Here is a 42,535-nt window from a genome sequence, read left to right as displayed (position 1 = left end):
GGCGGAATCGGCTAAAGTGCGATGGCGAAATTGGTTGTTTTTACAGTAGCGCTAACACCCCGTCGCCCACTTCTTGGCCGCGCCCACCGAGACCCCCGCGAACTTCGCGGCGGCGGTCGGCCCCATGCCGTCCTCCGTCGCCAGGAGGAAGAGCTCGACCTTCTCCCTGCTGTACATGCGAACCTCCAGTCCGGACCGCTTCACGGTCCAACTTTCTGTCCGCACCCCCTATTAGGTGCGACGGGCGGCGCGGCGGGCACGGGCTTCTTGGATTTCCTCCAAGTGGCTAATGATCTCGGCAGCGCTTTCCTCGATGGCCTTGCCGTCGGTACGCACCACAAAGCAGCCTAGGCGTTTCATGAGGGCACGAGCTTCCTCAAGCTCGCTGCGCACGCTCTCGGGCTCGGCATAGGAGCCGGCAACGGCACGAGCGCAGTCATCGCCCAAGCGGCTATCGCGAATTTCGGAAATCACATCGACGGTCGAAATCAGGCCGAACAGGCGCATCGGGTCGACCTCGTAAATCGACTTCGGCGGCTCCATGCCATGGGCCAACGGAACATTGGCAACCTTGTAGCCCTGATAAGCCAGATACATCGACAGCGGCGTCTTGGACGTGCGCGATACGCCCAGCAGCACGATATCGGCACCCGACAAATCGTCGCAACCGCGCCCGTCATCGTGCTCAACGAAATATTCCATGGCCTCGATACGATGGAAATAGCGGTCATCGGTCCTGTGAATCACGCCCGCGACGCCTTTGGGCGGCACACCGATGAGCGACGATAGCACGGCGAGCGTCGGACCGATCAGGTCGACCGAACGGATATGCAGCATGCCCAGGTAATCGAGCACGCGGGCGCGAAGCGCCGGATCGACAATGGTGTGAAACACGGCAATATCGCGATGGTCGGCATCGACGCGCGGGCCCACAAACGACTCCACCTGCTCCACCGAGGTCACCTTGGGCAGGCGCAACAAACGAAAAGCCCCTTCATCAAATTGCCCGGACGCCGCAAGCACCACCTCACAAGCGGTATCACCGAGCGAGTCGGAGATAACGATAACGGTGGGACGAGCGGTGACCGGGCAATCCATGCGGGGCTCCTTTTGCGCTTACGCGCAGGCTGGCTTACTTTTTACGAGCAAGCTCACCGATGTTGGCGATGCCGGAGAAAACGGCCTCGAAGCGGTTGAGCAGCTTAAGGCGATTATCGCGGAGCTGCTCGTCCTTGTCCATGACCATGACCTCGTCGAAGAAACGGTCGATGGGCGCGCGCAGGGCGGCGAGGGCAGCAAATGCGGCCGGATAATCCTCGGTAGCAAGGGCGGCATCGACAGCGGTCTGAGCAGCCTCGGAGGCGTCGGCGAGCGCAAGCTCGACCTCGCCCATCAGTCTGCGGTCGTACTCCACGCCCAGCTCGGGCTTGGAGATATGCGCGGCGCGAGCATAGGCGGTCGCAAGGTTGTCGAACGTCTCGGCGTCGTTCTTGCGGGCCTCGTCGAGGGCGGCGCAGCGGGCGAAGAAGACGGACGGAGCGATGATGTGCACCGCGGAGACGGCGGCAACGGTATCGGCCGGGATCTTTTCGTCGCGGGCCATGCTCACCAGGCGGCCATGGAAGAAGTCACGAACCTGCTGGGCGACCTCGGCGGCGTCGAACTCAATGCCCTGCTCGCTATAGAGCTCGAGGGCGAAGTCGATGAGCGACGTGGGGTCGATCGGCAGGCGGTCGCGCAGGATGTTGATGATGCCGATAGCGGCACGACGCAGCGCGTAGGGGTCCGAAGAGCCGGTCGGGGGCTCGCCGATGGCAAAGATACCGGCGATGGTATCGAGCTTGTCGGCACAGGCCACGATGCAGCCAGCGGTGCCCTCGGGCAGCTCGTCACCGGCAAAGCGAGGACGATAGTGATCGCGAATAGCATGAGCGACCTCGTCGTTCTCCCCCATCGCGATGGCGTAGTAACCGCCCATCACGCCCTGCTGGCTCGTGAACTCGACGACGGCGTTAGACACCAGGTCGGCCTTGCACAGGTGCGCGGCGCGAGCAGCGTCGGCGGCCAGGTGGGCGCCCAGATGGGCCTCGCGAGCGATGGCAAGCGCGAGTTGCTCAATGCGCTCGGACTTGGCGAGCACGCTACCGAGCTTCTCCTGGAAGGCGACCTTGGCCAGACGCTCGCGGAACTCGTCGAGGGAGATCTTCAGGTCCTCCTCGTAGAAGAACTTGGCGTCGTCCAGACGGGCGCGCACGACGCGCTCGTTGCCGTCAATCACGCGCTCGGCATTCTCGGGCTTGCTGTTGGAAACGACCACGAACTCACGCGTGAGCTTGCCCTCGCCGTCATAGATCGGGAAGTAGCGCTGGTTGGTGAGCATGGACTCGCAGATAATCTCGTGCGGGACCTTGAGGAACTCCTCATCGAAGGTACCGACGAGCACCGTCGGCCACTCGCAGAGGTTAATAACCTCCTCGAAGACCTTCTTGGGCGTATCGACATGGCAGCCGGGACGGGCGGCCTCGACCTCGGCGATACCGGCGAGGATGGCCTCACGACGGCGCTCGGCAGAAAGCACGCCGGCGTCCTCGAGCACCTGCTCGTAAACGGCGGGGCTGGCAACCACATGGTCACCAGGGCCAAGTACGCGATGACCGCGCGTGGTGTTGCCACTCGTCACGTCGGCAAACGACACGGGCACAACATCCTCGCCCAGAAGGCAGCAGATCCAACGGACCGGACGCACGAACGTCGCGTGCTCGTGGCCCCAGCGCTGGCTGCGGTAGTTGGGCCACTGCAGGCCGGCGATGGTCTTCTCGCACAGAGCAGTCAGAATCGGCGTAGCCGGTGCGGAGGGAATATTCTTCTCGGCGAACACATACTCGCGACCGTCGGTGTCCTCGCGACGGACCAGGTCCTCGGCAGCCACACCGCACTTGCGGGCAAAGCCCTGGGCGGCCTTGGTGGCGTTACCGTCAGCGTCGAAGGCAATGTTGGCCGCGGGGCCACGCTTGACCTCGTGAACCTCATCGGTCGCGGTGGCGACGTTAGCCACGAGCGCAGCCAGGCGACGCGGGCTCGAGATCACGCGGACCTCGCCGTGGGCCAGACCGGCCTCGTCGAGACCCTTGGCGATCATGGTGCCAAGCTGCTTGACGGCATTGTTCAGCGGCGCGGAGGGCATCTCCTCCGTACCGATCTCAAACAGGAAATCCTTAGCGTCTGCCATGGCTTACGCCACCTCGCCTTCCTGATCGGCATTCTCGTTGACTTCGGCGACCTCGGCCATATAGGCCTCGCAGCACGCCTTAGCGACGGCGCGGACGCGCAGGATGTAGTTAGCGCGCTCGACCGCGGACAGGGCGCCACGGGCATCGAGCAGGTTGAAGGCGTGGCTGCACTTCATGACGCAGTCATAAGCCGGCAGCGGCAGCTTGCGCTCCAGGCAGGAGTGGCACTCGGCCTCGTAGTCGTCAAACTTCTGACGCATCATCTCGACGTTGGCGACCTCAAAGTTATAGGCACTGAACTCGCGCTCGTTCTCGAGGAACACGTCGCCATAGGTCATGGGCGTTCCGTCGGGCAGGTAGCTCCACACCAGGTCGTAGACGGAGTTGACGCCCTGAGCGTACATGGCAATGCGCTCCAGGCCATAGGTGATCTCGACGGGCACGGGATCGACCTCGATGCCGCCCACCTGCTGGAAGTACGTAAACTGCGTGACCTCCATGCCGTTGAGCCAGACCTCCCAGCCAAGGCCCCAGGCGCCGAGCGTCGGGCTCTCCCAGTCGTCCTCGACAAAGCGGACGTCATGGTCGTTGGGATCCAGGCCAATGGCGGCCAGCGAACCTAGGTAGAGCTCCTGGGCGTTGACCGGCGACGGCTTGATGAGCACCTGGAACTGATAGTAGTGCTGCATGCGGTTGGGGTTCTCGCCGTAGCGGCCGTCGGCGGGACGGCGGCAGGGCTGCGCATAGCAGGTGCGCCACTCGGCGGGACCGAGCGAGCGCAGCGTGGTCGCGGTATGGAAGGTACCGGCACCGACCTCGGAGTCATAGGGCTGCATAATGACGCAGCCCTGCTCGCCCCAGTACTGCTGGAGGCGCAGGATGATGTCTTGGAAGGAAAGCGATGAAGCGTTCATGCCTCTAATATCCCCTCGTCGAAACGATTACACGGTTAGGTACTGTACTATAGCGGTTTTTAGTCGATAGCGCCGATGCGGTTGAGCGGCCAGTAGCGCACAAGCGCCACAGCGATCAAATCAGAGCGATCGACGGGACCAAAGTAGCGTGAGTCGGCAGAGTTTTCGCGGTTGTCGCCCATCACCCACACGCACCCGTCGGGAACGGTGTAGGGATAGCTTACCTGAGCGCCGGGCGCTTGGACCGAAAGTGGCCAGCTCATGCCCGTCGTATAGTCCTCGTCGAGCGCTTGGCCGTCAACGACCACCTTGCCATCCTGCAGGTCGACCGTCTGGCCGGCCGTGGCAATAACGCGCTTGACAAGAACATCATGCTCGGAGGTGCCATCGGGGTTGTGAAACACCACGATATCGCCCTGCTTGACGGGCTGACCGAGCTCGAGGCTCACCTTTTGCGCCAGGATCTGGTCGCCAATCTCGATTGTGTCCTCCATAGAGCCGGTGGGCACCACAAAGGGCTCGACCACAAACGAGCGAATCAAGAAGGTGGCGACCAGTGCGATCGCGATGACCGCGATCCACTCAAAAGCACCCCTCAACGCGGAATGTTGCGTAGGAACCATTCTCACTCCTCGCTCTGCGAATACGAAGCGTCCAAAATCTCCTGCGCGTAAGCGCGCTCCTCGGGCGTGAGCCGCGCTGTCTCGATCAGATCGGGACGCCAGCGGCAGGTGCGCTCGATGGCGTTCTTACGACGCCAGGCATCGACCTTGGCGTGATCGCCGCTCACAAGCACCGGCGGCACGCCCTCGCCGTTGAACTCGGCGGGGCGGGTGTACTGCGCGTACTCGAGCAGTCCTCCGTCCTCGGCGGTCGAGAATGACTCGTCCACATTGCTCATCTCGTCGCCCAGGGCGCCGGGAATCAGGCGTACGACGGCATCGGCAACGACCATAGCGGGAAGCTCGCCGCCCGTGAGCACGTAGTCGCCGATCGACAGACGCTCATCGGCATACGCATACGCGCGCTCGTCGACGCCCTCGTAGCGGCTGCACACAAACAGCAGGCGCTCACTTTTGAGCAGGCGCTCGGCCACATGCTGCGTAAAGGGCTCGCCACAGGGGGTGAAGAACACAACCGTGGGCTTGGGACCCTCTGCGCCAATGGCCTCGATGGCCTCTGCGATAGGCTCGACCTTCATGAGCATGCCCTGCCCGCCGCCGTACGGCTCGTCATCGACGGTACGATGGCGGTCGTGCGTCCAGTCGCGCAGGTTATACGCCTTGAAATCAAAAAGGCCGGCCTTGCGGGCGCGGCCCAAGATCGATGTGGACATGACGGGCTCAAACATCTCGGGAAAGACCGAAAGGGTCTCGATCAGCATGTTGTCCTCCCTACTTGTCCATATCGATCAGGCCGTCCATAACGTGGACGGAAATTGTTCCTGTGTCGGGAAGATCGAGCACGACCTGCTCGATCACGGGAATCAGTACCTCGCCGTACCGATCGCCCTCGACAACCCAAACATCGTTAGCGAGCGTCGACATGATCTCGACGATCGTGCCGAGCGAACCGAAGCGCTCGTCGACCACCTCGCGACCCATCAGGTCGGTATAGGCAGCGTCGAGCGAATCGAGCTCAAAATCGTCACGATTTGCCAGCACGTAGCATCCCGTGATACCCTCGGCGGCCGTCAAGTCGTCAATGCCCTCAAACGAGACCAGATCGCCATCGCCCGTATCGGTGACGGACACGACCGTGCAAAAGCGGTCGCGCTTGAGCGCCGGCGGCGTCAGGGCGACGCGCATACCCGGCTCTAATACAGAAGGAAGCCCCCGCAGCGGCTGCGCGAGGACCTCCCCCTTCCTTCCGTGCGGCTTGACCACACGGGCGATGTTTTTGTACTGGGACCTCAAGGTCCTAGCCCAGAACCTCTACCTCGACAGCAGTGTCGAGGCGAGCGGCCAGTGCACGGGCGAGCGTGCGAATGGCCTTGATGGTACGGCCACGACGGCCGATGACCTTAGCGACGTCATCCTCGGCGACCGAAACCTCAATTGTAGAGGCGTCGTCACCATCGATGACCTCAAGGCTCACGGAATCCGGGTCGTCGACGATCTGAACAACGAGATATTCGACGAGATCGGCGATGCGATCTGAGAGCATTGCCTCACCCTCGAGCTGTGCAGCGTCAACCTCAGGCACGATTTACTCCTCGGCGCCCTCAGCGGCCTCAGCGGCAGCCTTAGCGGCCTCGGCCTCTTTGGCGAGCTGCTTCTTGGACTTCTTGACGACGGTCTCGGTCTTCTCGCCCTCGTTGGCGGCCTTGACCAGAGCGGCGACGGCGTCGGTAAGCTGAGCGCCCTTGGACTGCCAGTCGGCGATCTTCTCGAGGTCGAGGTTGATGGTCTTGGGGGCGGTCATCGGGTTGTAGCGGCCAACCTCCTCGATGATACGACCGTCACGCGGGGCGCGGGAATCGGCGACGACGACACGGTAGTACGGACGCTTCTTAGCGCCGTGACGAGCAAGGCGAATCTTGACTGCCAAAGGAAACTCCTCCAACCAAGCAGCTTTAGGCTGCAACTACAAACAAACAGTTGAACATAATACGCCATCGACGCGGGCAGGTGAAGTCCGTGAGACCAACTTCTTCGGTGTAGTCGAGGGCAAATCCATATCTTAGACAAGAATTCGGGATTTGCAAGCACATACACGCACCCCACATGAGCTGCGCGGTATACTCATGACATGGAAAGACGCGAACATACATACGGTTATGAGGATGCCACGGGCGTCACGCCGCCTCCCTGGACGGGTCCGGCGGTGGGCCTGATGGACCTCGATGCGTTTTTTGCGAGCGTGGAGATGCTCGATCATCCCGAATGGCGCGGCAAGCCGCTCATCGTGGGCGGAGACGCCGATTCGCGTGGCGTCGTGTCCACGTGTTCGTATGAGGCACGTCGCTTTGGCGTGCACTCTGCCATGGCCTCGGCCGAAGCGCGGCGCTTGTGCCCGAAAGCCATTTGGACGCACGGGCACTTTGATCGCTACCGCGAGGTGAGCGCGCAGGTCATGGCGATTCTCGCCGACGAGACCCCGCGCGTCGAGCGCGTATCCATCGACGAAGCCTTTATCGATATCACACCGGGTCGCTTTGCGCCCGAAGACCCGCTGCTGGTTGCGCGGCGTATAAGCGACCGCGTGGCAGGGCTGGGAGTGACCTGCTCCATTGGCGTGGGCTGCAACAAGACGGTCGCAAAAATCGCAAGCGAGCGGGATAAGCCGTTTGGGCTGACCATCGTGCGCCCCGGAACCGAGCAGCGCTTTTTGGCCGCGCTGCCGGTATCTGCCATGAGTGGCATCGGGCGCTCGGCCGAGGAGCGACTGCGCCGCATGCGCATCTACACCCTCGGCGAGCTATCACGTGCACCGGAATCCACCTTGGCCTCTATTTTTGGCGTCAACGGCGAACGCATGCGCCAGCGTGCGCAAGGACTCGAAATCTCCGAAGTCACGAGTCTCGATGAAGAGCGCGAGGTCAAATCGGTCAGCAATGAACGCACCTTTGCGAAAGATTTGACTGAGCGTGGGGATATTGAGGCGGCGATTGCGCTGTTGGGAGAGTCAGTGGGACGCCGCCTGCGCCGTCAGGGGCTGACGGGTGCCACGGTAACGCTCAAGCTTAAGTATTCGTATGGCAGCGGGCGTACGGCACAGCGCCGGCTGCCTCATCCGACCGACGATGAGAACATCTTCGTGGCGGTTGCACTCGAACTGCTCGACAACATCTGGCAGGATGGCATGCATGTTCGCTTAGCGGGCATCGGCATGAGCGACTTCGACCACCAAGGCGGCATCCAGACTGACCTGTTCTGCGAGATCGATGACCGCGGAGCCCAATCCAGCGACCGCCGCGACCTCTCCGTCGCCATCGACGCCGTCCGAGACAAATTCGGCGACACCGCCCTTTCCTTCGGCCGCCAATCCCGCTTCAATAACTAGTCTTTTTTGGACGGGGGGGGGTTGCTGCCTTCCGTCCGACACGGCATTGGTAGTCAATTTGGGACGGGGCTATTTTAGCTACCCCTATATATCGGTTGAGATTCATTCGGCCTAATTCATTCACCGTCAGCCAAAGGGTAGCTAAAATAGCCCCGTCCCAAATTGACTACCCCGGATGTCCGGTTTGCCCGCCGCAACAAAACTCTGTCCCAAATAGCTACTGATCGAGCTTGACCTTCTGAATCGTGCAGTGACCGATGCCCGTGAGGCGCACGATCTGCTTTATCGAAAAGCCCTCGTTTTTGAGCGTACGGATGTAGTTGTCGCGCACGGCTTTAGGCAAATCTTTAAGGTGGTGAGGCTCATACGGTTTAAGGAGAGCCTGTGCAAACTCCAGTGCATCTATGTCGCTCACATGAGCGCCGTCACGGAAGCAATATCGATTCGGTTCTCCCGAGGTACTGAAAGCAAAAAATCTCTGAGAATCTCCGAGCAAACCTAGCACACATTCAGTCATACAAATACCCGGGTATCCCATATATTCGCTAAAACTGCTCCAACGATATAGTGAAGCAGTCCCAATCCTGGCTTTCGCAGGATTATCGTGAATATATCTCACACAGTTGAGCAGCTGATCATCGTTAAGAATCGGCACGCTCTTAAATCGATCCTGAAAAACTGGTCCCTTCCGTCCGGTTTTCGCGTTGAAATACATCGCATATGCAGTCGTAACAGAGTGCATGCAATCGCTCAGGTGAACATGTTCATCATCTAGCAACAAGTGAATATGGTTGTCCATAAGGCACCAAGCAATGATATTGACGTCGTATTTTCGGCATTTCGAGGCAAGCAACCGAATCAAATATATCCGATCATCGGCATCCTCAAATATCAGCTGACCACCACAGCCCTTTTGGACGACATGGTAATAGCCGTAAACAGAGATTTCCCGCGCGGTCCGAGTCATACGCATCTCCTCCTCTACAGATAACAAATACGTTACCCGAGTCGGAAAGCTAAATATCACGCAATGAACCGCAACTCGCTTCTATCGGCGAACGGTAGGTAGTAGCTAAAAAAGCCCCGTCCCAAATTAGCTACTTTGGGCAAAAAGAAAGGCGGGCAGGTGCGGAAACCGCACCTGCCCGGCGATATGCGTGAGGGTAGCTAAACCCCGTCTCAAATGAGCTACTAGAGGAGGTTGAGGGGGAGCTGGGGGGCGTCTCCCCAGAGTTTCTCGAGGCGGTAGAAGTCGCGGGCTTCGGGAGTGAAGACGTGGACGACAACCGAACCGTAGTCCATGAGCATCCAAGTCTTCTGCTCGCGGCCCTCGATGGAGAACGGATGCTCGCCGCAAGCCTCGGCGACCTTCTCCTCAATCTCGTCGACGATCGAATCAACCTGGCGGTTGTTGGTGCCGGTAGCAAGGACAAAGTAGTCGCACACATCGGAAAGCTCAGTCAGGTCGAGCACCTGAACGTCCTCGCCCTTCTTGTCGTAGGCGGCCTGCGCGGCGGCGCGGGCGACATCCTCGGCGGCGACACCGCTCGCGGACAGCGAGGCGGCGGTGCGGTCGGACGTGGCGGCGAAGCTCTTGTGCTCCACATCCTTGAGAATCTGCTCGTCAGTCATGGTCTCGTCGGCCATGGAATACCTCTTTCTAGACGCACCCGAGCTAGCGTAGCTGGGCGTAATGGTTGTAAATCGTAATAGCCGTGGGATAAAGATAACGCCCGGACTGGATCACATAGACCAAACCCTGCGCAAAACAGGAGAAGAACAACTCATCGAGCGTCGACTCCCCCACCATCTTGCGCAGCGCATGCGCATAGTCGCCGTGGCGGTTGGGCTCGATGACATCGGCCACAAAGACCACCATATCGAGCGGCGTCATGTCGCAAGCTCCCACGGTGTGACGGTCGACAGCCTGAAAGACCGCCGGCGACAGCCCGGGAAAAAGCTGCGGAAGCTCATAGGCGGCAACTGGGCCATGCAAAAGCGGCGTCGCGGCGGAAGGAGAGCCGGCAATCTTAATGCCGTAATGCAGAGCGCGCGTGACCAGCTCGTCGTCGGAGAGCACTTTGTCCCAGTCATGGATCAGGCCGGCGGCAGCGGCATCAAAGCGGTCAACGCCGTAGACCTCGGCCAGATGAAGTGCGGTCTCGGCAACACCCAGCGAATGCACATAGCGCTTGCGCTTATCCTTCATGCGAACATCGAGCAGCTCTTGAATGCGCTTGAGCAGCGCGCGCTCATCGCCCTCAAACTGATCCTCTACCGACAACGTAGACCCCCATCACTCAAAATCTTCTTGGCCCAAATCGGCATATAGCCTGCGTTTGCGAATGTAGCCGAGCACGGACTCGCTCGTAAGATAGCGCACGCTCATACCACGGGCAACACGCTTGCGAATGTTCGTCGAGCTGATCGCCAGCGCCGGAATCTGAATATAGCGCACGTCGAACGGCAGCCCCGACTCTTTGATTCGGGCACGCGCCGTATCGATATCAAAGCCCGGTCGCGTCGCCGCAATAAAGGTAGCAAGCTCAGCGATTCGTTCGGCATCATGCCAAGTCACAATATCGATAATCGCGTCGGCGCCCGTAATAAAGTAGAGCTTTACCTGCGACGGGTAAAAGTCGCGAAGGGCATGAAGCGTATCGGCCGTATAGGTTACACCCGGACGGTCGATCTCGAACCGGCTCGCCAAAAAGGCCGGGTTCGCGGCGGTGGCGAGGACCGTCATGGCATAACGGTCCTCGGCAGGCGTCACCGGCTTGTCAAGCTTAAAGGCAGGAGAGCCCGCCGGCATAAAGAGCACAGCGTCCAAGTCGAGCGACTCGCGCGCCTGCTCGGCGGTCACCAGGTGCCCGTAATGGATGGGATCAAAGGTGCCACCCATAATGCCGAGCCTAAACTCCTGCCCGTCCTCTAGAGGAAGCTCGGGCAGACCGATTCCACCGCGCAGCGACATGGCTTACTCGCCCTCCGAGGTCTCGGCATCGCCCGCGGCATCCGCCGCATCGACAACCTCGACTCCCTCATCCGCAGCATCGGCCACGTCAATGGCTTCAACGGCAACGTCCTCGCCAGCATCCTCGAGCTCCTCGTACTCCGAGAAGTCCTCGGCGCCCTCAAAGTCAAAGGCGCGCTGGCAAATGCGGACCTCGTCGCCCGCACGGCAACCGGCCTTCTCGAGCGCGTCGTCAACACCCATACGCGCAAACTTATGCTGCAGGTAAATGACGGCTTCCTCGTTTTCCCAGTCGGTCTGGATGACCATGCGCTCGATGGCACGACCGACCACGCGGAAGGCACCGGGCTCTTCCTGAACAATGCGGAAACGCTTCTCACGCTGCAGGCGACGGCGCTCCCACTCATCGTCGCGCAGAACGACCGGCTCATCCGAGACAGCCAACTCGGCGCGCAGCTTAGCCACCTGCTCGCCCACGGCAAGCATCAGCGTGTTGAGGCCGGCGCCCGTCACGGCAGACACGGCAAAGAACATATGTCCATCGTCGAGCGCTGCGCGCTTGAGGTCGGCAATCTTGTCGGCCGTGCCCGGCGCATCGCACTTGTTGGCAACGACGATCTGCGGACGCTCCGAAAGCTCGGCGCCATACTGCTCGAGCTCGCGGTTGATGATGTGGTAATCCTCGACCGGATCGCGATCCTCAAAACCACCCGTCATGTCGACGACGTGCATGATCAGGGCCGTACGCTCAATGTGGCGCAGGAACTGGTGACCCAGGCCCTTACCCTCGCTCGCGCCTTCGATAAGACCGGGGACGTCGGCAACGACGTAAGAATATTCACCGGCACGCACCATGCCGAGGTTCGGCACGAGCGTGGTAAACGGGTAGTCAGCAATCTTGGGACGGGCGGCACTCATGCGCGCGATGAGCGATGACTTACCCACGGAGGGAAAGCCCACGAGCGCGGCATCGGCCATAAGCTTCATCTCGAGCTCGATCCAGTGCTCCTCGGCCGGTTCGCCCAACTGGGCAAAGGCCGGAGCGCGACGCACCGACGTCACAAAGTGCGTGTTGCCCAGACCGCCGGCACCGCCGGGCGCCACGACGACGCGCTCGCCGTCGTGCACCAGGTCGGCAATCTCAAACATCGGGGTCTGCGTCTCGGGATCGAGCTCGCGCACCACGGTACCCATAGGGACCTTGAGAATCAGGTCCTCGCCGCTCTTGCCGTTACGACGGGCACCCTGCCCGTGCGTGCCGCGCTCGGCGCGAAAGTGATGCTTAAAGCGGTAATCGATCAGCGAAGACAGCTGAGCATCGGCCTGGATGACGACATTGCCGCCACGACCGCCGTCGCCGCCATCGGGGCCGCCCTTGGGGACAAATGCCTCGCGCCTAAACGACATGCATCCGGCTCCGCCGTCGCCGCCGCACACGTTAATGCGGCTGATATCGGTGAACTGTGACAACAGAATCGCCTCCTACAAAAAAGAGGGAGACCCTTGAATCCTAAAACTCAAGTGCCTCCCACATATGTGCTCTATGAAGGGTGAATTACGCGTTCGCGAGCGGGCGTACGCTGACCCTGTGCTTGATACCCTTGTGGAACTCAACGGTACCGTCGACCAGCGCGAACAGCGTGTCGTCCTTACCACGGCCAACGTTCTCACCCGGGTGGATGTGCGTGCCGTGCTGACGGACGAGAATCGTGCCCGTGGTTACCGTCTGGCCGGCATAGCGCTTCGTGCCAAGGCGCTGACCGCGGGAGTCACGGCCATTACGGGAGGAACCGAGTCCTTTTTTGTGTGCCATTGTGTATACCTACTCTTTCGTTACGAGTGTAATCTACTCGGCGACGGGAGCCTCGGCAACAGCCTCAGCCTCTGCCTTGACAGCCTTCTTGGCGCGGGAGGTAGCCTGAACCTTCACGATCTTCAGCTTGGTGAGCTGCTGACGGTGACCCTTCAGACGACGATAGCGCTTGCGCTTGTGGAACTTGAAGACCAGCTGCTTCTCGCCCTTGAACTGCTCAACGATCTGAGCGGTAACCTTGGCCTTGGCCAGCTTGTCGGGATCGGTGACGATCTTCTTACCATCGTTGAGGAAGATAACCGGCAGGGTGACCTTGTCGCCCTCATTGCCCTCGATCTTCTCGACGGTGATGACATCGTCGGTGGCGACCTTGTACTGCTTGCCGCCCGTGTTAACGATTGCGTACATGTTTACTTGCCCTTCATGCATCAGTTAGTGCAACAGCCGAATATAGTAGCAGGCGAAAATACCCCCGTCAACGAGTATGTGGAGCAAATCCACAAGTTCGCACAGGTATGGGGCTGACGAGTCGGCCCTCGTCGTCCTCGCATGCTTGATTCTGACGCTCGACATCGTAGGAGCAGATGGTCACGAGGTCTTGCATACCGGTGGAAACAATAGGTGCATCCACGCCCGGGGTCAAGCCCTGCAACAAAACATCAGCAGCAGAAAGCAAAATTTCCGGACGCATGGAGCCCTCGTTGTCGGCATGGGTGTCGAGCATGAGCACCAAATGGTCCGGGCGCTCCCCCGCCGTGAGCTCATAGCCCACGAGCGTGTGATCCAAATCCAAGCGCTTGCTCTTTTTGCCGCGCGCGTAGTCGATGCCGTGGCCCGCGCGCAGCGTGTCGATCGCACGACGCACCTCGTCGGCGCTTACGGGCGCCTCGGGATCCAAGTGCAGGTCGATGCGATACGACAGGCGCGTGAGCTGCGCCGTCAACGCCGGCGTGCGCACGTCGATGTACGCCGCCTCGATGGGCGCCAGATCGGCCGGAGACGCCGCAGCCAGGCGCCCAAACGCCTCGTCGAGCGCCACGAACTCGGTCATAAACAGGTCATACCACTCGCAGGTCGACGACGTACCCACCGGCAGCGCCGAAGAGAAGCCCACGCGCATGTGCGGAGAGAAGCCCTGCGTGACGGCATAGGGAAGTCCCGCACGGCGCACGATGCGCTCAATGGTATGGATTACTTCGAGATGGCCCAGGTACTTAAGGCGATCGCGCTTGCCATAGCGAACACGAAGTCTAAAGAGCGAGGGGTTGTCGGTCAGGCGCTCACTCATGCGCGATCACCCATCAATACATTCTTGGCGTGGAGCGTGGGGCAGATCCCGCAGCCGGTGCACGACGTGCGGGTACAGTCGGGAGTCGTGACGCCCTCGAGCGAGCGACGGTACTCGCGCTCGAGGAAGCCGCGCGTGCAGCCGGGGCTCACGTGCTCCCACGGCAGGCGCCAGTCCAACTCGTAGGGCAGGTGCACGAGCTCATTGAGGTCGATGCCGTTTTTGGCAGCAGCTTCCTTCCAGTTATCGAGCGAGAAATGCTCTACCCAGGCGTCAAAGCGAGAGCCCGAGCGCCAAGCATCGATGATGACGGGCGTCATGTCACGACCGGCGCGGGAAAGCGCGGCCTCGATGAGCGAGGTCTCGGCATCGTGGTAATGCACGCGGACGGCACGGTTGCGAACGCTCGTGATAAGCAGCTTCTGGCGACGCTTGACGTCGTCGTAGTCGAGCTGCGGGCACCACTGGAACGGCGTGGCAGCCTTGGGGATAAAGACCGAAACCGAGATCGACACCGAAATCGAGCCGCGACGAGCCTTGGGCACCACGGAACGACCGAGCTCCAGCACGTGATCGGCCAGATTGGCGATGGCCACGATGTCCTCATCGCGCTCGCCGGGAAGGCCCATCATAAAGTAGAGCTTCATGCGGTTCCAACCGGCCTCGAAGGCCGCCTTGGCCGCACGGTCCAGGTCCTCCTCGGTCACGTTCTTGTTAATGATGTCGCGCATGCGCTGGCTGCCGGCCTCGGGCGCGAACGTTAGTCCGCCCTTCTTTTCGCCGGCGACCGACTCGGCCATATCCACGCCAAACGAATCCAGGCGCTGCGACGGAATAGACACGCGAATACCCGTATCCTCCAGGCGACGGTTGAGCCTGCCGAGCACGTCGCGAATGCAGGAGTGGTCGGTCGTGGAGAGCGAGGTCAGCGACACCTCGTCATAGCCAGTCTTTTCCAGGCCCTGAATCACCGACGAGACGATCTGGTCGGCCGAGCGCTCGCGCACCGGGCGATACGTCATGCCGGCCTGGCAAAAACGACAGCCGCGGGCGCAGCCGCGCAGGATCTCGATAGACAGGCGGTCGTGAACCAGCTGCGCATAGGGCACGCACGACTGCGACAGCGGATTCGTGGCGCCGAAATCCTCGACGACGCGCTTGTAGACCACGGTCGGCGCATCCTTGCCCTCACGTGGCACGGTGTAGCCATGCGGCGAGCAGGGCTCGTCATGACGAACCTCATAGAGCGACGGCACGTAGTTGCCGGCAATGGATGCAAGCTGCTCGACAATCTGCGCGCGCGGGACCCCTTCGTCACGCAGGCGGCGATGCAGCTGGCAGGTCTCGAGCAGCGATTCCTCGCCCTCACCGATGAGGATGGCATCGAAGAAGGCCGCGTACGGCTCGGGGTTGTACACCGAGGGACCGCCGGCGATGATGATTGGGTCGTCTTCACCTCGGTCGGCCGCTAACAGCGGAATGCCAGCGAGGTCCAAAGCCTCGAGGAAGTTCGTCACCGCCATCTCGTGCGGCACATGCAGACCGACGATATCAAACGAAGCGACCGGCGCTGCACCCTCGAGCGATAGCAGCGGAATACCCGCCTCGCGCATGGCGTCGCCCATATCGGGCCACGGCACATAGCCGCGCTCGCAGGAGATGCCCTCGGCCTGGTTAAGGATGTTGTAGAGGATGGCGATGCCCTGGTTGGGCAGACCAACCTCGTACACATCCGGGTAGATCAGGCAGCAACGGTAGTCGGCATCGGCCTTGGAAAGCGTGCCCCACTCGTGATCGATATAGCGGCTCGGCTTCTCGACCTTGGCGAGCAACGGCTCAATTAAATGAAAACAATCTTGGTACGGAACGCGCAACGGAAAACCCCTAAGCAGCGAGATCTGATGCGTCCTGGTAGGACGCCATAGGACGGGTAGCGCCCGCGACCGTGGTCACAAGATCGCGAACGCGGGAAAACGTGGCAGTGACCACCTCATTGGCACGGCTGTAGTCGACATCGCGCTCGTAGAGCGAAACGAGCGCACGGCCCATGCCATAGGTGCCCGCGGCAGCAGTGAGCGCCTTGACGGCAAACCCAATATGCGGCGTCTGCTTGACGAGCGCGCGGGTGACCGCGCGGATCACAAGACCGCCGGCAAGCACGCCCGCGACCTCGTAGCCACGCTCGGGTTTAATGCCGCGTCCAAAGACGGCAGCGAGCTCAAAGAGCATGCCCACCTGCGCCAGCGCCATAACGGGATAATCGGCGCCCGGCAAAAACACCAGTGCACCGGTCGCCATATTGGTGAGCGCGCACGAGGTGATGATACGGTTGGCCGCCGCGATGCGCATGAAGGCAAAGTTCGCCGCAAAAGCCGTTTCCTTGTCGGTGCGATCGAGAATCCAGCGGGCAAGCGTCTCGAGCAGATACGTCTTATCGATTGCCGCCACCACGCCGAGCATGGGCGTGGACTCCTCGATAAACGGCACCTCCACAGCAGACTCGGCAAGCACGCACACGGGCGCGCCGGCGATCACGAGCTCCTGCACGGCACTCTCCAAGCGGTCGGAACCACACGAGAGCACCAGCACCACATCGGTATCGGTCTTTGGAGCAATTCGCTCCTCCCCCAGACGCTCGACGCGCACAATGCCCGAGGTCGTCTGCGGCACAAAGGCGTCACGCACCGTCTCGGCCAGAAAGCGCGAGGCGGACGAATCCAGATAGACCGAGACGCGCACCGGCGTATCGGAATCCTTCTTAACGGACGCGCCCATCTTAAAAGCGCGGGTCAGCTTATCTACGGGAATTTTCATAGCAAACCCCTCCAGCGGTTACGCGGCGCCCGAACGATGCCGCCATATGGATTGTACGATACCCACCGTCAGCAGCTGAATCATCATCGAAGACGAACCGAAGCTAATAAACGGTAGCGGAATACCGGTAATCGGCATCATGCCGATGCACATGCCGATGTTTTCGAAAGTCTGGAACGCCCACATGCCAACGATGCCCACACACGAAAGACGCAAAAACAGCGACTCGCACTTAAAGGCGACGCGAATCGTCGAAAAGATCAGCAGCACGTAGAGGCACAGGAGCAAAAAGGAACCGCAAAAGCCAAAGGTCTCGGACAGGAAGGCGAAGACGAAGTCGGTGTGGAACTCAGGCAGAAAGCCGCCGGCCGACTGCGTCGCATGCCCCAGGCCCTTACCAAAGAAGCCGCCCGAGCCAACGGCGATAAGCGACTGCTGCAGGTTGTAGGCATCGTCCGAATCGGCATTATCGGGGTCGATAAAGACCGTCAGACGGTTCATCTGATACTGCTTGATGAGCACATCGTGGCCGAGCAACGAATCAAAGACCGAATCAAGCGCCAGGACGAGGGCCACCAGGCCCACGAGCAGGGCCAGGGTCGACAGCACCCATTCGCGGCGTGCACCGCTCATGCAGATGACGATGGCGCCCGAAACCAGCACGACCAGGCCCGAGCCCAGGTCACCCATGGCAACGACGGCCAAAAACGGAATAGACAGCATGCCGCAGAGCTTGACGTAGTCGCGAACGGTATCGATGCGACCGTTATACTGCGAGCCAAGCGTAGCAATAAAGAAGATGGTGATGAGCTTGGCAAGCTCAACCGGCTGGAACGTCAAGCCGATACCGGGAATCTTGATCCAGCCCGTCATGCCCAGACCGCCCGTATAGGACAGACCCGGAATCTTGGGCGAGAAGATCACGATCAGGTCGATGACGAGCAACGCCGTCGAGAAATTGGAAATACCGCGCAGGTCGGTTCGCCAGACGAGCACCGCCAGCACCGCTCCGATGCCAATTCCCAGCAAATGGCGCGAGAACGAAGCATCGGCCTTAAACTGCGAAGCCGACCAGATAATGATGGCACCGTAGGCGACGAGCGCCACAGTAGCCACGAGCACACCGATATGCACCTTTTGGCGAAACGTGCCGCGCGAGGCCGAAAGTTGCTTGTTGACGCGGTCCAGGCTGCTGCGAGAGCCGGTCTTGGTTGAACGGAACAGATCCGCCGGAGAAAAATCCATCGCAACCTCCTATCGAACCGAAGAATCGCCCGAGGCCGAAGAGGTATCGGGCTCGTCATAAATCACGCCGAGCACGTCGCGCACGACATGCATCGCGGTATCTGAGCCACCGCCGCCCTGCTCCAGGACGGTAGCGATGACATACTTGGGATCATCGGCCGGTGCATAGGCGCAGAACCACGCGTATTCGTCCTCGCCACTTTTCTCGCCCGTGCCCGACTTGCCGTATACCTGCGGCGTCAGGGTGCCAAAGTGCGCCGCCAGGGACGTCGATGCCGTGTAAATCACGTCGTGCATGCCGTTGCGAACAAGAGCCAAATCCGAATCGCTGTTGATCTTGGCCTCCAGGCGCTTCTTCTTGCCCTTGCCATTGTACTTATAGGCATCGCCGTCGCCATCGCGCGACACGGCAGACAAAAATACGTGAGGCACGTACTGTTTGCCGCCGTTGGCAAGACCCATATAGGCGCACGCCATCTGCAGGGGCGTCACCAGGATGTCGCCCTGGCCGATAGCAATGTTGGTCATATCGCCGGCATTCCACTTGCGGTCCTCGGCAGAGGCGTCGGTGAAGTATGACTCTTTCCACTCGGCATCGGGAATACGACCCGCGCCCTCACTCGGCAGATCGATACCGCAGGTCTTGCCTAGGCCCCAGCGACGAAAGACCTCCTGCAGGCCCTCGGGATGTTGCTCGTCATAAAAGAACGCCTTACCCATGTCGTAGAAGACGGGGTCGCACGAGTTGGCGATACCCGACTGCAGCGTCATGGTGCCGTGGCCAGACGTCAGCCAGCAGCGCTTGCCCCAAGCCTTGCCCAGACCCGTCCAATAACCCGTGCAGTTGGTTGTCTGCGTTGAAGTGTAGGTTCCAAACTCAAGACCGGCCAGTGCCGAGAGCGGCTTGATGGTCGAGGCCGACATGTACTGTCCGCTAATGGCGCGGTTGAGCAGCGGGTGCGAACCCTTGTCATCATTGAGCTCGGTCCACACGTCATTTGAGACGCCGCCGATAAAGACGGACGGATCGAACTTGGGCTGGCTCGCCATGCCCAGGATCTCGCCATTGTTGGGATCGAGACACACCACAGCGCCGTTGCCGGCATTGCTGTAGCCAGTGGTCTTGGCAAGCTCGATAGCGCTCGCCAGCGCCGTCTCACAGGCCTGTTGGATCTTAAGGTCGAGCGTGAGCTTAATGTCGGAGCCGGCCTTCGCGGGCACGGCGCCGGCCTGACCGGTCACATTGCCCGAGGCATCGACCTTGACGGTCTGCTCGCCACGAATACCCTGCAGCAGGTTTTCGTAGTAGCTCTCAACGCCCGCCTGGCCCACGATATCGCCCGACTGGTACGTAATCTTGCCAGCAGAAGCATCATCATCGCCAGAGGTTTTCTTATTCTGGGCCTCGAGCTGCTCGGAGGTAATGGTGCCGGTATAGCCCAAGATATGGCATGCCGTCTCGCCGTATGGATACTGGCGCTCGGTACGCTCGGCAATCTTGACGCCCGGGAACTCGCCGGCGTGTTCCTTGATATAGGCAACCGTGGAGCGACGGACGTCCGTCGCGATGGTATGCAGGCTCTGAGCGCCCTCTGTATTGTCCTGAATATTGCGAAGGACCGCCACATAAGGCATTCCAAGCACGTTGGCAAGATGGCGAACCAGAACCTCATCCTCGGCAAGGTCGCGGTAGGCCACGACAGCAAGTGAGGGACGGTTCTGGACAAGCGCCACGCCATTGCGGTCGAGGATGCGGCCGCGCACAGCGGGTGTGGTAACGGTGCGAGTCTGATTACTATTGGCCTGCTTCTCGTAATAGTCCGATGAGACCATCTGCATGCCCCACAGCTTGACGGCAAGTGCCGCAAACATCGCGCCCACACCCGTGGTGAGGATGGAAAAGCGGCCCTTAAAGGCGGTCGCCGCGGTATTGCCCTCGCCCTCGGTGGCGCGCGGGGCCGTTCCATGCTGTGTATCGTAGGTAAAACGGGAATCGCCACGACGCATGATGACCAGCGCGACCACGATGGCCACAACCAGCACGATACCGGCGATAATAACCGTCATCTGGGAAGACATCTACGGGCCTCCCCTATTTGAGCTTGCGGGTCTTGGGCTTAAAGCGCATACCCGTCTGGCGTCCGCCACGTGCGGAGAATCCATAGCCGGACTGCGGCACGACGCCGGACATCAAAAACGGAATGGCAACCAGACCCGTCAGGATCGAGGACGGCAGCGCATGGCCGAAGATCGCCACGACAAAGCTCGTCTCCAAACCCATAAACAGCAAGATGATGCTGTAGATCACATTAATGACGAGCGCAAAGGCGCCCACGGTGACGCCGCGCGCACTCGGGGTACCGCCCGTCTGACCGACGGCGCTGTGCACCAGGGCAAAAGAACCCACGGTCAGCAGGAGCGACATAACGCCCACCGGCACGGCAGCGGACAGGTCATAAAACAAGCCGCTGCAAAAACCGCACACGACGGCACGGGTCGGGTCGCCCGAGAACACGCTTAGGCACACCAGGATAATCATGAAGTTGACGCGACCTCCCGCAATGGAGATCTGCGGTGCCAGGCCTGCCTGCAGCAGCACACACACAATGGCGGCGATTACAAACGTGCGGGAGCTCATCCCCTGCTCGTGTAGATCCATGGACATGCCCCCTATTCGCTCGAGCCAGAATCGGTCGTCTCGGACGTGTCGGAACTGTCATCCGAGCTCTCGTCCTTCGTCTTGGTCACAGCATCGCGCGACGTTCCCTGCGGCGTGCTGTTGGCCGTGCTCACGTCCTCATCCGAGGCCGACTGTTCGTCGGTCAGCGAGGTGATGACCAGCACTTCCTCGTTGTTCTCGGCCGTGGTCTGAGCGCGCACCACAATGGTGTAGTACACGTCGTTTGCCGATTTCTCAACCGACGAGACGGTGCCAAGCGGAAGGCCCTTGGGGAACACGCCACCGATGCCAGAGGTCACGATGATATCGCCAACCTTAACATCGGAGTCGACGCTCACGTACTCAAGACGCAGCGTGCCGTCAGCCTGACCCTGCAGCATACCCTGGGCGCGCGTGTCCTGCACCATGGCGGACACGCCCGAGTTCTCGTCGCCAATCAGGCGCACGGTAGAGGTCTTGGCCGATACCTCGATAATCTGGCCGATAACACCGGCAGAACTCGTCACGGGCATGTTGATGGTAAGGCCGTCGGCAGAGCCCTTGTCGATGGTAACGGTCGAGGTCCAGGCATCGCCGGAGGCACCAACGATACGAGCTGCGGTCGATTTGAGATTGTAGGTCGATTGCAGCCCGACCAGGCCCTCCAGGCGCTCGGCAGTCTTTTGAGCCTCAGAAAGCTCGGCGACCTTAGAGGTCAGCTCCTCATTTTGCTTCTTGAGCTCGTCGAGCGTGTCCTGCGACGCCGTTAGGTTAGAGAACACGTTGCCAATCGCATTGAAGGGAGCCGCCACAGCCGAGCCCACAAAGCGCACCGGAGAGGTAATCGTCGTTACGCCCGAACGCACGGCATGAATCGGCCCTGCCTCGCCCTCGCGGATGTAAAACGTGAGCAGCAACACCGAAATCAGGCTGAAAACAATCAACGGGCGCATACCCGTTGATTGTCGCTTGGTATTCAGATTTGTGGAGAAACCCGAAGATCGTGCCAAATGGAATCCACCTTTTGGAAATTAAGCATTGGTCTGGACGAAGCCGCCATCAAACGCATTGGCCTCGAGCACGCGGGCACAGCCGTTAACGACGTTATCGAGCGCCGTGGGGCTGACGTTGACCGAAACACCGGTCTCATCGCGCAGGCGCACGTCGAGACCGCGCAGCAGCGCGCCGCCACCAGTCAGCAAAATGCCGTAGTACATAAGGTCCGAGGCAAGATCGGGCGGCGTGGCATCGAGGGCGTCCTTGACGGCCTTGGCCATCTCGTCGAGCGGCTTGTTGAGCGCGCGACGAATCTCCTCGCTCTCGATGCGCACGGTCTTGGGCAGACCGGTGATCACGTCGCGGCCGTTGACCTCGACGTCGAGCTCGTCCTTGAGCGGCACGGCGGAACCGACCTTGATCTTGATGTCCTCTGCCGTACGCTCGCCGATGGCAAGGTTGTAGGCATCGCGAACGTGCGTGAGGATGGCCTGATCGAACTCGTCGCCGGCAATACGGATGGACTGCGAGACGACGATGCCGCCCATAGCGATAACGGCAACCTCGGTGGTACCGCCACCGATGTCGATGACCATGGAGCCGGTGGGTTCCTCGACGGGCAGGTCGGCGCCGATAGCGGCGGCCATAGGCTCTTCGATCAGATAGGCCTGGCGAGCGCCGGCTTGGATCGTAGCCTCAAAGACGGCACGCTTCTCGACAGACGTGACACCGGAGGGAACGCAGACGACAACGCGCGGACGCGGGGTCCACGGATAGCGCTTCTCAGACGCCTTGTCGATAAAGTAGCGGAGCATGGCCTCGGTAACATCGAAGTCGGCGATGACGCCGTCCTTCAGGGGACGAACGGCCACGATGTTGCCGGGCGTACGGCCGAGCATGCGCTTTGCCTCGATACCGACCGCGAGGATGCGCTCGTCGTTCTTGTCGATGGCGACAACAGAGGGCTCGCGAATGACGATGCCCTTGCCACGCACGGAGACAAGCGTATTTGCGGTGCCGAGGTCGATGGCAAGATCGCCCGCATAGCTACCGAAGAACATATCCATCAAAGAAAACAACGCAACTCCTGATGTGTTGGATGATTGCTGGAAAACTACTAGCTCATCATACTAGCGCAAGCCCGGCACCTCACTTGCGGTGAAGCGCCGGGCAAAGCTAAATCCCATAAGGTCACTACTGGTTGTCAGCAGCCGAGAAATCCATATCGAGCGAGGAAACGGCCCAGCCGATATGGTTGTCGGAGCGCACGAATTTGACGGTGTACTCCTGCTCGCCGCCCTTGGACAGCGAAGCCTTAACCTTGGTGGTCGTCTCGGTCATGGACTGATCCATACCCTCGACGGACACGGTGGCACCCTGCGGAATCGAGGAGATGATCATCGACTTGGCGTCCTCGGACAGGCTCGAGGCCAGGCAAGACTCGGCCTTTGCGGTGTCACCGTCGCCGGCAGCCTGGAACAGATCGGTAACGACAGACTCCTGAGACGGGAAGCCAAAGCCGCGCGTGTAGGCAAAGCCCAGACCGCCCGCGGCGATCAAAATGAGCAGAAGCAGCACGATGAAGACTTTGAGGCCCGTGTGGCGATGGCGACGACGGACCTTGGCCTGCTTACGATCCTGACGGTCCTGCTGGACCATCTCGGACTCGGACAGCGTAAAGAAGCCGGTGTCCGAGGGATCGGGCATAAACTGGCCGGTCGCGCCCGTAGGATCGAGCGGATCAACGGCAGGAGCGTCCATCGCGGGCGCCGGAGCCGTGGCCATAGCCGTCTGGGCAGACAGCGCGGCAAGCGAATCGTGCACGCGGGCAAGCTCATCGGCCTGCTCGGAGGTGAGCTGGTAGATGCCATCGGCAGTAGCGGCGTTAAAGGCGTCGAGTGCGTCGGAGGGGCGGCCGGCGGCAGAAAGCGCCTGACCCATGCCGGCGTTGAGCGCACGCGTGTCGTCGCGGGGACCGGCAAAGTCGATAGCCGTGCGGTAGGTCTCCACGGCATCCGCCGGACGGCCAAGCTTAATGAAGCAACGACCGAGCTCGCCGAGTGCGGCGGCAGGAGCCGGATTGGCGCCGTCGATGGCGGCCTGACGAAAGGCAGTACCCGCGTTGGCATAGTCGCCCGACTGGAACAGCGCATTGCCCAGGCCCAGATAGGCCTTGAACGGCGTGGCATAGGAAGCATCCTGCGTAGCAGCAGAGAACGCCTGGGCGGCCGTCGTGTAGTCGCCCACGGCGGCGAGTGCCTTGCCGCGGTTGGTGAGCAGCGCGCCGCGCTTGCCGTAGGTGCCGTCATTGAGGGCAGCGGTGTAGGCCTCGGCGGCCTCGGCATACATGCCCAGGTGCATCAAGGCGTTACCACGAAGGTGATCGGCCTCGCCCATAATCTCATCGGGAGTTTTTGCCGCCCCAAGCATCTGGGCTGCAGCGGAAAAATCACCCGCGCGGTAAGCGGCGCGGCCCTGTTGGATCAGCTGGCTATTCAAGGAAGTCCCCTTTACTCGTGAACGATCTCGACATGGACGATCTCGTCGCCGGCACGCAGCTGCGAAATCACATCGAGACCCTCGACCGTGGTACCAAAGACGGTGTAACCGGAATCGAGGTTATGCTGGGCGCCCAGGCAGAAGTAGAACTGCGAACCCGCGGAATCGGGGTCCATGGAGCGTGCCATGGCAAGGGCACCATCGACATGGCTGTTGCGCGGATTGGTGGCAAACTCGCCCTTGATGCAGTAGCCGGGGCCACCGGTACCGGGCATGCCGTCGGGGCCCTCAAGACCAGCGGCGACGTCGGCGCCGGACATATCGCGGGTATTGGGGTCGCCGCCCTGGATGACAAAACCGGGCACATAGCGATGGAACTTAAGGCCATCATAGAAGCCCATCGTGGAAAGCTCGCAGAAGTTCGCGACATGAATGGGAGCGCCCTCGCCGTCAAACTTGACCTTGATGGTACCCTTCGACGTCTCGATAACGGCGCACTCGTCGCCGGCAAGCTGATACTCGGGCGTGTAGAGCTCTTTCTTAAAACCAAACATGTGGTTCCTTCCTCGTGCGTTTAAAGCATATTTGTACGAATTGTAGCAATAAGCATGCGCTTACATCAATTGCGCACGTAGGTTATGCCGACTATGGCGAACTAATTTTGGGAACGCTGCTGCGGCTTCCAGGAGCCCACATTGGCGTCGTACTGGTTCAGCGCGCTGTTGCCGCCCTGTGCGATGGGCGCCAGGATCTCGCTTTGGTGGGAACTCATCGACTCGCCATCGGGAATGGCCAGCGAGATATCCCAGCTCTGGCAGATCACGTCGACACGCTCGTACATCCACTCGGCAAGCTGCTTTAAGTGGGCGATGTCGTCCGCATAGACCGTATCGTCCTGATACTTAAGGTTGTTAAGCTCATCTTGCGTCTTTTTGATCTGGTCGCGCAGGGCGTAGGCACTCTGCGACAGCTCCTGGCGGGTGGACAGCGGCGTTCGGAGATAGCCGTTGTTAAAGGAATCGATGACCTCGCCGATCTGGTCCTCATCACCGTAGGACACGATGGTCTGATACAGACCGTCGAGTCTGGTATAGAGCTGATCATCGGTGAGCACGGTTTCTTCCTGGACCACCTCGGCAGAATCGTCCTGCTTGGTATCGTCCTCAGTCGCCTCGCCCTTTTGGCGCGTGGGGAAGGTCGTCTGCGCAGCCTGGCCAAACTGGTCGTAGAAGGCAGGCATGACACCCATGGGATCGGCCGTCACGAACCAATAGGCACCGCCGCAAACGACGGCAAGGACCGCGATGACGATGAGCGGCTTGGGGATATGACGCTTGTGCTTGTGATAGGCGTCCTCGTCGGGATGCACCTTGCGCTTGGGTTTTTGAGCATCGTCATGCAGGGAAACGGGCGTGGGAATATCGACCTTGGGGATACCGAAATCCTTATCGAAAGCCGGCAGCACGCAGGTCTCGTTAGGATCGGCGGCGTCCGAAAGAACCGCGGCAGCCGAGGCGGGCGCATGAGGCACCTCGGTATCGATCTGCTCTTGCGTTAGGCGCGGAAAGCCCGCCGTGCGGCCCGCTGCCAGGTCGGATGCGGCCGCGTCCTCGGAGAGGATACCCGGAGCAGGGCGTCCGCATTTTGGGCACGTGCGATCATGCGGAGAAAGACGGGCACCGCAGCCCTCACAGAACACGAACTCGGTGTGCTCGGGACCATCGCCCGGACCCACATAGGCGTTGCAGTAGGGGCAGAACGAGGCGCCGTCCTCGATAGTCTTAAGGCAATGCGGGCAGATCACGGCATCCTCTTTTCGAAGCAATTCAAACAATCGAGGTTAGAGCATAACATCGCCACGGCCCCACAGGAACAAGGCACCAATTCAACATCGCCAGGGCGCGTAGCTACTTCTTCTTTTTGCTTGGCATCGAGACTTTGATGCCTTGGGCGGACTTGGTCACACGAGAGCGCTTAGCTCCGGTACTCTTCTTTTTCTTGGGCTGGGCCTGGGCCACGCCCTCGAGTGCGCGGGCCTCGGCCTCGCGAGCGGTGCGATCTTCGCGGCGCTGCGCCATGTCGGCGGCGACGCGCTTGGCAAAACGTTCGGCCGTCGAGCCCGTCGAGCTCACCTTGCCGCCACCGCGACCCAGGCGGACGCGCACACCGCGGCCAAAACCAGTTGCGGCATGACGACGACGCGGCTTGAGCGAATCCATCATCGTGGCGAGCTTAAAGAACACCGAGCAGGTAAAGACCACGATAACAGCCAAGATAACCATCTGGCCCATCGACAGGTTGGCAATAGACAGCAGCTCCGGGAATCCGATAACGCCCACCAGGATGCCGGCGACTACAAACACAAAGAGCACCACACGTAAGGGCGTGAGAGGCTGCGAGATGCGCCAGATTAGGCTGACGCTCGCCGCGCACGACGTAAGCAGGCACATCGTAGACAGCGCGAGCTGGCTAAAGCCAAACACGCGCGCCACAAAGATATCGAGCGCCGCAGCCAAAATGACCGCAATCGACGCCGGCAGTGCACGCTTGAGTACGTTGCTCAAAAACGCACCCTTCACACGAGCATTGTTGGGCTCCAGGCCCAACACAAAGCCCGGCGCGCCGATGCAGAAGAAGTTAATGAGCGTCATCTGGATGGGCTCGAAGGGGTACGGCGGCAGCGCGATACACAGCGCCGCCAGGCCCATCGAGAACAGCGTCTTGGTCAGGAACAGTGAGGCCGAACGCTGCAGGTTGTTGATGGAGCGACGGCCCTCGGCCACCACGGCGGGCATCGAGGCAAAGTCGTTGTCGACGAGTACGATCTCGGCCACGTTACGCGCGGCATCGGAGCCGGCCGCCATGGCCACGGAGCAGTCGGCCTCCTTGAGCGCCAGCACGTCGTTGACGCCGTCGCCCGTCATGGCCACGGTGTGCTCGCGGCGCTTGAGCGCCTGCACGAGCTCGCGCTTCTGCTGCGGGGTCACACGACCAAAGACATGGTAGCGGTCCACTGCGGCATCAAGCTTGGCCGGTGTATCGAGCGTCGTGGCGTCCACATAAGCGTCCGCCCCCGGCACGCCCACCACGCGCGCGATCGACGACACCGTACGCGGGTCGTCGCCACTGATCACGTTGAGGGTCACGCCCTGCTCGTTAAAGTAGCCGATGGTCTCGGCCGCCGAGGTACGAATCTCGTCGCGGATGGTCACAAAGCCCACGGGCTCGGCCTCGCCCACCATATCCCCATCGGGCGTAAAGCCGTCCACGCGCGCCACCACGAGCACGCGGCAGGTATCGGCAAGCTCGGCGACACGGTTCTCGACCTGCGAAAACACACGATCAGAGAGCACAAACTGCGCGGCACCCATCACATAGGAGCCCTGCGCAAAAGAAGCGCCACTCCATTTTTTAGACGACGAGAACGGAATGACCGACAGCGGCTCAGACACCTCGACCGGGCGATCGGCGTAATAGTTGAGCAGCGCCTGGCAGGTCTCGTTGGCATCGGCCGAAGTCGCACGCGCGACGTTAGCCAGCGCAAAATCGAGCACTGTGGTATCGACGGGAACAGCCGCCTCCTCCGAGTCCACGCCAAAGCCAACACCCTCAACAGGCAGCGGGTAGGTGCCCTCGACCTCCATACGACCCGACGTGATGGTGCCCGTCTTGTCCAGGCACAGCACGTCGACGCGCGCGAGCGTCTCGATGCAGTAGAGCTGCTGCGCCAGCACCTTGCGGCGGGCCAGGCGCACCGTGGCGATGGCGAGCACCGACGAGGTCAGCAGCACCAGGCCCTGCGGGATCATGCCCAGCAGGGCGCCCACCGTGGACAGCAGCGCCGACGAAGGCACATGACCAGCCAACAGCTCGGAGAAGCACCACGAAAGCGCGCTATCGCCCGGGGTTCCCGCGGCATCCCACAGCCCACTTACACTCGAGGCGAACAGAGCCAGGCCAAGCGGAATCATGATGATGCTCGCAAAGCGCACGATGGCGTTAAGCGCGTTCATGATCTCGGAATTGACCTTTTTGACGTACTTGGCCTCGTTATTAATTTTGGCCACGTAGTTGTCGGCGCCGACATGGATCACGCGGGCGCGCAGCAGGCCCGAGTCGATAAAGCTGCCGCTCATGAGCTCGGAACCGGGCTGTTTCTTAATAAGGTCGCTCTCGCCCGTCAGCAGGCTCTCGTTCACGAGCGCCTCGCCCGAAACCACCACGGCGTCAGCGGGAATCTGGTCGCCGCGCCCCAGGCGGATGATGTCGTCGAGCACGATCTGGTCCAGGTCGAGCTCCACCTCGGCGCCATCGCGCACCGCGATGGCCTTCTTGGAGGTCAGCAGCGTGAGCTTATCGACCATCTTCTTGGAACGCATGGACTGAATGACGCCAATAGCGGTGTTCAAGAACACCACGAACAGGAACGTCAGATTCTTAAACGAACCGGTCAAAATGACCAGGAAAGCCAAGATCACGTTGATCAAATTGAACAGCGTGCAGAGGTTCTCGATGATGAGCTCTTTGACCGACTTGGTCTTGAGTTCCATGTTGCGGTTGTTTTTACCGGCGGCGATACGCTCCTCGACCTCGGCGGTTGAGAGTCCGCGCTCGATATCCGTTGCTGCCATACCACGTCCCATCACGTCGCGTCGGTATAAGAAAACCGCCCGGACCATGCGAGGTTCGGACGGTCTTACGTTCGATGGTGCCCCATGTTGGATTCGAACCAACGGCCTTCTGCTCCGGAGGCAGACGCTCTAATCCCCTGAGCTAATAGGGCCAACGGTTGACATTATACCCAAGTGCACCACGGGCTATCAAAATAAAAGAAAAAGCTTTGCAATTCCGAGGAAGACGAGCCGCAACGGCCCACTTTAGAAGGCAAAAGCGAGTCAGATAGTATAAACTCTCATGCACCATATATACACGGCTCGCGATGCGGGCCGTTTTTGCAAAAGTTATCCATCGAGGTGAGAGGCACACCATGATTGCAATTTTAAAGCAGAGCGCCAGCGACGAGGCCGTAAGCCATATCGTCAGCTGGATTGAGAAAAAGGGTCTGAAGACCGATGTCTCGCGCGGCGAGAACGAGACGATCATCGGCCTGGTGGGCGATACGACCAAGATCGACCCGTTCCTGCTCGAGTCCATGGATGTCGTCGAGCGCGTGCAGCGCGTCTCCGAGCCGTTCAAGCGCGCCAACCGTAAATTCCACCCCGAGGACTCCGTCATCGACTGCGGCCACGGCGTCAAGATCGGCGGCGACCAGTTCCAGGTCATCGCCGGCCCGTGCTCCGTCGAGGGCGAGAACCTCATCCGCATCGCCCGCCGCGTGAAGGCCGCCGGTGCCACGATGCTGCGCGGCGGTGCCTACAAGCCCCGCACCTCCCCCTACGCCTACCAGGGCATGGGCCCCGCCGGCCTCGACCTGCTGTGCGAGGCGTCTGCCGAGCTCGACATGCCGATCGTCACCGAGATCATGGATCCACGCGACGTGCAGGTCTTCTTGGACAAGAAGATTGACGTCATGCAGATCGGCGCCCGCAACGCCCAGAACTTCCCCCTGCTCAAGGAGGTCGGCAAGACCCAGACCCCGATTCTGCTCAAGCGCGGTATGTCCGGCACGATCGACGAGCTGCTTATGGCAGCCGAGTACATCATGAGCGAGGGCAACGACAACGTTATCCTGTGCGAGCGCGGCATCCGCACCTTCGAGACCCGCACCCGCAATACCTTCGACCTCAACGCCGTGCCGGTGCTGCACCACCTGTCGCACCTGCCCGTCGTCGCCGACCCCAGCCACGCCACCGGCTACACCCGCTACGTTGAGCCCATGGCGCTCGCCGCGACCGCCTGCGGTGCCAACGGCCTGGAGATCGAGGTCCACGACGAGCCGAGCCGAGCCTGGTCCGACGGCGCCCAGGCCCTCACCCCCGATCAGTTCGACGACACCATGCGCCGCATCCGAGCCATCCGCGAGGTCGTCTGCCAAGAGACCATGGAGTAGCTCATGGGTACGGTGAGAAACGCGCGTGTTAACCAGGGCGGCCCCAAGTGCGCCGGTATCGTCGGCCTGGGCCTCATCGGCGGTAGCTTTGCCCGCGGCTATGCACAGACGGGCGTTCGCGTGCTGGCCTGGGACCCCGATGACGATGTCATGACGGCCGCCAGCATGGGCACTGTCGCCGGAGAGCTCAACGACAAGACACTCGGCGAATGCGACATCATCGTCCTTGCCTGCTATCCCGAGGCATGCATCGAGTGGCTCGAGGCGCACGCCCAGGCGCTCGCCGACGCCACCGACACCGACGCCATCATGGGTCCCGTGGTGATCGACACGGTGGGTGTCAAGGGCATCGTGTGCGAGCGCGCCTTTGAGCTTGCCCGCGAGCACGGCTTTTACTTTGTGGGTGCGCACCCCATGGCGGGCACGCAGTACTCGGGCTATGCGCACTCCCGCGCCGACCTGTTCCAGGGCGCCCCCCTGGTGCTCGTGCCGCCCGCGGTGGACGATGCGCTCAAGCTGGAGCTTTTGGGCCAGGTGCGCGAGATGGTGCGCCCCTTGGGCTTTGGCAAGTTCAGCGTGACCAGCGCCGCCGAGCACGACCGCGTCATCGCTTTCACGAGCCAGCTAGCGCACGTGGTGTCAAACGCCTACGTAAAGAGCCCGACCGCCCAGGTCCACCACGGCTTTTCGGCCGGTAGCTACCGCGATCTCACCCGCGTGGCGCACCTCAACCCGCAAATGTGGTCCGAGCTCATGATCGACGACGCCGACGCGCTCGCCTTCGAAATCGACCATCTAATCGACTCGCTCGGCGCCTACAGCCGCGCCCTTAAGGACCGCGACCAGCGCTATCTGGAGAATCTCCTTGCCGAGGGCGACCGCATTAAGCGCGCACTCGACGACGAGGCCTCCCACTAGACCACCTATCACGCCAGGTCGAAAGGACCGAAGCTTATGGCGATTACCATCGATATCGACACCGCACGCCCCTACCAGGTGCATGTAGGCACGTTTTTGCTGGAGCAGGCGGGACCGCTCGTGCGCGCCACTGCAGGCGGCACCAAGGCCGTCATCGTGACGGACACCAACGTGGGCCCGCTCTACCAGATGCCCGTTAAGCAAAGTCTGGAGGCGTCTGGCTACGAGGTGAGCATCTGCACCTTCGAGGCCGGTGAGGCCCATAAGCGCGCCGAAACCTATGTTGCCATTTTGGAGTTTGTGGCCGAGCACGAGCTTTCGCGCTCCGACGTGATCGTGGCACTCGGTGGCGGCGTCGTGGGCGACGTGGCGGGCTTTGTGGCCGCCACCTACATGCGCGGCTGCAAGTTTGTGCAGATCCCGACGAGCCTGCTCGCCATGGTGGATTCGTCGGTGGGCGGCAAGACCGCCATCGACCTTGCTGCCGGCAAGAACCTGGCCGGCGTCTTTTGGCAGCCGAATGTGGTTATCGCCGACGTGGGGTGCCTGGCCACCCTCACGCCCGAGCAGTTCGCCGACGGCTGCGGCGAGGTCGTCAAGCACGCCGTGATCGCCGACCCGGAGCTTTTCGCCGAGCTGGAAAAGACCCCGCTCACGCTGGAGCTGCTCAACCGCGATGTGGCCCGCGTAGCACTCATCATCGCCCGCAACATCGACATCAAGCGCGCCGTGGTCGTCGCCGACGAGCACGAAACCAACCAGCGCAAGCTGCTCAACTTTGGACACAGCGCCGGACACGCCGTCGAGGCCTGCGAGCACTTTGAGCTCGGACACGGCAACTGCGTGTCGATCGGCATGGGCATCATCACGCGCGCCGCGGCCCTGCACGGCATTTGCGATGCTGCACTGCCCGGTCGTATTGAGGAGCTCTGCGCCCGCCATGGCCTCAAGACCCGCTGCGACCTAGATGCCGATGCCGTCTTTGCCGAGGCGCTCCACGACAAGAAGCGCGCGGGCGACACCATCGACCTGGTGATTCCGCACGGCATTGGCCGCTGCAGCATCGACCGCACGCCGCTTTCCACTTTCCACGAACTCATTGCCGAGGGCCTCGGCCAGAAGGGAGACGCATCCGCATGCTAGCCCGCATCACCCCGTCCCCGCTTAAGGGCACCGTTCCCGCCATCGCGTCCAAGTCGATGGCGCACCGTCTCATCATCTGCGCTGCGCTTGCCAACGGCGAGACACACGTCGCCTGTAACACCACCTGCGCCGACATCGAGGCTACGGTGCGTTGCCTTACGGCCCTGGGTGCTCGCATCGAGACCGTCGAGGACGGCTTCCAGGTCCACCCCACCATGAAGAGCATTGAATTTGGCCTGCTCAAGGCCCTAGCCGGCGGCACGCTCGACTGCGGCGAGAGTGGCTCCACGCTGCGCTTTATGTTGCCCGTCGCCTGCGCGCTGGGCGCAGAAGCAACTTTTGTGGGTCAGGGACGCTTAGGCGCCCGCCCGCTGTCCCCGCTCTCGGACGAGATTATCGCCGCCGGCTGCGACCTACAGGGTCTGGGCGGTTTTCCGCTCAAGACGAGCGGCCGCATGCGCCCGGGCACCTTTGTGCTTCCGGGCAACGTGAGCTCGCAGTATATCTCCGGCCTGCTGCTGGCGGCCCCGCTACTGGCCCAGCCCTCCTGTGTGCAAGTGACCGGCCTCATTGAGAGCCGCCCCTACATCAACCTGACGATCCAGGCCATGAAGGCCTTCGGCGTCGAGGTCAACGTCGAACGTATTCCGGCCAAGGACGGCCAGCCCGAGGTCACGAACTTCCGCGTAAACAGCGGATCGTACCGCACGCCCGGCAGCGTAGCCGTCGAGGGAGACTGGTCCAACGCCGCCTTTTGGCTGTGCGCCGGCGCCATCGGCACCGACCCCATCACCGTCGAGGGCGTGTCGCTGAGCTCCGCACAGGGCGACCGCAACGTGCTCGCCGCGCTTTCGCGCTTTGGTGCCCGCATCGTTCGCTCCACCAACGCCGCCACCGTGCAGTCCGACAAGCTCGCCGGCTTTGAGATGAGCGCCCACGACATTCCGGACCTGGTGCCCGTCATCTCGGCCGTGGCATCGCTGGCACAGGGCCGCACCTTTATCCGCGATTGCGCCCGTCTGCGTATCAAGGAATCCGACCGCCTGGTCACCACCACCCGCGAGCTCACCGCGCTGGGCGCGCAGGTGCGCATTGCCGGCGATGACCTCATCATCAAGGGTGTCGATGCCTTCACCGGCGGCGAGGTCGATTCGCACAACGACCACCGCATCGCCATGATGGCCGCCATCGCCGCGAGCCGCGCCACCGGCGAGGTCGTGATCCACGGCGCCGAGGCCGTCAACAAATCCTATCCCGATTTCTTCGACCACTACCGCCTACTGGGCGGCAAGGTCACGCTCGAGGAGGAATAGCATGTCCTCGACCTTTGGCAACGTCTTGCACTTAAGCATCTTCGGCCAGTCGCACTCCCCCGCTATCGGCTGCTCGCTCGATGGCATTCCGGCAGGTATCGCCGTGGACCAGGAGCAGCTGCAGGCCTTCCTTGACCGTCGCGCCCCCGGTCGCGACGAGACCGCGACCAAACGTCGCGAGGCCGACGCCGCGCATATCATCGCCGGTGTGGTTGATGGACATACCACCGGCGCACCCCTCGCCGCGATTATCGAGAACACCAACACGCGCTCCAAGGATTACTCCGAGCTGCGCCGCAAGCCCCGTCCGGGACATGCGGACTTCCCTGCGCGCTTGAAGTACCACAACATGCACGACGTCGCGGGCGGTGGGCACTTCTCCGGCCGCCTAACGGCTCCCCTATGCATCGCCGGCGGCATCGCGCTGCAGGCGCTCGAGGCCCGTGGCATCAAGGTCATGGCGCACGTCGCGCAGATCGGCGGCATCTCCGACCTGCCCATGGACGACATGGTCTATCGCGCGGCCGACCGCAAGGCGATCCTTACGAACGATCTGCCCTGCATCGACGCCGCCGCTGCCGGTCGCATGCGCGAGGAAATTCTGGCCGCGCGCGATGAACTCGACAGCATCGGCGGCATCGTGGAGTGCGGCATCTATGGGCTTCCCGCGGGCATTGGTGACCCCATGTTCGACGGCATCGAGAACCGCATCGCGCAGATCGCGTTTGGCATTCCCGCCGTAAAGGGCGTGGAGTTTGGCATGGGCTTTGCCGTGGCCGCCATGCGCGGCAGCGAGAACAACGACCCGTATCGCGTTGATGCCGAGACCGGCGAGATTGCGGTCGAGTCCAACAACGCCGGCGGCATCCTGGGCGGCATCTCCACCGGCGCGCCCGTCATGTGGCGTATGGCCGTAAAGCCGACGCCCTCAATTGGCCGCGAGCAGCAGACCGTAGACATGGACACCATGGAAAACGCCCAACTCTCGGTCCACGGTCGTCACGATCCCTGCATCGTCCCCCGAGCCGTCCCCGTTGCCGAAGCAGCAGCTGCCCTCGCGATTTGGGACGCCCTCCTCGAGGACGCCGCCCAGCTTTAGTCCACCCACCCCAAGGGTAGTTAATTTGGGACGGGGCTATTTTAGCTACCCCCATATACCGGTTCATATTTGCCCTGGCACCCATCGATTCGCCGACAGTCAAAGGGTAGCTAAAATAGCCCCGTCCCAAATTAACTACCCCCGCACAACGATTCACGAAAGGGGTCCCTATGGACCTTGCTGACATCCGCCAGGCCATCGATGGCATCGACACCACGCTCCTCAACAGCTTTGTCGAGCGTATGGACATTGCCACCGAGGTCGCCAAATCAAAGATCGAGATGGGCAAGGCCGTCTTTGACCCCGCCCGCGAGCGCTCAAAACTCAACAACCTCGCCAGCCGCGCGCCCGAGCGCTACGAGGCGCAGACCATCACCCTGTTCCGTCTCCTCATGAGCATGAGCAAAGCCGAGCAGCAGCGCTACATCAACGAGCTCAAGGGCATCACCGTCTCGCAAAAGGCCCACGCCACGGCTGCAGCCTCCGACACGCCCTTCCCTCAAACGGCCACCGTTGCCTGCCAGGGCGTAGAAGGTGCCTATAGCCAGATAGCCGCGTGCAAGCTCTTCGACGTGCCCGACATCGCGTTTTTCGAGACCTTCGAAGGCGTTATGCGCGCTGTGCGCGACGGCTTCTGCGAGTTTGGCGTGTTGCCCATCGAAAACTCAACTGCCGGATCGGTCAACGCCGTCTACGACCTGCTCGCCCAGTTCGATTTCCACATCGTGCGCTCGCTGCGCCTCAAGATCGACCACAATCTGCTCGTCAAGCCCGGCACCAAGCTCGCCGACGTGCGCGAGGTTTACAGCCACGGCCAAGCCATTGCCCAGTGTGCGGGCTTTATCGAGTCCCACGACCTGCACGCCACCAAGTACCCCAACACCGCCATGTCGGCCGAGATGGTCGCCAATTCCGACCGCACCGATGTTGCCGCCATCGCATCGCGCAGCTGCGCGGCACTCTATGGCCTGGAGGTGCTGGAGTCCAACATCCAGGACTCGGACAACAACTACACGCGCTTTGTCGTCATCAGCCGCGAGCCACGCGTCTATCCCGGTGCCAACCGTACCTCGCTCATGATCACCACGGCCAACGAGCCGGGCGCCCTCTATCGCGTGCTCGAGCGCTTCTACGCACTCAACATCAACCTCATCAAGCTCGAGAGCCGCCCCATCCCCGGTCGCGACTTTGAGTTTATGTTCTACTTTGACCTGGACTGTCCCTTTGGCAGCAAGGCCCTCGACGACCTGCTCGATTCGATCGACGACGTATGCGAGAGCTTCACCTACTTTGGCAGCTACACGGAGGTGCTCTAGATGACCGATACCGCCGCAACCCGCCCCTACGGCGTGCTGGGCCGCGTGCTGGGCCACAGCTACACCCCGACCATCTACAAGGAGCTGGCGGGGCTTGAGTACGTGCGTTTTGAGCGCGAGCCCGAGGATCTTGAGGCTTTTATGACGGGCGACGAATGGGAGGGCACCAACGTGACCATCCCCTACAAGCGCGCCGTCATGGAATACCTGGACGAGCTGAGCCCGCTCGCCGAGCGCATGGGCAACGTCAACACCATCACGCGCCTGCCCGACGGCCGCCTGCACGGCGATAATACTGACTACTTCGGTTTCCAGTGCCTGGTCGAGGAGTTGGGCGTTGAGGTTGCCGGCAAGAAGGCCCTCGTGCTCGGTGCCACCGGCGGCGCCGGCACCACGGCAAGTATGGTGCTGGGAGACATGGGCGCCATCGTCGTACCCGTGGGTCGCACGAGCGAGGTCAACTACGACAATATCGCGCAGCAGTCCGACGCCTCCCTACTCGTCAACTGCACGCCCGCCGGCATGTTCCCCCATTGCCCCGACGCGCCTTGCACGCTCGAAGGCCTCGATGCGCTCGAGGGCGTCATCGACATTGTCTACAACCCCGCCCGCACGGGCCTGATGCTCGAGGCCGAGCGCCGCGGCATCCCCTGCATCGGCGGCCTGCTTATGCTTGTTGCCCAGGCGGCACAAGCTGTCGAGCGCTATACCGGCAAAGCCACCCCGCGCGAGAGGATCCTGGACGTAACGGAGCGCCTGTCACGCCGCGAACAGAACATCGCGCTGATCGGCATGCCGGGCTCGGGCAAGACCCGTGTGGGCGAGCAGATCGCCCAGCTCACGGGCCGCGAGCACATCGATCTCGATCGCGCCCTCGAGGAGCGCCTGGGCATGCCCTGCGCCGACTTTATCATCAAGTGCGGCGAGGCGGCCTTCCGCGAGCAGGAGACGGCAGCGCTGGCCGACATCTCCAAGCGCAGCGGCTTGGTGCTCTCCACCGGCGGCGGCGTGGTTACGCGCGACGAGAACTACCCTCTGCTGCACCAAAACAGCCAAATCGTGATGCTCAACCGCAAGCTCGACGAGCTCGCCCACAAGGGCCGCCCCATCACCGCGCGCGACGGCATCGACAAGCTGGCCGAGCAGCGTATGCCGCGCTACCGCGCCTGGGCCGACTACATCATCGACTCACGCGACTGCGCCGCCAACACCGCCCATGCCCTCCTCGACACCCTCCCACCCGCTCTCTAACCAAAACCACCACAAAGGGGGCAGGCACCTTTGTGGTGGTTTTTCAATGGCAAAGGAAGCAACCATGAAAGCACTCGTCATTAACGGCCCCAACCTCAACATGCTCGGCATTCGCGAGCCAGGCATCTACGGCAGCGACAACTACGATCGCTTAGTGCAGATCTGCCAGGAAGCGGGTGCCGCACAGGGCTTCGACGAGGTCGAGGTCTTCCAGTCTAACCACGAGGGCAGCATCGTCGACAAGATCCAGGAGGCTTACGGAAAGGTCGACGGCATCGTCATCAACCCGGCCGCCTACACGCACACAAGCGTGGCCATCCTGGACGCGCTCAAAGCCGTCGCCATCCCGGCTGTGGAGGTCCACATTAGCGCAGTCGAGACCCGCGAAGACTTCCGCCAGGTGAGCTACGCCCGTCTGGCCTGCTTCGCCACCATCACCGGAGAGGGCCTGAAGGGCTACGCCCACGCGTTGGAGCTGCTGAAAGAGCATCTCGAAAAGTAAAATGCCAACCCCAACAAACAGCAGCGGCTTGCTCGCGCTCGGCTCCAGCAACACACAAGATGAAAAAAGCCCAGACCACAAGCGGTCTGGGCTTAATAAACGATGGTGCTCCATGGCGGATTCGAACCGTCGACCTTGGGATTAGAAGTCCCCTGCTCTATCCAACTGAGCTAATGGAGCAAATAACCGCACGCCCAAGCAAGCACAAGCCTGTCAGGCGCAAGTAATTATAACCTAGTTGAACTGCTCGCGGTACGCCTTGCAGACCTCATCGACCGGGCCGTCCATGCGAAGGTCACCCTTCTCAATCCAAACGGCACGCTGGCAGATGCGCTCAACCTGCTCCATAGAGTGCGAAACGAACAGAACCGTCACGTCGCCGCTCTGGATAAAGTGCTGGATGCGGGCCTCACACTTTTGCTGGAAGAACACATCACCGACGGACAGCGTCTCGTCAACGATCAGAATATCGGGCTCGGTAATCGTCGCGATTGCAAAGGCGATACGCGCCACCATGCCCGAAGAGAAGTTCTTAAGCGGCATATCGACAAAGTTCTGAAGCTCAGCGAACTCGATAATGCCGTCAAAGTTGGCGTCGATGAACTCCTTGGTATAGCCGAGCAGGGCGCCGTTCAGATAGATGTTCTCGCGGGCGGTCAGCTCGGGGTCAAAGCCGGCGCCAAGCTCAATCAGCGGCGCGATGTTACCGTGCACCTTAACGCTGCCCTCGCTAGGCTCAAGAACGCCAGCGATAATCTTGAGCATCGTAGACTTGCCGGAGCCATTGGTGCCGACCAGACCCACAACCTCGCCGCGATGAATATCAAACGAGATGTGCTTAAGCGCCCTAAACTCCTCAAAGAACAGCTCGTGCTTGGCAAGCTTAATGAAGTACTCCTTGAGGTTGGTCAGCGACTCGGACGCCATGTTAAAGATCATGGTGACGTCGTCGACCTCGACAGCCAGAGGCTGCTCGCTGTAATCAACAACAGATTCAGTCATCACAGCACTCCTTAGATGTAGAGGATAAATTTGCGCTCGGACTTATGGAACACGGTATAGCCAATAATAAGCGCAAGAACCGCCCAAGCGACGCACATACCAAACGTCATAAGCGAGGGCGTAGTCTGGAACAGGAAGATATCGCGCATAAACTGCAGGTAGTTGAACATGGGGTTCGCATACATCAAGATACGCACGAGATGCGGCATTTGCGCAATATAGTCAGTCGTCCAGAAGATGGGCGTAATGTAAGTCCACGCCGTAATGACGACGCTCCACAGATGCATAACGTCGCGGAAGAAGACCGTAAGGGCAGAGAGCATCATGCCCAGGCCCATGCAGAAGCACATAAGCAGCAGCAGGCAAACCGGCAACAGAATCAGGTGCCAAGAAGGCATAACGCGGAACCACAGCATGACGATGGCGACGGCGACCAGCGAGAAGGCAAAGTTGACCAGCGAGAAGAGCACCTTCTGCACCGGGAAAACCCAGCGGTGCACCTTAACCTTCTTGAGCAGAGGGGCAGCGCCCACGATCGACGTCAGGGCCTGGTTAGTAGACTCAGACATGACGGCAAAGGTGATGTTACCCACGATCAAGTACAGCGGGTACATCTCGGGCGTCATTGAGCCATTGCGGCCCTGGCCAAAAATCGTCGAGAACACGATGGCCATGACGATCATCATCAGCAGCGGGTTGAGCACCGACCATGCGACGCCCAGAACGCTACGGCGATACTTGATCTTAAAATCCTTGGTAACCAGCTGACGAAGGATAAACGCGTCCTTCTCAAATTCGTTCTTAGCAAACGTCGCAGGCAGACTGCGAGTTTCTTGTTGCTTTGTCTGATCCGACACGGATGCAACTCCTTTACTCGTAATCGTTGACAAACGAACAGTATAGACCCGACGGCCATGCAAACGATTCGCGCAACAAAACTGGAGAACTAACCCACATCTTAGGATGCCAGGCCCAAACGGCTATACTTTCTAGGATTGAATGTATAAGGAGCATTAAGTGAATTCTGAATCCATCGCCGTCATCATCCCTTGCTACAACGAAGCGCTCACGATCGGCAAAGTCATCGACGACTTTCACCGCGAGCTTCCGCAGGCGACGGTCTATGTCTATGACAATAACTCGTCAGACGATACTTCACGCATCGCCACCGAGCACGGCGCCACGGTCCGCTTTGAGCCCCGTCAGGGAAAGGGCAACGTGTGCCGCCAGATGTTTCGCGATATCGACGCCGATTGCTACCTGATGGTCGACGGCGACGACACCTACCCCGCCGAGGCGGCCAAAGCCCTCTGCGAGCCCATCCTCAACGGCACGGCCGATATGACCGTAGGCGACCGCCTTTCCAACGGCACCTATGCCGAGGAGAACAAGCGTGCCTTCCACGGCTTTGGCAACAATCTGGTCCGCGCGATGATCAAGTGGATCTATGGCTACAGCTTCGATGATGTCATGACCGGCTACCGTGCCATGAGCCGCCCGTTCGTTAAAACCTTCCCCGTGCTTTCCGAGGGCTTCCAGATCGAAACTGAGCTCTCGATCCACGCCGTCGACCACCGCTGGCGCATCAAAGATGTGCCCATTGAGTACCGCGACCGTCCGGAAGGTTCCGAGTCCAAGCTCAATACCGTGAGCGACGGCATTAAAGTCGTTGCGATGATCGGCACGCTGTTCAAGGACTACCGCCCGCTGAAGTTCTTCAGTCTGGTTGCGCTTTTATTCGCGATTATCGGCCTGGCTTTGGGCATTCCTGTCTTTATCGAGTACTTTCAGACCGGCCTCGTCCCGCGCTTCCCCACCGCCATACTCGCCGCCTCGTTTATGTTCCTGTGCGGTCTGAGCCTTGCGACCGGATTCATCCTGGATTCCGTGGCAAAGGTCGAAAAAAAGCAGTGGGAGGTCAACGTGTACAGCAAATACGCCTATAACGATCAGCCCGGCCGCTCCTCCACCAAGTCAAGCGAGAGGTAGATCCTTCGCAAAATACTATTGGCACCACTGCGCAAATAGCCTCCAACAAGAATAGCCACCGTCAAAAAACGGTGGCTATTTACTCTCGTCAATTCAATAGCGGCGGCTAGAGCGTCTTGAGGTACTCCCCCAGCTCTTCCTCCCAGTCGGGCATGTGGAACCCGACCGACTCGAGCCTGGAAAGGTCGAGCGCGGAGTGGACCGGGCGCGAGGCGACGGGACCGGCGGCGCTCGCGTAGTAGTCGGCGGTGCTGACCGGCACGACCCTCTCGCCGTTGCCGTTGACGGCCTCGAAGACGGCGCGGGCGATATCCGCCCAGCTCCTCACGGCGCCGGAGCCGGTGCAGTCGTAGGTGCCGTAGGGGGCGTGCGTCCCCAGCACGCGGAAGATGGCCTCGGCCATGTCGCGCGTGAAGGTAAGGCGGCCCAGCTGGTCGTCCACGACCGTGACCTGCGTGAGCCCGTCCTCGGGGTCGGCGACGCGGTCGGACAGGCCCTTCATGGTCCTGACGAAGTTGTGCCCCTCGCCGATGACCCAGGAGCTGCGCATGATGTAGTGGCGCGGGCACCCGGCCACGGCGATGTCGCCGGCGGCCTTGGTCTGGCCGTAGACGGACAGCGGGCTGAGGGGCTCGTCCTCGGTATGCACCTCGGCGGTGCCGTCGAAGACGTAGTCGCTGGACACGTGGACGAGGGTGATGCCGTGCTCAGAGCAGGTGCGTGCGAGAAGGGCCGGGCCGGTCGCGTTGGCCTTCCAGGCGGTCACGCGGCCCTCGGGGGTCTCGGCCCTGTCGACCGCCGTGTAGGCGCCGCAGTTGATGACGGTGCCGTAGAGCGACCAGTCGTACTTGGAATAGGCGTCGGGGTCGGACATGTCGAAGGTGTCGATGTCGCAGTAGTCGAAGCTGCCGGCGAGGCCGCGCTCCTCGGCGAGCGCGCGGACCGCACGGCCCAGCTGGCCGTTGCAGCCGGTGACGAGGGTGCGCTTCGGCGCCATGGGGACGACGTCCTTAAGGTACGGGTGGTTGAGGTCGGCCTCGGAGACCGTGGCCTCGTCGAGAGGGATCGGCCACTCGATGGCGAGCTCGGGGTCGGCGAGGTTCACGAAGGTGTAGGTCCTCTTGAGCTCCAGCGACCAGTGGGCGTCCACCAGGTAGGTGTAGGCGGTGCCGTCCTCCAGCGCCTGGAAGGAGTTGCCCACGCCGCGCGGGACGTAGATGGCCTTGGACGGGTCGAGCGTGCAGGTGTAGACCTTGCCGAAGGTCTCGCTGCCCTCGCGCAGGTCCACCCAGGCGCCGAAGACCGAGCCGCGGGCCACGGAGATGAACTTGTCCCAGGGCTCCGCGTGGATGCCGCGGGTGACGCCGCGGCTGTCGTTATAGGAGATGTTGTTCTGGACGACCCTGAGATCGGGGATGCCCAGGGCGGTCATCTTGGCGCGCTGCCAGTTCTCCTTGAACCAGCCGCGCGAGTCGCCGTGGACGGCCAGGTCGACGACCTTGGATTGGCAACACCTATTTGGACGATTCCGGGAGGGACAGCCCCGCCTCCCTGA

41 protein-coding genes and 2 tRNA genes are annotated in these 42,535 nt (G+C 61.3%); 10 read left to right on the top strand and 33 right to left on the bottom strand.

Features of this window, described 5'->3' with window-relative positions; genetic code table 11:
* Positions 1-51 precede the first annotated feature (51 nt).
* The 9 genes from FGQ61_RS09755 to rpsP are packed head-to-tail and all read right to left on the bottom strand — an operon-like array spanning position 52 to position 6,694.
* Positions 52-177, bottom strand: coding sequence for a hypothetical protein (locus tag FGQ61_RS09755; protein ID WP_267471266.1), 126 nt, complete (start codon positions 175-177; stop codon positions 52-54).
* 54 nt (positions 178-231) lie between these two features.
* Complete coding sequence (locus tag FGQ61_RS06590) at positions 232-1,098, bottom strand: pyruvate, water dikinase regulatory protein (RefSeq protein WP_138374990.1); 867 nt, start codon at positions 1,096-1,098, stop codon at positions 232-234.
* A 34-nt stretch (positions 1,099-1,132) separates the two neighbouring features.
* Positions 1,133-3,229: a glycine--tRNA ligase subunit beta gene (gene glyS, locus FGQ61_RS06585; protein ID WP_138374989.1), complete on the bottom strand. Its 2,097-nt coding sequence runs from the start codon at positions 3,227-3,229 to the stop codon at positions 1,133-1,135.
* 3 nt (positions 3,230-3,232) lie between these two features.
* Complete coding sequence (locus FGQ61_RS06580; RefSeq protein WP_138374988.1) at positions 3,233-4,144, bottom strand: glycine--tRNA ligase subunit alpha; 912 nt, start codon at positions 4,142-4,144, stop codon at positions 3,233-3,235.
* 59 nt (positions 4,145-4,203) lie between these two features.
* The gene (gene lepB / locus FGQ61_RS06575; RefSeq protein WP_138374987.1) at positions 4,204-4,767 is read right to left on the bottom strand and encodes a signal peptidase I; all 564 of its coding nucleotides are present in this window, start codon (positions 4,765-4,767) and stop codon (positions 4,204-4,206) included.
* 2 nt (positions 4,768-4,769) lie between these two features.
* On the bottom strand, positions 4,770-5,528 hold the full coding sequence (gene trmD / locus FGQ61_RS06570; protein WP_138374986.1) for a tRNA (guanosine(37)-N1)-methyltransferase TrmD: 759 nt from the start codon (positions 5,526-5,528) through the stop codon (positions 4,770-4,772).
* A 10-nt stretch (positions 5,529-5,538) separates the two neighbouring features.
* Positions 5,539-6,030, bottom strand: a complete 492-nt coding sequence (gene rimM, locus FGQ61_RS06565; protein WP_225094251.1) for a ribosome maturation factor RimM — start codon at positions 6,028-6,030, stop codon at positions 5,539-5,541.
* Between the two features lie 34 nt (positions 6,031-6,064).
* Complete coding sequence (locus FGQ61_RS06560) at positions 6,065-6,310, bottom strand: KH domain-containing protein (protein WP_171021534.1); 246 nt, start codon at positions 6,308-6,310, stop codon at positions 6,065-6,067.
* A 42-nt stretch (positions 6,311-6,352) separates the two neighbouring features.
* The gene (gene rpsP, locus FGQ61_RS06555; protein WP_022094749.1) at positions 6,353-6,694 is read right to left on the bottom strand and encodes a 30S ribosomal protein S16; all 342 of its coding nucleotides are present in this window, start codon (positions 6,692-6,694) and stop codon (positions 6,353-6,355) included.
* A 201-nt stretch (positions 6,695-6,895) separates the two neighbouring features.
* On the opposite strand from rpsP, the gene dinB reads away from it, so the two are divergent.
* Positions 6,896-8,149: a DNA polymerase IV gene (gene dinB / locus FGQ61_RS06550; protein WP_138374984.1), complete on the top strand. Its 1,254-nt coding sequence runs from the start codon at positions 6,896-6,898 to the stop codon at positions 8,147-8,149.
* 217 nt (positions 8,150-8,366) lie between these two features.
* Here dinB and FGQ61_RS06545 read toward each other — a convergent pair whose 3' ends face one another.
* The 20 genes from FGQ61_RS06545 to FGQ61_RS06450 all read right to left on the bottom strand — a co-directional run bounded on the left by FGQ61_RS06545 (position 8,367) and on the right by FGQ61_RS06450 (position 29,220).
* Positions 8,367-9,116 carry a transposase gene (locus tag FGQ61_RS06545; protein WP_161144683.1) on the bottom strand — a complete coding sequence of 250 codons (750 nt, stop codon included), beginning with the start codon at positions 9,114-9,116 and terminating at the stop codon, positions 8,367-8,369.
* A gap of 224 nt (positions 9,117-9,340) precedes the next feature.
* Positions 9,341-9,796, bottom strand: a complete 456-nt coding sequence (gene rsfS, locus FGQ61_RS06540) for a ribosome silencing factor (protein ID WP_138374982.1) — start codon at positions 9,794-9,796, stop codon at positions 9,341-9,343.
* A gap of 28 nt (positions 9,797-9,824) precedes the next feature.
* The gene (yqeK, locus tag FGQ61_RS06535) at positions 9,825-10,358 is read right to left on the bottom strand and encodes a bis(5'-nucleosyl)-tetraphosphatase (symmetrical) YqeK (protein ID WP_171021533.1); all 534 of its coding nucleotides are present in this window, start codon (positions 10,356-10,358) and stop codon (positions 9,825-9,827) included.
* Positions 10,359-10,445: 87 nt separating this feature from the next.
* Positions 10,446-11,123, bottom strand: a complete 678-nt coding sequence (nadD, locus tag FGQ61_RS06530; protein ID WP_022094753.1) for a nicotinate-nucleotide adenylyltransferase — start codon at positions 11,121-11,123, stop codon at positions 10,446-10,448.
* A 3-nt stretch (positions 11,124-11,126) separates the two neighbouring features.
* The gene (gene obgE, locus FGQ61_RS06525) at positions 11,127-12,593 is read right to left on the bottom strand and encodes a GTPase ObgE (RefSeq protein WP_022094754.1); all 1,467 of its coding nucleotides are present in this window, start codon (positions 12,591-12,593) and stop codon (positions 11,127-11,129) included.
* 85 nt (positions 12,594-12,678) lie between these two features.
* Positions 12,679-12,936 (bottom strand): 50S ribosomal protein L27, encoded by a 258-nt coding sequence (rpmA, locus tag FGQ61_RS06520; RefSeq protein ID WP_006236075.1) that lies wholly within the window; start codon positions 12,934-12,936, stop codon positions 12,679-12,681.
* Between the two features lie 33 nt (positions 12,937-12,969).
* A complete protein-coding gene (gene rplU / locus FGQ61_RS06515; protein ID WP_035138585.1) occupies positions 12,970-13,344 on the bottom strand; it encodes a 50S ribosomal protein L21 in 375 nt (124 codons plus the stop codon).
* Between the two features lie 67 nt (positions 13,345-13,411).
* On the bottom strand, positions 13,412-14,224 hold the full coding sequence (locus FGQ61_RS06510; protein WP_055285117.1) for a TIGR03936 family radical SAM-associated protein: 813 nt from the start codon (positions 14,222-14,224) through the stop codon (positions 13,412-13,414).
* Entirely contained in the window at positions 14,221-16,098 is a 1,878-nt protein-coding gene (locus FGQ61_RS06505) for a TIGR03960 family B12-binding radical SAM protein (protein ID WP_118094270.1), read from the bottom strand. The genes FGQ61_RS06510 and FGQ61_RS06505 overlap by 4 nt, the downstream gene beginning before the upstream one ends.
* Before the next feature lie 10 nt (positions 16,099-16,108).
* Positions 16,109-17,038 carry a YcjF family protein gene (locus tag FGQ61_RS06500; RefSeq protein ID WP_117745944.1) on the bottom strand — a complete coding sequence of 310 codons (930 nt, stop codon included), beginning with the start codon at positions 17,036-17,038 and terminating at the stop codon, positions 16,109-16,111.
* Positions 17,039-17,056: 18 nt separating this feature from the next.
* A complete protein-coding gene (locus tag FGQ61_RS06495; protein WP_022094759.1) occupies positions 17,057-18,283 on the bottom strand; it encodes an FtsW/RodA/SpoVE family cell cycle protein in 1,227 nt (408 codons plus the stop codon).
* A 9-nt stretch (positions 18,284-18,292) separates the two neighbouring features.
* Positions 18,293-20,362 (bottom strand): penicillin-binding protein 2, encoded by a 2,070-nt coding sequence (gene mrdA / locus FGQ61_RS06490; protein ID WP_138374980.1) that lies wholly within the window; start codon positions 20,360-20,362, stop codon positions 18,293-18,295.
* A gap of 13 nt (positions 20,363-20,375) precedes the next feature.
* Positions 20,376-20,942: a rod shape-determining protein MreD gene (locus FGQ61_RS06485; RefSeq protein WP_022094761.1), complete on the bottom strand. Its 567-nt coding sequence runs from the start codon at positions 20,940-20,942 to the stop codon at positions 20,376-20,378.
* 11 nt (positions 20,943-20,953) lie between these two features.
* Positions 20,954-21,895: a rod shape-determining protein MreC gene (mreC, locus tag FGQ61_RS06480; RefSeq protein ID WP_138374991.1), complete on the bottom strand. Its 942-nt coding sequence runs from the start codon at positions 21,893-21,895 to the stop codon at positions 20,954-20,956.
* Positions 21,896-21,973: 78 nt separating this feature from the next.
* Positions 21,974-23,005 (bottom strand): rod shape-determining protein, encoded by a 1,032-nt coding sequence (gene mreB / locus FGQ61_RS06475; protein ID WP_006236061.1) that lies wholly within the window; start codon positions 23,003-23,005, stop codon positions 21,974-21,976.
* Positions 23,006-23,132: 127 nt separating this feature from the next.
* The gene (locus FGQ61_RS06470) at positions 23,133-24,437 is read right to left on the bottom strand and encodes a tetratricopeptide repeat protein (RefSeq protein WP_138374979.1); all 1,305 of its coding nucleotides are present in this window, start codon (positions 24,435-24,437) and stop codon (positions 23,133-23,135) included.
* A gap of 11 nt (positions 24,438-24,448) precedes the next feature.
* On the bottom strand, positions 24,449-24,991 hold the full coding sequence (locus FGQ61_RS06465) for a peptidylprolyl isomerase (protein ID WP_006236059.1): 543 nt from the start codon (positions 24,989-24,991) through the stop codon (positions 24,449-24,451).
* A gap of 101 nt (positions 24,992-25,092) precedes the next feature.
* Entirely contained in the window at positions 25,093-26,241 is a 1,149-nt protein-coding gene (locus FGQ61_RS06460) for a zinc ribbon domain-containing protein (protein WP_171021532.1), read from the bottom strand.
* Between the two features lie 103 nt (positions 26,242-26,344).
* The gene (locus FGQ61_RS06455; protein WP_138374977.1) at positions 26,345-29,068 is read right to left on the bottom strand and encodes an HAD-IC family P-type ATPase; all 2,724 of its coding nucleotides are present in this window, start codon (positions 29,066-29,068) and stop codon (positions 26,345-26,347) included.
* Between the two features lie 75 nt (positions 29,069-29,143).
* Positions 29,144-29,220 (bottom strand) — tRNA-Arg (locus FGQ61_RS06450).
* Between the two features lie 204 nt (positions 29,221-29,424).
* Here FGQ61_RS06450 and aroF point away from each other — a divergent pair.
* The 8 genes from aroF to aroQ all read left to right on the top strand — a co-directional run bounded on the left by aroF (position 29,425) and on the right by aroQ (position 37,989).
* The gene (gene aroF, locus FGQ61_RS06445) at positions 29,425-30,447 is read left to right on the top strand and encodes a 3-deoxy-7-phosphoheptulonate synthase (protein WP_022094767.1); all 1,023 of its coding nucleotides are present in this window, start codon (positions 29,425-29,427) and stop codon (positions 30,445-30,447) included.
* Positions 30,448-30,450: 3 nt separating this feature from the next.
* Positions 30,451-31,365 (top strand): prephenate dehydrogenase, encoded by a 915-nt coding sequence (locus FGQ61_RS06440; protein WP_138374976.1) that lies wholly within the window; start codon positions 30,451-30,453, stop codon positions 31,363-31,365.
* Positions 31,366-31,401: 36 nt separating this feature from the next.
* Positions 31,402-32,508: a 3-dehydroquinate synthase gene (gene aroB / locus FGQ61_RS06435; protein WP_138374975.1), complete on the top strand. Its 1,107-nt coding sequence runs from the start codon at positions 31,402-31,404 to the stop codon at positions 32,506-32,508.
* Positions 32,502-33,821: a 3-phosphoshikimate 1-carboxyvinyltransferase gene (aroA, locus tag FGQ61_RS06430; protein ID WP_138374974.1), complete on the top strand. Its 1,320-nt coding sequence runs from the start codon at positions 32,502-32,504 to the stop codon at positions 33,819-33,821. Before aroB ends, aroA begins: the two co-directional genes overlap by 7 nt.
* Before the next feature lies 1 nt (position 33,822).
* Positions 33,823-34,920, top strand: a complete 1,098-nt coding sequence (gene aroC, locus FGQ61_RS06425) for a chorismate synthase (RefSeq protein ID WP_138374973.1) — start codon at positions 33,823-33,825, stop codon at positions 34,918-34,920.
* A 170-nt stretch (positions 34,921-35,090) separates the two neighbouring features.
* Positions 35,091-36,236 carry a prephenate dehydratase gene (gene pheA, locus FGQ61_RS06420; protein WP_138374972.1) on the top strand — a complete coding sequence of 382 codons (1,146 nt, stop codon included), beginning with the start codon at positions 35,091-35,093 and terminating at the stop codon, positions 36,234-36,236.
* Positions 36,237-37,487 (top strand): shikimate kinase, encoded by a 1,251-nt coding sequence (locus FGQ61_RS06415; RefSeq protein WP_138374971.1) that lies wholly within the window; start codon positions 36,237-36,239, stop codon positions 37,485-37,487. It abuts the gene before it with no gap.
* A 64-nt stretch (positions 37,488-37,551) separates the two neighbouring features.
* Entirely contained in the window at positions 37,552-37,989 is a 438-nt protein-coding gene (aroQ, locus tag FGQ61_RS06410) for a type II 3-dehydroquinate dehydratase (RefSeq protein ID WP_099431841.1), read from the top strand.
* A 103-nt stretch (positions 37,990-38,092) separates the two neighbouring features.
* On the opposite strand, the gene FGQ61_RS06405 is transcribed toward aroQ, so the two are convergent.
* The 3 genes from FGQ61_RS06405 to FGQ61_RS06395 all read right to left on the bottom strand — a co-directional run bounded on the left by FGQ61_RS06405 (position 38,093) and on the right by FGQ61_RS06395 (position 39,848).
* Positions 38,093-38,169 (bottom strand) — tRNA-Arg (locus tag FGQ61_RS06405).
* 54 nt (positions 38,170-38,223) lie between these two features.
* On the bottom strand, positions 38,224-38,991 hold the full coding sequence (locus tag FGQ61_RS06400) for an ABC transporter ATP-binding protein (protein WP_006236046.1): 768 nt from the start codon (positions 38,989-38,991) through the stop codon (positions 38,224-38,226).
* 11 nt (positions 38,992-39,002) lie between these two features.
* On the bottom strand, positions 39,003-39,848 hold the full coding sequence (locus FGQ61_RS06395) for an ABC transporter permease (protein ID WP_022094778.1): 846 nt from the start codon (positions 39,846-39,848) through the stop codon (positions 39,003-39,005).
* A gap of 160 nt (positions 39,849-40,008) precedes the next feature.
* Between FGQ61_RS06395 and FGQ61_RS06390 the strand changes: the two genes are divergently transcribed.
* Entirely contained in the window at positions 40,009-40,980 is a 972-nt protein-coding gene (locus tag FGQ61_RS06390; protein ID WP_138374970.1) for a glycosyltransferase family 2 protein, read from the top strand.
* Between the two features lie 106 nt (positions 40,981-41,086).
* Here FGQ61_RS06390 and FGQ61_RS06385 read toward each other — a convergent pair.
* Positions 41,087-42,535: sugar nucleotide-binding protein (locus tag FGQ61_RS06385; protein ID WP_138374969.1), on the bottom strand; the 1,449-nt coding region annotated here is incomplete at its 5' end.

The organism is Collinsella aerofaciens (genome assembly GCF_005844325.1).
Taxonomy (GTDB): domain Bacteria; phylum Actinomycetota; class Coriobacteriia; order Coriobacteriales; family Coriobacteriaceae; genus Collinsella; species Collinsella aerofaciens_G.
Note: the sequence above shows the minus strand (reverse complement) of the source record. Positions and strands in the feature narration are given on the sequence as shown.

Coding starts and splice junctions, on each gene's coding strand:
- FGQ61_RS06485 (WP_022094761.1), bottom strand. CDS start 20,942: ATGGATCTACACGAGCAGGGGATGAGCTCCCGCACGTTTGTAATCGCC.
- rplU (WP_035138585.1), bottom strand. CDS start 13,344: ATGTACGCAATCGTTAACACGGGCGGCAAGCAGTACAAGGTCGCCACC.
- FGQ61_RS06560 (WP_171021534.1), bottom strand. CDS start 6,310: ATGCTCTCAGATCGCATCGCCGATCTCGTCGAATATCTCGTTGTTCAG.
- nadD (WP_022094753.1), bottom strand. CDS start 11,123: ATGTCGCTGCGCGGTGGAATCGGTCTGCCCGAGCTTCCTCTAGAGGAC.
- lepB (WP_138374987.1), bottom strand. CDS start 4,767: ATGGTTCCTACGCAACATTCCGCGTTGAGGGGTGCTTTTGAGTGGATC.
- FGQ61_RS06500 (WP_117745944.1), bottom strand. CDS start 17,038: ATGAAAATTCCCGTAGATAAGCTGACCCGCGCTTTTAAGATGGGCGCG.
- FGQ61_RS06545 (WP_161144683.1), bottom strand. CDS start 9,116: ATGACTCGGACCGCGCGGGAAATCTCTGTTTACGGCTATTACCATGTC.
- FGQ61_RS06590 (WP_138374990.1), bottom strand. CDS start 1,098: ATGGATTGCCCGGTCACCGCTCGTCCCACCGTTATCGTTATCTCCGAC.
- aroC (WP_138374973.1), top strand. CDS start 33,823: ATGTCCTCGACCTTTGGCAACGTCTTGCACTTAAGCATCTTCGGCCAG.
- trmD (WP_138374986.1), bottom strand. CDS start 5,528: ATGCTGATCGAGACCCTTTCGGTCTTTCCCGAGATGTTTGAGCCCGTC.
- FGQ61_RS09755 (WP_267471266.1), bottom strand. CDS start 177: ATGTACAGCAGGGAGAAGGTCGAGCTCTTCCTCCTGGCGACGGAGGAC.
- FGQ61_RS06510 (WP_055285117.1), bottom strand. CDS start 14,224: ATGAGTGAGCGCCTGACCGACAACCCCTCGCTCTTTAGACTTCGTGTT.
- pheA (WP_138374972.1), top strand. CDS start 35,091: ATGGACCTTGCTGACATCCGCCAGGCCATCGATGGCATCGACACCACG.
- FGQ61_RS06415 (WP_138374971.1), top strand. CDS start 36,237: ATGACCGATACCGCCGCAACCCGCCCCTACGGCGTGCTGGGCCGCGTG.
- FGQ61_RS06465 (WP_006236059.1), bottom strand. CDS start 24,991: ATGTTTGGTTTTAAGAAAGAGCTCTACACGCCCGAGTATCAGCTTGCC.
- FGQ61_RS06495 (WP_022094759.1), bottom strand. CDS start 18,283: ATGGATTTTTCTCCGGCGGATCTGTTCCGTTCAACCAAGACCGGCTCT.
- mrdA (WP_138374980.1), bottom strand. CDS start 20,362: ATGTCTTCCCAGATGACGGTTATTATCGCCGGTATCGTGCTGGTTGTG.
- FGQ61_RS06440 (WP_138374976.1), top strand. CDS start 30,451: ATGGGTACGGTGAGAAACGCGCGTGTTAACCAGGGCGGCCCCAAGTGC.
- aroA (WP_138374974.1), top strand. CDS start 32,502: ATGCTAGCCCGCATCACCCCGTCCCCGCTTAAGGGCACCGTTCCCGCC.
- aroQ (WP_099431841.1), top strand. CDS start 37,552: ATGAAAGCACTCGTCATTAACGGCCCCAACCTCAACATGCTCGGCATT.
- rsfS (WP_138374982.1), bottom strand. CDS start 9,796: ATGGCCGACGAGACCATGACTGACGAGCAGATTCTCAAGGATGTGGAG.
- aroF (WP_022094767.1), top strand. CDS start 29,425: ATGATTGCAATTTTAAAGCAGAGCGCCAGCGACGAGGCCGTAAGCCAT.
- FGQ61_RS06455 (WP_138374977.1), bottom strand. CDS start 29,068: ATGGCAGCAACGGATATCGAGCGCGGACTCTCAACCGCCGAGGTCGAG.
- FGQ61_RS06400 (WP_006236046.1), bottom strand. CDS start 38,991: ATGACTGAATCTGTTGTTGATTACAGCGAGCAGCCTCTGGCTGTCGAG.
- glyS (WP_138374989.1), bottom strand. CDS start 3,229: ATGGCAGACGCTAAGGATTTCCTGTTTGAGATCGGTACGGAGGAGATG.
- mreB (WP_006236061.1), bottom strand. CDS start 23,005: ATGGATATGTTCTTCGGTAGCTATGCGGGCGATCTTGCCATCGACCTC.
- dinB (WP_138374984.1), top strand. CDS start 6,896: ATGGAAAGACGCGAACATACATACGGTTATGAGGATGCCACGGGCGTC.
- FGQ61_RS06580 (WP_138374988.1), bottom strand. CDS start 4,144: ATGAACGCTTCATCGCTTTCCTTCCAAGACATCATCCTGCGCCTCCAG.
- mreC (WP_138374991.1), bottom strand. CDS start 21,895: ATGCGCCCGTTGATTGTTTTCAGCCTGATTTCGGTGTTGCTGCTCACG.
- aroB (WP_138374975.1), top strand. CDS start 31,402: ATGGCGATTACCATCGATATCGACACCGCACGCCCCTACCAGGTGCAT.
- rpmA (WP_006236075.1), bottom strand. CDS start 12,936: ATGGCACACAAAAAAGGACTCGGTTCCTCCCGTAATGGCCGTGACTCC.
- yqeK (WP_171021533.1), bottom strand. CDS start 10,358: ATGAAGGATAAGCGCAAGCGCTATGTGCATTCGCTGGGTGTTGCCGAG.